We start from the raw sequence: 56617 nt of genomic DNA, 5'->3' as shown, positions 1-56617 counted from the left end.
TGGTACCGGGAGCTGCGGCTGCTGCGCATCTACGAGGGCACGGACGAGATCCAGCGCCGCACTATCGCCCGCAACCTGCTCAAGGGCCACGCGAAGGTGACGGGGACGCTCGGCTGACCCGCTTCGGTCGGCTCGGGGTCGCCGGCTCGGTGAACCGGTCGGCTCGGCGGAGTCGCCTCGCCGGCCGGTTCGCGACGACACCACCCGACCGTGATCTTGCCATCGTCGAACTCCAGTTCGACGATGGACCCATGACCACCAGAGGTAGGGCTGGCCCCACCAGGGCTCGGGGAGCGCGCACCAGGGACTGAGCGCGATCACCCGACCACGATGAGTGCATGCGATCACGACCGGCGCCCTTCGAATCCGACCTGACGCGTCAGCGCATCACCACACCCGCGGGCACGTTCGACGCCATCGCGACCGGCCCCACCACCGGCCGCAAGGTGTTGCTCCTGCACGGCGCGCTGGAGTGCGGGATCGAGTGGCGGCACCAGCTGCGGGCGTTGGCGGCCCACGGGTACCGGGCGGTCGCGCCGGACCTGCGGGGCTACTCACCGGGCGTCCGGCCGCGCCGGGCGAGCGCGTACGGGCTGGACCACGTCGTGCAGGACGTGGTCGAGATGGCGGACGCGCTGGAGTGGACGAGGTTCGACCTGGTCGGGCACGACTGGGGCGGGATCGCGGCGTGGGTCGCGGCGGCGAGGTTCCCCTTGCGGGTGCGGACGGTGACGGCGGTGTCCGCGCCGCACCCGGGCGCTCTCGCCGAGGCGGTGCGCACGGACCCGGACCAGCGTCGACGGTGGGCCCACCTCGTCGGCCGGCGGGAGCCCGGCGTCGCGGAACGTGCCCTGCTGGCGGACGACGGCGCGCGGCTGCGTGCCGGCTGGCCGTCGGCGATCCCGCCGGAGCGGGCGGCGCAGTACGTGCGGAAGCTGTCCGAGCCGGGCGCGCTGACGGCGGCGCTGAACTGGTACCGGGCCAACGACTTCACCGAGGAGGCCGCCACGGACCTCGCCGACCTCCACCGCCCGGTGTCGGTGCCGACCCGGTACCTGTGGGGCGAGGACGACGAGGTGATCTCGCCCGACACGGCGCAGGGCACGGGGCGCTGGACCACCGGTCCGTACTGGTTCGAGGTGCTGCCGGGCGTGGGCCACCACGTGCCGGAGGAGGCCGCGGAGGAGACGACCCTGCACCTGCTCGACCACCTGGCCACCTACTGACCCACCCACTGCGCGCGGGTTCCGGCGGGCGGGCGCGTGCCGGGGCCTTGTCACGCGTAGTCGGCGAAGATCCGGCGTTCGACGCCGTCGACAGTGATGGCCCCACCGTGGGGGAGGATCCATTGCGGCCTGGTGTGGCCGAACGGAACGCCGACGCAGACGACAGCCTCGGGGTGGTAGCGGCTGACCACCTCGACGACCGCATCACGTTGCTCGGCGCGGAGCCGTGACCGGTCCCGGGCGGGCGGCCGGTGGGTGAAATCGGACACCGGCGGCCGGGCCACCAGGACCGCGTCCACCGCGCCGAGGATGCCGCGTTCGCCCAGCGAGCGGACGATCCAGCCGACGTTGCGCGCCGGGAGGAGTTCCTCGGAGGTCTCGATGATGAGCACGCCACCCTGAAGAACACCCGGCGGGAACGGGAACCGGCCCGCGGTCAGGATCCACTCGATCACCTCCAGGCAGCCGCCCCAGGCGCGGCCGGTCACCGAGCGGGCCGGGCCGTGCCAACTCCAGGGCTCCGTCGCCCCCCGTTCGCCGAAGGAGTCCAGGGCGCGCGGGTCGGCCCAGTCGACGCCGACGTCCTCCGACTCCCCCGGATCGGTGATCTCCAGCCGCTCACCGGTCAGCAGGGCCGCCCGCAGCGACCGGGCGTGGATGTCGTCCACGGCGGGTCCGGGGCCGAGGTGGACCTGGGAGGAGCCGCCGTAGAAGCTCGCGACGCCGTTCGCCCACAGCCAGTGGTGGAGGTTGGTGTTGTCGCTGGTGCCCAGGAACGGCTTGGGATCCGTCCGAGCGAGGTCGGCGACCAGGTGCGGGATCACCGTGATCTGGTCCTCGCCGCCGACGACGGCGAGGATCCCGCGGATCTCCGGGTCGGCGAACGCGGCGTTGACGTCCGCCGCGCGCGCCGCGGGTGTCGCCCCGACCTCGCGCGTCGTCGGGTACTCGACCGGGACGAGACCGGTCACCTCGGTGAGCCGGCGCATCGCCTGCTCGTGCACCTCGGGAAAGGCGCCGGCGGCGGCGAACGACGGCGACAGGACCGCGATGCGATCACCCGGTCGGGCCTTCGGGGGGTGGACGAGGTCGGGCGCCATGCCGAAGATCCAAACACGCCCCCGGCGGGTGCGCGTTCCCACCGGCCACGGCCGGCCCTCAGCCCAGGCTGGTGAGCATCTGGGCGCAGACGCGGGCCAGGTGCTTGCGCATCACGTCGGACGCGCGGGACAGGTCGGTGGCGGCGATGGCGGCCACCAGGGCGTCGTGGTCGTCCAGCGACGCGTGCTGGTGCGGCGGGTCGTCCCGCAGGCCGCTGCGCAGCAGCACCACCCGCTGCTGCGCCAGCCGCACCTGCTCGGCGATCCGGGGGCTGCGCGCCGCGTCCAGCAACGCCTGGTGGAACGCCAGGTCCAACCGGTACGGGAAGCGCTCACCGGCCGAGTACGCCCGACGCGACTCCTCGCAGACCGCGCGCAGCCGCACGACGTCCGCCTCGGTCCGCCGTGACGCCGCCAGCTCGACCGCCGCGCACTCCAGCGCGGTCCGCAGCTCGAACAGCGCCCGCACGTCGGCCTCGTCCGCGATCGGCACGGAAGCACCCCGGTGGGGCGCCAGCACCAGCAGCCCCTCGGACGCCAGGTGCCGGATCGCCTCGCGCAGCGGCCCCCGCGAGATCCCCAGCCGCTGGGCCAGCTCGACCTCGTTGACCCGCGCCCCGGGCGGTATGTCACCGGTCAGCACCAGCTCGCGGAGCACGTCCACGGCCTGACCGGCCAAGCTCAGGTGCACGGGCGGTTTGACCTGCTCCCCGGGGACCCCCTCGTGGCTAGGCCGCGTTCGGGGAGCGTCCTGCTTCACCACCGACCGCCTTCCCGGGAGAAGGTCTCGCATCGGCTCCACGGTCGTTCCGCCTCTCCGCCCGTCCGGCGGCGGGGGTGGTGATCGCCGGGTCGTCGGCGCGCTGAGCCCTGTCCCGGACCACCGACGTGACCTCGGCCGGCATCGCCCGCTGAGCCGCGTCGGGCTCCAGCCGGTGGCGACACCTGACCAACACAGTGATCAATATAGCGAACCGGCCCACCACGGGAGCGGAACTCACCGGAGACTCGGAGCACCCCAGATGTCACGAACGTCTCCTAGCGCGACCCGCGGCCTGTCACCGACGATGTTAACTGTCGACAGTTGGCAGCGCGGACAGCGCACGGGGTGGAGGTACCGCATGGCACACGAACTGGTCGCCGAGGTCTGGCGTGGCGACTTCCTCGAGTCCGTGCACCACGGCTCCGTCATCGCCCTCGACCACACGGGCCGCGAAGCGCTGTCCATCGGCCGCCCGCACGACACCACGTACCCGCGCTCGTCCAACAAGCCGATCCAGGCGCTGGCCATGCTCCGCCACGGCCTCGACCTGAAGGGCGAACTCCTCGCCCTGGCCTGCGCCAGCCACTCCGGCGAGGACTTCCACGTCGACGGCGTCCAGCGCATCCTCCACGCGCACGGCCTGACCGAGGCCGCCCTCCAGTGCACCCCCGACCTGCCGATCGGCGAGGACGCCCTCAGGTCCCACCTGACCGCGGGCCGGGCCAAGGCGCCGAAGTACATGAACTGCTCGGGCAAGCACGCCGCCATGCTGGCGACCTGCGTCGTCAACGCTTGGTCGACCCACGACTACCTCGACCCGGCCCACGCCCTCCAGCGGGCCATCCGCGACACCCTCGAGGACCTGGCCGGCGAACGCGTCGGCGCGGAGGGCGTCGACGGCTGCGGCGCGCCGTTGCTCGGCATCAGCCTCGGCGGTCTCGCCAGGGCGTTCCGCGAGCTGGCCCGCGCGCAGGACGGCCCGGAGCAGCGGATCGCGCAGGCGATGAACGCCCACCCGGAGTGGGTCGGCGGCACGGACCGCGACGTCACGAAGCTGATGCGGGCGATCCCGGGCGCGGTGGCCAAGGACGGCGCGGAGGGCGTCTACGCGATCGGCCTGCCGACCGGCGAAGCCGTGGCGTGCAAGATCGCGGACGGCGCCAGCCGCGCCAGGGCGGTGGTCCTGGTCGCCGCGTTGCGCAAGCTGGGAGTGGACGCGCCGGACGAGTTGGCCACGGTCCCCGTGCTCGGCCACGGCCGGCCGGTCGGCGCGATCCGGCCGTCACCCGTCCTGGCGAACTGAGCCGCCCGGCGGCTTGAAACGCCGGCTACGCTGGGTCCCATGGCCAGCGCCAGAGCCGCCGACGCACCTGACGATCGCCCACGGGGCAGCATCGAGGACGAGCTGATCGGTCTCGACCCCGACGACCCCGAGACGAGGGCGTTCGCCGAGCACCTCGGCCGGATGCAGCAGCAGCCGCCCAGCTTCACCATCGAGGGCACGGTCGCGGGCGTCGGGCACTTCGCGGACTCGGCGAACCGGGCGGGCGGCCTGCGCAGGCTCACCGCGGTCGTCGTGGTCGGCCTCATCCTCCTGGGTGTGCTGATCAGCGTCTGGTACTACCTGGGCACCCTCATCTGGGTGTTCTTCTACTGACTCCCGCCGACGTCTCGGACGCCGCGGTTTCGACTAACGTGGAGGTATGGAACCTGTCGTCGGCGCCACCCCGAAGGTGGTCCACTCGGAGCTGGAGTGGCGGGAGATCCTGACCCCCAAGGAGTACGCGGTGCTGCGCGACGCGGGCACCGAGCCGGCCTGGGTCGGCGAGTACACGGACACCAAGACCGAGGGCGTCTACGAGTGCCGGGCGTGCGGCGCGGAGCTCTTCCGCAGCGACACGAAGTTCGACTCGCACTGCGGCTGGCCGTCGTTCTTCTCGCCGCTGGCCGGTGACGCGATCATCCTGCGCGAGGACCGCGCGCACGGCATGGTCCGAACGGAGGTGTTGTGCGCCACATGCCACAGCCACTTGGGGCACGTCTTCGAGGGTGAGGGCTACGACACGCCAACGGATCAGCGCTACTGCATCAACTCGGTGAGTTTGCGTCTGGTCGAAACCACCGGTGGTCGAGCAGACTGAAGGCGCTACTCCGAATGATGACTGATCCACTCCAGGAGGAATCATGCGCATCTTCAAGGGCACTGACGGCGAAGGCTCCGGCGGCGTGGACGGCGCGTCGTCCTCCTGACGGACCACCGTCGAACGTCCAACCCTAAGGCTTGCTAAAGCCCTCTTGCTGGAGTGTGGCCTGGCGCACACGATTGCCTCCTAGCTGGTGGACCTGGTTCCACCGAGGCCCACAGGGGGTGGACCGTGGAGCGACCGTGGGGGCTTTCAGGCCCGGAATTCCTTGAGCTGTACTGGATCGCGCTGGCCGTGTCGGTGGTCTTCGCGATCTTCGTCCGAGTGCGCCTGCGGGGGACGCGGGGAGACGCCCCCGCGGGTGCGCTCGGGTTGCTGGACATCGCCTACCTGACCGGCGGGCCACGTCGAGTGGTCGAGACGTCGGTCGCGTCGCTCATCGACTCGGGCGCCCTGGCGCCCGCGCGCAACGGGGCCGTGCGCCTCGTCGGCTCGCCCGTCGCCGACCACCCGGTCGACCAGGCCGTGATCGCCGACGCCAAGCGCTACCGCTACCGGACGTTGTCGCTGCTCATCACGTCGGTGTCGGAGAAGGACGCGCCGCGCGAGGTGGGCCGCCGGCTGGCCGAACAGGACTACCTGGTCGCGCCGGACGTGGCGAAGAGGCGGTTGCGGACGGGTGTCGTGCCGGTGGCGCTGGTGTTCGTCGTCGGTGTCGCGCGCTGGATCACCGAGCAGGTGGTCGGCGGGTCCGTGTGGATCCTGACGTTGCAGCTCGTGCTGACGGGCTTGCTGATCTGGGGGCTGCTCCAAGCGGCTCCGCGAACGCGCACCGCGAAGGGTCGTGACGCGGTGGCGAAGGCTCGCGCAGGCGAGATCACCGGGGGGTGGGGAGGGACCAGCTCGGCGAACGCCGCCGAGCTGGTCGCTCTCAACGGTTTCAGCAGCCACCCGAGCATCACGATCCGCGCTGCGGCACGTCCGCGCGCTCGGACGACCACGGGCCGCGCGAGAGGCACGTACAGCGCGACGAGCGGCGTCAGCACGTGCGGCGGCGGCGGTTGCTCCGCCGGCAGTGGCAGCAGCTGTGGTGGCGGCGGGGGTGGCTGTGGTGGTGGCGGAGGCGGGGGCTGACGGGGTTCTCACGCTTCCGTGACCACGGCCGGCTTCGGCCTGACGGCTCCTAGGGTGGCGGCCATGACGTTCCTGTGGTGGTACGGCCCGGCGCTCCTCGCCGCGGTGGTGGTGGGCCTGCGGTGGAAGCGGGTCGCCGGCGCCGTGCCCGATCGGCCGCTGTCGTTCGAGGAGATCGGCTACCTCGGTGGTGGCCCGGTGCGGGCGGTCGAGGTGGCGTTGGCGGGGTTGGTGGCCGAGAACCGGGCGCGGGTGTCCGGTTCGGTGGCCGCTGCGGTGCCCGGCGAGGAGCAGCCGGCCACCGCGTTGCAGTCGGTCGTGCTCGCCCGGCTCGCGCAGCCGCGTGACCTGGACGAGCTCGTGGTCGGCGCGGCCACCAGCGGTCCCGCCCGGCAGATCGGGCAACGCCTGGTCGCGGGCGGCCTGCTGGTGTCGCCGCGGCGGCGGTTGACCCGGGCGGTGCTGGCGGTCGTGCCGGTGGCGGCGCTCGTGGTGGTTGCCGCGTTCGCAGGTCCGGGTGGGTGGGTGACGGTCACCGCGCTGTCGGTCGCAGGCCTGCTCGGCGTCCTGCTGCTGTTGGGTCCGCCGCCCGTCCTGACCAGGACGGGCGCGCGGGCGTACGAGGAGGCCACGGCGGGCCTCGCACCGGTCGACCCGGCCGAGGTGACCGCCCGCTACGGCCTGGTCCGCACGACGTCGCGCACCGCCGGACCGCCCGTGCCGCGCAAGGGGTCGGCACGGGCGGAGACGGCGGTGTTCGACGGCGAACGGGCGGAACCGATCGCACCCGCGGAGACGTCACAGGCACCACTCCCGCGGCGCAGGCGCGCCGTGGTGGTCGAACCGCAACGCTGGCAGCGGCGCAACGGGTGGCTGGTGGCAGGCGGGTGGTTCGCCGGTGGGTGGTTGGCCGCGCAGTGGTTGGAGGGGGATGACGGTGGCGACTCGGTGGACGCCGACTTCGGCGGGTACGGCGGGTTCGACGCCTGAGCCGGGGCTGGAGGAGCAGGGCTTCCTGGTCGGCGGTCCGGGCCGGGCGGCCGAGGTCGCGGTGGTGTCGCTGGTCGAGGCGGGCGCCGTGCGGATCTCGCGCGAGGGCTTGGTCTCGGCGGTCGGACGGCCGGGTCACGGCTGGAGCCCGTTGCAGGCGTACGTGCTGCGCTCGGTGCCGCGCTCCCTCGGTGACGTGATCACCGCGACGGCCAAGAGCGCCGAAGCTCAGTCGCTGCGGCCGCACCTGGTCGACCGGGGCCTGGTCACGCCACCCGGGCGGCGACAGGTGGCGCGGCGGACGCGCCGGCTGCTGATCGCCGCGGCGGTGGGCGCGATCGTGGCGACGATCGCGCTGGAGCTGCCGTTCGAGGTGGCGCTGGGCGCGGTGTTCGGCGGGATCGTGCTGACGGCCGTGCTCGGGCGGGCGGGTCGTCCGCTGACCGCCGGCGGGCGGCAGGCGGTGCAGCGGCTGAGGGCGGTCGCCGTGTCGCCGAACCGGATCGCCCTGGTCGCCTGCTACGGGTTGCTGGGCAAGGTCGAGCGCCACCACGTGTGGGAGGTGCTGGGCATCGCACCGGCCGCGGCGGCGACGCTTCGACGGCGGTCACGCGGGAGCGGGTCCGACGGTGGTGGCGGTGCGTCGTGCAGCGGTGGCTGCGGCAGTTGTTCCAGCAGCAGTTGTGGCGGGAGCAGCAGCAGCTCCGACAGCGGCGGCTCGTCGTGCGGCGGCGGTGGCGGCTGCGGCGGCGGTGGCGGCGGCGACTGATCGGCTCACCGAAGACGACGAAGGGCAGATGGCTCGTGGAGAAGCTGGGTGTCGGCATCGGATGGCGGCCGGAGATCGACCTCACCGTCGAACGCCTGCCCGGCGTCGACTTCGTGGAGGTCGTCGCGGAGAACCTGCACGTCGGGCACCTGCCGGAGTCCGTCCTCCTCCTGCGGGAACGAGGCGTTCCCGTGCTGCCGCACGCGGTCTCCCTCTCGCTCGGCGGCGCGGAACCCGTTGACGCTCAACGGGTCGCGCACCTCGGCGCGCTGGCCGAGGCGCTCGACGCCCCGCTGGTCAGCGACCACGTCTGCTTCGTGCGCGCGGGCGGCCTCGACTCCGGCCACCTCATGCCGCTCCCCCGCACCCGCGACGCGCTCGACGTGCTCGTCGCCAACGTCAAGGCCGCGCAGCAGGACCTGCCGGTGCCCCTGGCCCTGGAGAACGTCGCCGCGCTCCTCGACTGGCCGGACGGCGAGCTGACCGAGGGCCAGTTCCTCGCCGAACTGGTCGACCGCACCGACTGCCACCTCCTGGTCGACGTCGCCAACCTCTACGCCAACGCCCGCAACCTCGGCACCGACGTCGCCCGCTTCCTGGACGAGATCCCGCTGGAACGCCTCGCCTACGTGCACGTCGCGGGTGGCGAGGAGCACCACGGCGTCTACCACGACACGCACGCCCACGCCGTGCTGCCCGAGGTGCTGGACGTCCTCGCCCAGCTGCGCGCCCGCGTCGACCCGCCCGGCGTCCTGCTCGAACGCGACGACGACTACCCCGCCGACGCCGAACTGGCCGGCGAGCTGGCCGCGATCCGGGCGGTGCTGGGGTGACCCGGCCCCAGCGGGACCGGTTGGCCGCGGCGCAGGCCGAGCTGCTGCGGGCGCTCCTGGCCGACGGCGACGTGCCCGAGGGGTTCGACGCGGAACGGGTGCGCATCGAGAAACGCGCGCTGCTCACCAAGCGACGCGGGATCGTGGAAATGCTCCGGCCCGAGGTCGCCGTCGAGCTGGGCGACCGGTTCCGCCCCCTGTTCGACGCCTACGCCAAGGAGCACCCCAAAGAGGTCGGCACGCGCTTCCGCGAGGACGCCGCCCGCTTCGCCGAGTGGGCGACCGCCCGGGGCGAGCTCCAGCCGCCGAAGAAGAAGCGTTGGTGGCGGCGCGCAACCTGAGCACCCGCGCGTTCCGTCCGAGGGGCATGTGGAGACGGACTTTGCCCCTGGGCGTGTTGTTACTGGCCACCGCGTGCGGTGCGGGCGACGTGGGCGACGGGGTGGCGTGCACGCTGATGGGCGCCCTCGTCGGAGTGACCGTGAACGTGGAGCACCCCGATGTGGTTTCCGCGACGATCGAGGTTTGCTGGGACGGCTCCTGTGCAACCCCCGCCCTGGAGCTGCACCCGTCGAGCCGGGTCGCCGAGACGACCTGCACCGGCACTTCCCCGGACGACTCGTGCGGCGCGCGTTCCGAGCCGACGGGAGGGAAGCACGGATTCGCCGATCTCCCCCAGCTGCCCGCGAAACCGGTCGCGGTGACCCTGCGACTGCTGGACCAATCCGGCTCTTCCGTGGTCGACCGGAATATCACGCTGACCCCCGAAATGGTCTACCCCAACGGTCCGCATTGCCCAGCGGAGGGGCCACAGGCAGGTATCTCAGTTGGTGCCGACGGCTCTATTACCGAACGGTAGGTAACCGTTTACTCGGCTGAATTGGTCAAGAACGTACCGACCAATCAGCGGCTGTCAGCCTTTCCCGAACCCTCTAGCGTCGGTGGCGTCAAGGGCAACGTCGCTCCCGGTACATCCGCCGCCACCGCGGGTAGCCAGCCCTTCCGGCCGCGTACCCGCCATGCGCGGCACTCACCGGGAGGTTCGAGACAAGTTGAAGAGCAAACGCATCCGTGGCATGACCTGGGGGGCCGTGCTCGTCGCGGCCGGCCTCACGGCGAGCGGTCCGGGGGTGTCGGGCGCGGAGGACGCCCCGCCGACGACTGGCGAGCACCGCGAAGTCACGCTGATCACGGGCGACAAGGTCGTGCTCCTCGACGACGAGGTCAGCGCCCTGGTCGCCGCATCCGGACGAGAACGCACGGTGTTCCACAGCTACCGGCGGGACGGGCGCCTGCACGTCGTGCCGCGCGACGCGGCGAAAGCCGTCTCGCAGGGCAGGCTGGACCCGAGGCTGTTCGACGTCACGGGGCTGGTCGAGGCCGGCTACGACGACGGCAGCCGCGACACCCTGCCCCTGATCGTGACCGGCGAGCAGGAGCCGGCGACGGCCGGTCTGCGCGTCGGCCACCCGCTGCCCGCGGTCGGTTCGTACGCCGCGCAGGTGGTCAAGTCCGAGGCTGCGGACACCTGGCGCACGCTCGTGTCGAGGGCGAGCGTGCGCAAGGTGTGGTTGGACGGGTTGCGCCAACCGAGCCTGGACCGCTCCACCGCGCAGATCGGCGCGCCGACCGCGTGGCAGGCCGGGCACACCGGCAAGGGCGTGCGGGTGGCCGTGCTGGACACCGGCGTCGACCAGGACCACCCGGACCTCGTCGGCCACGAGGTCGCGGAGCGCAACTTCACCGACGACCCGGACAACACCGACGGCGTCGGGCACGGCACGCACGTCGCCGCGACGATCGCGAGCTCGGGCGCGAAGTACACGGGCGTCGCGCCGGACGCGGACCTGCTGGACGGCAAGGTGTGCGTGCTCGCGGGCTGCCAGGAGTCGGCGATCGTGGCGGGCATGCAGTGGGCGGCCGAGCAGGGCGCGGACATCGTGAACCTCAGCATCGGCGGCGGCGACACCAACGAGGTGGACCCGCTGGAAGAAGCCGTGAACACGCTGTCCGCGCAGACCGGTGTGCTGTTCGTGGTCGCGGCGGGCAACAACTCCCGCCCCGAGACGATCAGCTCGCCCGGCAGCGCCGACGCCGCGCTGACGGTGGGCGCGGTGGACCGGCATGACGGCATCGCGCCGTTCTCCAGCCGCGGCCCGCGCGTCGGCGACGGCGCGGTCAAGCCCGACATCACCGCCCCGGGCGTGGACATCGTCGCCGCGAAGTCGAGCAGCGGCACGGTCGGCACACCGGTCGGCGACGGGTACGTGTCCATGTCGGGCACGTCGATGGCGACGCCGCACGTCGCCGGCGCGGCGGCGGTCCTCGCGCAGCAGCACCCGGACTGGACGGGCGCGCAGCTCAAGGCGGCGCTGGTGGCGTCGGCGAAGAACAACCCGGCGCTCACGGCGTTCGACCAGGGCGCGGGCCGGGTCGACCTGGCCAAGGCCATCACGACCTCGGTCACCGCCGAGCCCGCGAGCCTCGCCATGGGCCTGCAGACGTGGCCGCACAACGACGACACCCCGATCACCAAGACCGTGACCTACCGCAACGACGGCACGGCGCCGATCACTTTGTCGCTGGCCACCGAGGTCAAGGGGCCCGAAGGCGGCGCCGCGCCCGCGGGCCTGGTCGGTGTGTCGCCGGCGAAGGTGACCGTGCCGGCGGGCGGCGAGGCGACCGCCTCGGTCACGGCCGACACCCGGCTCGGCACGCGGGACGGCCTGTACGTGGGCTCGGTGGTGGCGACCGGCGGTCCGGCGCCGCTGCGCACCGCGCTCAGCGTGAACCGCGAGGTGGAGAGCTACGACGTCCGGTTCGACTTCGTGGACGACGCGGGCGCGCCCGCGGTCGACTACTACACGTCGATCATCGGCCTGAGCAACGGCACGTTCGCCTTCCCCTACGACGCGGACGGCTCGTTCACGCTGCGACTGCCCAAGGGCGAGTACTTCACCAACTCCGACGTGCAGACCGACGACACGCGGCTGGCGCTGCTGCCCCGGCCCGGGCTGAGCGTCACCGCGAACGCCACGGTGACGCTCGACGCGCGCACGGCCAAGCCGTTGAAGATCACCGCACCGGACGCGGGCGCGGCGGAGGCGTTGGGCGACGTCACGATGGTGCGCGAGCACGGCGATCGGCAGGCCAGCGTGAGCACGGCGTTCCTCGGCGGTTTCGGCCCGAACGTGTCCATCGCGCACGTCGGACCGGAGCTGGCGGCGGGCGAGTTGACCGCGTTGCTGGGCGCGCAGTTCCGCGGCACGCCCGTCGGCGACAAGCCCGTGACCTACCGGTTCGCCTGGACGCAGCAGGGGAAGATGCCGGTCGGGTTCGTGAAGGACGTGGCCGCGACCGAGCTGGCCGAGGTGCGGACGAAGTTCGGCCCCGGGCCGGCGGGCCGCGAGTTCGGGCACGGCGGCAACCCGATCACGGCGGGCGGTGTCGGCGGCTGGGCGTGGCTGCCGGACGTGGCCTCGCCCGGTGAGGCGATCAACCGGGTCACCACCGACCTGGCGTGGTCGTGGGGCTTCCTGCAGTTCGGCGCGGAGGGCGCGGTCGAGGCGACGTTGACCTCGCCGGAGCGCACCTACCAGCGCGGCGGCACGCACGACGAGCGGTTCAACGACCCGGTGTTCTCCCCCGCGCTGCCCGAGTCGCGCTCGCCGTACCTGGCGCGCAGCGGCAACGAGATCAGCTTCGCGGTGCCGCTGTTCACCGACCGGGCGGGTAACGGCGGCAACGCGGCGGTGTCGTCGGCCCGGACCACGTTGCTGCGCGACGGGACGAAGGTCGGCGAGACGCCGTACGCGGCGAACGGGCTGTTCGAGGTGCCCGCGGGCGCGGCGGCCTACCGGGTGGAGACCGACGCGGTGCGGGCGACCGGCACGTCGGAGTTCGCCACGAAGGTGAGCGCCGCGTGGACGTTCCGCTCGGACACGGCGGCGAACGACCGGTACGTGCCGCTGCCGCTGTCGGTGGTGCGGTTCACGCCGGAGCTGGACGCCGGCGGCGCGGCGCCGAAGGGGCAGGCCCTGAGGGTGCCGCTGACCGTGCAACAGCAGGACGGGGTGGTCAACGGCACGATCGGCCGGATCGACGTCGAGGTGTCGTTCGACGACGGCGCGACGTGGACCGCGGCGCCGGTGGCGGGAGGCGTCGCCACCATCGCGAACCCGAACGCGGCCGGTTACGGCTCGGTGCGGGTGAAGGCGACCGACAGCGACGGCAACGCCCTGGAGCACACCGTGATCAGGGCTTACAAGATCGCCTGATCGAGCCCGGGAGGGGCGTCCGCGACCGGCGGGCGCCCCTCCCGGCGAGCAACGCCCGTTGGGCTGCTCGGCCGCCCGCAAGCACCGCGTTGGGCCGCTGAATCCGCTCCCCCGACTGGATAGCGTCGGAAAGGTCGGGGGGCGTCCATTCGGATCACCGCACGTTCACCTCGCCTCCCGCAAGCGCGTTCCACAGCGCGCTCAACCAGATTCGGGAGGTATCTGCGTTGAATCCGAGAGCACGAAGGCGCGGTGTCGCTTGGGGGGCCGCGTTGCTGGCGGTCGGACTGGCCGCCGGCAACGCGACGGCCGTCGCGTCACCCGCACCACCACCGGACCGCGCCGGCGACGACCGGCACACCGTCACCCTGATCACCGGCGACCGGGTCGTCGTCGCCGGCACCACGCTCCTGACGGTCACGCCGGGCCCGGACCGCGGCGGCATCACGTTCCACCGGTTCCTGCGTGACGGCCGCTTGCACGTCATCCCTCGCGACGTCGCCCGGCCGCTCGCCGACGGCAAGCTGGACCTGCGCCTGTTCGACGTCACCGGGCTCGTGGACGCGGGCTACGACGACGCGCGCCGCGACACCGTGCCGCTGATCATCACCGGCGACCAGCCGCGCACCGGCGGCGTCCAGGTCACCCGCGCGCTGCCCACCATCGGTTCGGTGGCCGCGCGCACCGCGAAGTCCGAGGCCGCCGCGGCGTTCCGGGGCCTGGTGGACGACCCGGGCGTGAAGAAGATCTGGCTGGACGGCATCCGCAAGCCCAGCCTCGACCGCTCGGTCGCCCAGATCGGCGCGCCGACGGCGTGGCAGGCCGGGTACACCGGCAAGGGCGTGAAGGTCGCCGTGCTCGACAGCGGTGTGGACCAGACGCACCCCGACCTGGTGGGCCGCGAGGTCGTCGAGCGCAACTTCACCGAAGACCCCGACAACAGCGACCTGATCGGCCACGGCACGCATGTCGCCGCGACCGTCGCCGCCGGCGGGAAGTACCGGGGTGTCGCGCCCGACGCGCAGATCCTCGACGGCAAGGTGTGCTCGCTGAACTGCTTCGAGTCCTGGATCGTCGACGGCATGCAGTGGGCCGCCGACCAGGGCGCCGACGTGATCAACATGAGCCTCGGCGGCACGGACACCCCGGACGTCGACCCGCTGGAGCAGGCCGTCGAGACCCTCTCGGCGCGGACCGGCGCGCTGTTCGTGGTCGCCGCGGGCAACTCCGGCCGCCCCGAGACGCTGAGCTCGCCGGCCAGCGCGGACGCGGCGCTCGCCGTCGGCGCGGTCGAGCGGGACGACGGCATCGCGGACTTCTCCAGCCGCGGTCCCCGCGTCGGCGACGGCGCGCCGAGGCCGGACATCACCGCGCCGGGCGTGGACATCGTCGCGGCCAAGTCCAGCACCGGCCGGATCGGCACACCGGTGGGAGACGGGCACGTCGCCCTGTCGGGCACGTCCATGGCCACGCCCCACGTGGCGGGCGCCGCGGCGTTGATCGCCCAGCAGCACCCCGACTGGACCGGCGCGCAGATCAAGGCCGCACTGATGGCCTCGGCCAAGAACAACCCGGCGCTCACCGCGTTCGACCAGGGCGCCGGCCGCGTCGACCTCGTCAAGGCCATCACCACCACGGTGACCGCCGACCCGCCGTCGCTCGCGCTCGGCGTGCAGGCGTGGCCGCACGACGACGACGTCGCCACCAGCGAGGAGTTCACCCTCCGCAACACCGGCACGCAGCCGGTCACGCTCGACCTCACGATCGACGCCAAGGGCCCCGGCAACGCGCCCGTGCCGGCCGGCGTGTTCACGATCAGCCCCGCCAAGGTCACCGTGCCCGCGGGTGGCGAGGCAAAGGCCACCGTGACCGCCGACACCAAGGCGGCGACCGTCGACGGCGCGTACAGCGGCACGGTCGTCACCTCCGGCGGCGGCGTCGAGCTGCGCGTGCCGGTCGGCGTGAACCGCGAGGTCGAGAGCTACGACGTCACGTTCGACTTCATCGACGCGGAGGGCAGGCCCGCGGTCGACTACTTCGCGTTCATCATCGGCTTGGACAACGACAAGGCCCTCTTCCCGGGCGGCGCCGGCGGCAAGGCCACCACCCGGCTGCCCGTCGGCGAGTACCTGGTCGTGACCGAGGTGCTGACCGACGGCGCCAAGACCGCCGTGCTGCCGCTGCCGAGCCTGCGCGTCGGCCGCGACACCACCTCGGTCACCGTGGACGCGCGCAAGGCGAAACCGATCTCCATCACGTTCCCCGACCCGAGGGCGACGCCCGAGTTCGGCGACCTGATGATCACCCGCAGCCGGGACGGCGAGCTGGTCACGGCCGTCGGCACGGGGGTCCCGGGCGGGTTCGGCGACAGCGTGTCGATCGGGCACCTCGGCCCCGAGCTGCCCGCCTCGGACGTGACCGTGATGGTGAGCACGCAGGCCGCCGGCACGCCGGTCGGCACGACGCCGGTGACGTACCGGTTGGCGTGGGCGGAACACGGCAAGGCGCCCACCGGCCTGGTCCGCGCGCCGACCAAGCGGGAACTGGCCGAGGTGCGGTCGGAGTTCGCCGCCGGCCCGGCGGGCAAGGAGCACCGCTTCGTCGGCTTCCCCGTGCTGCCGGGCGGGTTGGGCGGTCTCGGCGTCGAGGCGGCGGTGACCGCGCCGGGCAGGTCCCTCGACTACGCCTCCACACCGTCGGGCGTCGAGTGGGTGTGGTCGCTCGCGCAGTTCGGGGCGGGCGCGATCGAGGCGCGGTTCGAGTCGCCGTTGCGCACCCACCAGTCGGGACGCACCTACCACCAGCGGTTCAACGACCCGGTGTTCGGGCCGGCCATGCCCGCGAGCCCGGCCCCGTACCTGGCACGGGCGGGCGACGTGGTCGGCTTCTCGCTGCCGCTGTTCGGCGACCGGGAGGGCAACGCCGGCCGGTCGGCGACGTCGTCGGGCCGGACCACGTTGCTGCGCGACGGTGTCGTGGTCGGTGTGTCGAGCGAGCCGGCCCTCGGTCGGTTCACCGTGCCACCGGGTGCGGCCGACTTCCGCGTCGAGGCGGAAGCCGTGCGCGCGCCGGGTGTCTCGAAGTTCTCGACGGCGGTGAGCGGTGCGTGGACGTTCCGCTCGGACACCGTGCCGGGCGACCGGTTCGCGCCGCTGCCGTTGACCGTGGTCCGGTTCACCCCCGCGCTCGACGCGAACGGCGTCGCGCCCGCCGGCCGGGTGCTGCGGGTGCCGCTCGTGGTCGAGCAGCAGCGGGGCGCGGCCAACGGCCGGGTCGACCGGGTCGCCGTCGAGGTGTCGTTCGACGACGGCAAGTCGTGGACGTCGGCGGCGGTGGTCGGGCGCACCGCCTTCGTGCGCAACCCCGCCACGGCCGGGCACGCCTCGCTGCGCGTGAAGGGCGCCGATCGCAACGGCAACACGTTCGAGCAGACCGTGATCCGGGCCTACCGGGTCGGCTGAGCGGGATCGCGTGACGAGAGGGGACATTCGCCCGATCGGATGTCCCCTCTCCCGCTTCACCGACGCCGAGTGACCGCCCGTTGCCCCGTCCGGGTGGTGAACTTCCCACCAAGAGACGCTGCCTTCACCCTGACGGGTGGATAGCGTCGAAGTCGTTGGGGGGCTTCGACTGATCCGGTGCTCCGCCGCCACCGTGGGCCGGCGGCGCCTTCCGACTGCGCGCGTTTCCGCAGCGCGACAACCAGATTCGGGAGGTATCTGCGTTGACGTCGAGATCACGAAGGCTCGGGGCCGGGTGGGCGGCCACCGTCTTCGCCGCCGGGCTCACGGCAGGCACGGCAACGGGGGTTGCCGCCGCGACACCGGAGCGGCACGACCGGCCTGCCGGGCACACGCCGGTGACCGTCACCCTCATCACGGGCGACAGAGTCCTGCTCAACGGACCCACGTCCGGCTCGCTCCAGGCCGGCCCCGGCCGCGAGCGGGTCGTCTTCCACACGTTCCACCGGGACGGCAACCTGCACGTGGTGCCAGCCGACGCCGCCGCGGCGGTGGCCGAGGGCAAGCTGGACCCGCGCCTGTTCGACGTGACCGGGCTGGTCGAGGCCGGCTACGACGACGCGCGCCGCGACACCCTGCCGCTGATCATCACCGGGGACCAGCCGCGTGCGGGCGGCGTCCACGTCACCCGAGCGCTGCCGACCGTGGGCTCGGTCGCCGCGACCACGGCGAAAGCCGAGACCGGCACGACGTTCCACGCCCTGGTGAACGACCCGGGCGTGCGGAAGATCTGGCTCGACGGCATCCGCAAGCCCAGCCTCGACCGCTCCACCGCCCAGATCGGCGCGCCGACGGCGTGGCAGGCCGGGCACACCGGCAAGGGCGTCAAGGTCGCGGTCCTCGACGGCGGCGTCGACGGCGCGCACCCCGACCTGACGGGCAAGGAGGTCGCGGAGCAGAACTTCACCGAGGACCCCGACGCCACCGACGTCGACGGCCACGGCACGCACGTCGCCGCGACCATCGCCAGCTCCGGGGCCGAGTACCGGGGTGTCGCGCCGGACGCGCAGATCCTCGACGGCAAGGTGTGCATCCTCCAGGGCTGCGCCGAGTCGTGGATCCTCGGCGGCATGCAGTGGGCCGTCGACCAGGGCGCCGACGTGGTCAACCTGAGCCTGGGCGGCAACGACTCACCGGCCCTGGACCCGCTGGAAGAGGCCGTGAACACGCTGTCCGCCCAGAGCGGCACGCTCTTCGTGATCGCCGCGGGCAACTCGGGCCGTCCCGGCACCGTCGGCTCGCCGGGCAGCGCGGACGCCGCGCTCACCGTGGGCGCGGTCGAGCGCGACGACACCATCGCGTACTTCTCCAGCCGCGGCCCCCGCGTCGGCGACGGCGCGGTCAAGCCCGACATCACCGCGCCGGGCGTGGACATCGTCGCGGCGAAGGCCGCCACCGGCAGCATCGGCACTCCCGTGGACGAGAACCACGTGGCGCTGTCCGGCACTTCCATGGCCACGCCGCACGTCGCGGGCGCGGCGGCGTTGATCGCCCAGCAGCACCCCGACTGGACCGGCGCGCAGATCAAGGCCGCGCTCATGGCGTCGGCCGAGCACAACCCGGCGCTGACCGCGTTCGACCAGGGCGCGGGCCGGGTCGACCTGGCCAAGGCCATCACCGCCTCGGTGACGACCGACCCCCTCAGCCTGTCCATGGGCGTCCAGCAGTGGCCGCACACCGACGACACGCCGGTCGCCAAGGAGCTGACCTACCGCAACAGCGGCGCCGCGCCGGTCACCTTCCCGGTGTCGGTCGACGCCAAGGGCCCGGACGGCAAGCCCGCGCCCGCGGGCATGTTCACCGTCGCACCGGCCACCGTCACCGTGCCCGCGGGTGGTGAGGCCAAGGTGACCGTCACCGCCGACACCAAGGTCGGCACGGTCGACGGCGCGTTCTCCGGCACGGTCATCGCCGGTGACGTCCTGCGCACGCCGGTGGCCGTCAACCGCGAGGTCGAGAGCTACGACGTCACCACGACGTTCCTCGACGCCGACGGCCAAGCGCCCAGCAGGTACACCGGCACCCTGATGGGCGTGGACAACGACACGTTCACGTTCCTGGAGGACACCGACAACACCGTGACCACCCGCCTGCCCAAGGGCGAGTACATGGTGTCCGCCACGGTGGTCACCGGTGACGTGGCGGACGGCCGGATCGCCGTGCTGCCGCAGCCCTCGCTGACGGTCACCGGGAACGTCACCCTCACGTTCGACGCCCGCGCCGCCAAACCCATGAAGGTCACACCGCCCGACCCGGACGCCGTGGCGATGATCGGCGACCTCGGCTTCGACCGCACGGTCGGTGACCGGCGGACGGGGTTCGGCGTGGCGTTCTTCGACGGGTTCCCGGAGCACCTGACGGTCGCCCACAGCGGCCCGGCACTGCCCGTCGACCAGCTCGAAGTCATGATCGGCACCCAGTACGAGGGCAAGCCGGTCGACGGCGCGCACGTCGCCTACCGGTTCGCGTGGATCGAGCACGGCCGGGTGCCCACCGGGTTCGTCCGCGCGCCCGCGAAGCGCGAGCTGGCCGAGGTCCGGACGAAGTTCGGCCCCGGCCCCGCCGCCGACGAGTTCATCCACGGCGGCAGCGCCGTCGGTCCGGGCGGCTCCGGTGGCTGGTCCGTGCTGTTCCCGGTGAAGCCGGGCAGCACCGCGATCGACTACGTCGCCACCGCCGACCTCAAGTGGATCTGGCGGTTCGCCCAGCTCCAAGGCGAGTTCGACTTCGTCGCGGACTACCAGTCGCCCGACCGCGCCTACCGGCCCGGCGAGCGCGGCCGGGAGAGCTTCAACTTCCCGGTCTACGGCCCCGGCCTGCCCGTGTCGCGCTTCGAGTACCTCTCCCGGATCGGCGACCACATCCTCGTGCAGGTGCCGCTGCTCAACGACGGCGCGAACAACCTGGGCGGGTCCGCCTACGAGACCGCGCGCACCGCGCTCTACCGCGACGGGACCAAAATCGGCGAGGTCGGCGAGCCGAGCAGGCAGTTCACCGTGCCCGGTGGCGCGGCGGACTACCGCGCGGAGGTCGACTTCGTCCGGGCGCCGGGCATCTCCGACCTGAGCTCGCGGGTCACCGGCGCGTGGACGTTCCGCTCGGACACCGTGCCCGCCGGTGAGCTCCGCAAGCTGCCGATCTCGGTGGTGCGGTTCACGCCCGAGCTCGACGCGAGCGGCGGCACGCCCGCCGGACGCCTGCTGCGCATCCCGCTGACCGTGCAGCAGCAGCAGGGCGCCGACAACGGCCGGGTCCGCAAGGTCGAGGTCGACGTCTCGTTCGACGACGGCAAGACGTGGTCCAAGGTCCCTGTCGTCGGTGGCGCGGCACTCGTGCGCAACGCCGACCGGGCGGGCTTCGCGTCCTTGCGCGCCAAGGGCTCCGACAGCTCGGGCAACACCTTCGAGCACTCGGTGATCCGGGCTTACCGGCTCACCCGGTAACCGCGGACCGGCGCGGAGGGGCGTCCGGGTTCGGGCGTCCCTCCGCCCGTGTCACCACGTGTCCTTGCGGAAGATCGAGCCGCCCTCGTCCGGGTCGTCGTCCACCGGCGGGCGGCGCGCGGGTGGCGGCGGCTGCTGCTGGAACGGCTGCGGCGGAGGCGGCGGCTGCGGGTAGTTCCGCACCGGCTGCTGGAACGTCTGGGGCGGCTGCTCGTACTGCTGCGGCCCACCAGGTCCCGGCCCGCCGGGACCGGGCCCACCGGGTCCGGGCCCACCAGGTCCGGGCATCCCCGGCGCACCCGGCACGACCGGCGGCGTCGGGCCGAGACCCAGCTCGGACGGGTCGATCGAGCTGTCCTCCAACAGCGGCGCGGCCAGCGCGCGCACCTGCTGCGACGCCTCCGCCGACGCCTGGAACACCAGGTTCAGCAGGTTCGCCGCCAGCTCGCGGCCGTTGCGCAGGGCCCGGTCGTCGATGCGCAGGTCGACCAGTTGGCCGTTCGCGGTCACGGTCGCGGTCAGCAACCCGTCACCGGACTTCCTGGTCACCCGCAGCCCGGCCAGCTGCCCCTGCAGTTCGCCTGCCTGCTGCTGCTTCTGCTCGGCGAGTTCGGTGATCCGCGCCAGCTTCTGTTCGAGATCTTCTCGCATCGCGCCCTCGATCCGCTGTACTACTGTCTGCCGCAGGCTAGTGCACCGAACGGCGGCGCAATTCGCGATCCGGTGGAACCAGAGCGTGATCGCGACCGTCCGAGGGTTCGATATCGGGGAGGTGGCGCGATGACGGCGAAGTTCGACGTCAAGCTCGACGGCATCCTGGAGTTCGCGGGCACGTCGGTCCGCCGGGGAGACCGGTTCGACCAGGTCATGGCCGCTCTGGAGGCTGCCAAGGTCGGCCGCGAGTCGTTCGGCAAGATGCCGTCCAGCGGTGACGTCTACGCCTCGTACGAAGAGCGCGTGACCTCGACCATGAACGATCTCAAGGAATGCGCCGAGGCCATGCGCGACATCGCCGAATCGGTGCGCGACACCGCCGAGGACTACCAGGGCGTCGACGGCGGAATCGGAGAGATCCTCACAGACATCGTCCAAGGCCTCGAAGGGCTGACGATTCCGAAGGTGGGCGGATGAGTCCCAGCACGACCGTCGAGGTCAACAACAAGATCGAGACTTTCCTGAACGGCTGCCCCGGCCCGATCCAGGGCATCATCCGGCCGCTGCTCAACCCGTTCCTGGAAGCCATCGACTGGGTCGCGGGCGATCCGGACGACCTGATCCGCGCGGCCGACGCGTGGGAGAAGGCCGCCACCGACATCCGCGCGATCGTGTCGGACGAGGCGAGCGCGCGGCAGGCCGTCAGCGGCGTGTGGCAGGGCCCGGCCGCGGACAAGTTCAACGGCAGGCTGACCGAGATCGAGGAGCAGATCGACCAGCTCGCCCAGAACGTGCAGGACACGTCCGGGATGCTGGTCGAGGCAGCCAAGGGCTGCGTCGACTCGGCGAACCTGATCATCGACCTCGTCATCGACCTGATCATGATGCTGGTGACCGACCTGCTGGTGAGCCTCGCGCTCTCGGTGGTCAGCTTCGGCGCGTCGCTGGCCGCCGGCGCCGCCGCGGCCGCCGCCAAGGCCGCGGCCACCCTCGGCAAGGTCTTCAAGATCGTGAAGAAGCTGGCCGACCTGCTGATGAAGCTCTCGAACATGCTGCGCAAGCTGGCCGACGCCGCCAAGGCGTACAAGGCGGGCCTGAAGGCGATCAAGGCGCTGAAGAAGGCCGCGGGCACGTTCAGCAAGGAAGGCATCGCGCTCGGCGTGGCCAAGTCGATCTACACCGCGCCGGTGCGCATCCCGCTGGGCCAGGCGCTGGGCGAATCGGTGCCGGGCGGACCGGCGGGCGGCCTGTTCAACATGGGCAAGGACGTCTACGACTACGCCACCGACGACGACTGATGCCGCTGGTCGACGACCTCGAGGTGTGGGGGGACGACGCGCGGCGCGCGTTGGCCCCCGGTGAGGCCCTGCTCGCGATCACGTCCGTCGGCGTGGCCTACGGCGCGCGCGGCGGGGCCGAACCGGACTTCTGGACCACGCCGGCGGGTCGGGTCGCCGACCGGGTGAACCGGGCCGTGCCGGAGCCGAAGGGCTGGGTCGGCAAGGCGTTGGCCGGCGTCGGCGGGGTGGCGTTCGCGTCGCCGTCGCTCGACCTGCCGGGCGACTTCCCGGAGAGCTGGATCGGCGGGCGCACGTGCTACGGCCCGGTCGGGTCACTGGCCAGGCAGCTCGAAGCGGTCGTCACCGGGCACAGCTTCTTCGCCGTGACGTCGCAGCGGGTCGTCGTCCTGGTCAACGCCGACGACCGGATGACCGCGGCCTGGGCGATGCCGCGCGACGTCGTGGCGGCGGCCAGGCGCCGTCCCCGGCTGATCGCGCGGGGACGGTTCGGCCTGGTGTTCCGGGACGGCTCGTGGATCGTGCTCGGCACGTTCGGCGCGCACGTCGGCAGCGCCCACGCCAAGCGCGTCGTCGCCGCCCTTACGGCAGGTTCGTGACCAGCTCGGCGGCCGGCACCCGGGTGCCGGTGTAGAACGGGATCTCCTCGCGCACGTGGCGCCGCGCCTCCGTGCCGCGCAGGTGCCGCATGAGGTCGACGATGCGGTGCAGCTCGTCGGCCTCGAACGCCAGCATCCACTCGTAGTCGCCCAGCGCGAACGACGCGACCGTGTTCGCCCGCACGTCCGGGTAGTCCCGCGCCTCCTTGCCGTGGTCGGCGAGCATGCGGCGGCGGTCCTCCTCCGGCAGCAGGTACCACTCGTAGGACCGCACGAACGGGTACACGCACACGTACTTGCGGGCTTCCTCGCCCGCCAGGAACGCCGGGATGTGGCTGCGGTTGAACTCGGCGGGCCGGTGCAGCGCGACCTGGCTCCACACCGGGGTGGACACGCGGCCGACCGCGGTGCGGCGGAACCCGCTGTAGGCCTGCTGGACCTGCTCGATCTCCTCGGCGTGCCACCAGATCATGTAGTCGGCGTCCGCGCGCAGGCCCGCCACGTCGTACACGCCGCGCACCACGACGCCCTTGGCCTCCAGGCCGTCCAGGTACTCCTGCGCCTCGGAGGCCGCCGGACCGCGGTCGTCGGGCAGGCGACCGGGCTCCACCCGGAAGACCGACCACATGGTGTAGCGGATGGTGTCGTTGAGTTCGTTGTAGTTCAGGCGGGCCATGGCCCAATCCTCTCACTCAGCCGGCGTGGGGCAGCACGTGAGCGGCGACACGCGCGGCGGCGGCGTCCCCGGTCGCGATGCACGCGGGGATGCCGACGCCGTGCAGCGTGGCGCCCGCCACGGCCAGGCCGGGCACCGGGCCGACCGCGTCCTCGATGCCCCCGACGACGTCCAGGTGGCCGACGCCGTACTGCGGCAGGCCGCCGCCCCAGCGGGTGACCACGGCGTCGATCGGCTGGGCCGTGACGCCGGTCAGCTCGCGCAGGTCGTGCCGGACGGCCGCGATCAGCTCGTCGTCGTCGCGCTGCAACAGGTGCGCCTCACCGTGCCTGCCGACGCTGCCGCGCACCAGCACCGGCTCGCCGGCCAGGTGCGCCCACTTGCGGCTGGAGAAGGTGAACGCCTTCGCGGTGAACGGCACGCCGTCCGGTGCCCGCTCGCTTCTGGCTGCCCGCTCGTCCTCGGCCAGCAGCACGCCGGACCGCTCGGGCAGCTCGGTGCCGGGAGGCAGGGCCAGCGCCACCACCGCCATCGACGCCAGCTCGACCTCGGCGTAACGGCGGGCCGCGGCGGGCGCGACGTCGGCGAGCAGCTTGCGCGCGGCGGGCGCGGGCACGGCGAGCACCACACCGTCCACGTCCAAGTGCTGCGGCGCGGCGGCGGAGCCGATCTCCAGCCGCCACCCGTGCTCGCGGCGGATCAGGGCGCGCACCGGCAGGCCGAGCCTGACCTCGGCCGCCTCCGCCAGACGATCGACCATCGTCGACAGGCCGTCGCGCAGCGTGCCGAAGACCGGCGGTCGGGCGACCCCCGGCAGGGGTGGCGCGGGAATCGTGGTCGCGGCGGCGGCGAGCAGCGAACCGACGCCCGAGTCGAGCGCGCGGGCGAGCTGCGGCATGGTCGCGCGCAGCCCGAGGACGTCAATGCGGCCTGCGTAGACCCCGCCGAGCAGCGGCCCGACCAGGCGGTCGCCGACCTCGGGGCCGAACCGCTCGCGCAGCAGCGCGCCGACGGAGACGTCCGCGCCGTCCAGCCGGATCGGCGGCAGGTCGGGTTCGGCGGCGACCCGGCGCAGGCCCTCGTGCGACAACACCTGGCGCACGGCGTCGACCGACGCGGGGACACCCATCAGGGTGTGCGCGGGGATGGGCCGGGTGTCGCCGGCGGCGTGGATGCTCGCGGCGACCTTCGCCGGGTGCACCAGCTGGTCGGCCAAGCCCAGTTCGGCGACCAGCCCGGTGGCCTCGGGGCGGCGGTGCAGGAACGCCTCCGCGCCCACGTCGTAGGCGCGCCCGCCGACCTCGGCGGTGCGCAGCTTGCCGCCGAGCCGGTCGGACTGCTCGACCACGGTGATCTCGGCCCGGGGACCGAGCAGGTGGCGCAGCCGGTGCGCGGCGGCGAGGCCGGAGATCCCGCCCCCGACCACCGCCACTCGCGGCGCTCTCATGCGGCTCGGTGCACCAGCTCGACGGCCCGGGTGATCACGTCCGGGTCGGTGTCGGGCAGCACGCCGTGGCCGAGGTTGAAGATGTGCCCGGCGGCGGCCCGGCCCTCGCGCTTGATCCGCTCGATCTCGCGTTCCAGCGCCGGCAGGCCCGCGAACAGCAGCGCGGGGTCGAGGTTGCCCTGGACCACCGGCTTCGGCAGGTCCGGCGCGGCCCGCACCAACCGCTCGACCGCCACGTCCAGCGGCGTGCGCCAGTCGACGCCGACCACGTCCGCGCCCGCCTCGCGCATCGCGGGCAGCAGCTCGCCCGTGCCGACGCCGAAGTGGATGCGCGGCACGCCGCTGACGCTCTGGAGCACCCTCGCCGAGTGCGGCAGGACGAACTCGCGGTAGTCGCGCTCGGACAGCGCGCCCGCCCAGGAGTCGAACAGCTGGACCGCCTTCACGCCCGCGCGCACCTGCACCCGCAGGAACTCGGCGGTGATGCCCGCCAGCCGGTCCAGCAACGCGTGCCACAGGTGCGGGTCGCCGTGCATGAGCGCCTTGGTGCGCTCGTGGTTCTTGCTCGGGCCGCCTTCGACCAGGTACGAGGCCAGGGTGAACGGCGCGCCGGCGAAGCCGATCAGCGGCACGTTCCCGAGCTCGGCGTTGAGCAGCCCGATCGCGTCGGCCACCGGGCGCACCTGCTCCTCGTGCAGCTCGGGGATGGCACTGACGTCGGACTGGGTCGAGATCGGCTTGGCCACCACCGGACCGGTGCCCGGCACGATGTCCAGGTCGACGCCGGCGGCCTTGAGCGGCACGACGATGTCGGAGAACAGGATCGCGCCGTCCACGTCGTGGCGGCGCACGGGCTGGAGGGTGATCTCGCAGACCATCTCCGGGTCCATGCAGGCGTCCAGCATCGCGGTGCCTTCGCGCAGCTCGCGGTACTCCGGCAGGGAGCGGCCCGCCTGGCGCATGAACCAGACCGGGGTGCGTGACGGCCTGCCGCCGCGCGCGGCGACGAGCAACGGGGCTTCGGTGATGTCGTTCATCTCGCTCTCCATGCTCCCACGGGCTGGGCGGTGGACGTCTTCGGGCGGCGTCTTCAGGCACGGCGTGCCGCGCTCACGTTCCGAGGTTTAGGGGCCTACAGTCCGTGGTGTGACGGAGCCCGAACTGTTCCAGCGGGCGGTGGCGACGCTCCGGTCGGTGCGAACCCGACCCGAACTGGAGTTGACCGAGGTGCGCCCGCCGCAACGGCTTGCGCCTTGGGCCTTCGCGTTGACCGCGGAGGTGACCGGGCCCGCCGACGAGCTGTCCTCGGGACGGCTCGTGCTGCTGCACGACCCGGACGGGGTCGAGGCGTGGTCGGGCGTGTTCCGGCTGGTCGCCTACGTGCGGGTGGAGCTGGACGCGGAACTGGCCGCCGACCCGCTGCTGCCCGAGGTCGGCTGGTCGTGGCTGGTGGAGGCGCTGGAGGTGGCCGGGGCGGAGTTCCTGGCGCTGGGCGGGACCGTCACGCAGACGTCGTCGGCCAGGTTCGGCGACATCGCGGGCCCGGCCCGCACGGACGACCTGGAACTGCGCGCCTCCTGGACCGCCCGCACCGCCGACCTGGCGGCGCACGGCACGGCTTTCTACGACGTCATGGCCACCGCCGTGGGCCTGCCCCCGGTCGGTGTGTCGACCTTGCGCTGACGCCGGCGGCAACACCGGTTGTCCACAGGCACCGTCCGGCTGCCCGAATCCGTCGGTGCCGGCCGGCAGAATTAAGGACAGGGGTCCCCCGGGCGGGGACCCCTGCGCAGCGAGGCGCGTCAGGCAGCGACGCGGGTCAGGCAGCGAGGCGGGTCAGTCGTTGGCGCGGAGCACGCGCAGCGCGTTGAGACCGGCGAGCTTGGCGCAGTCGTCCTCGCTCCACCCCCGGTCCAGCAGGGCGCCGATCAGGTCCGGGTAGCAGGAGACGTCCTCCATGCCCTCCGGCAGGCTGCGCGTCCCGTCGTAGTCGCCGCCCAGGCCGATGTGGTCGATGCCGGCCACCTCACGGGCGTGATCCAAGTGGGCGAGGACGTCGTCCATCGTCACGCGCGGTGTCGGACCGGCGGCCGGCCACGCGTCCGCGAACCGGTTGCGGGCGTCGAGGTCGTTGTGGTTCTCCCCCGCCGCCTCCATCGCGTCCCGGAGCCGGGCGTCCCAGTCGACGTAGGCCTGCGACAGGAACTGCGGCACGAACGTCACCATGCACACCCCGTCGTTGTCCCGCAGCCGCGCCAGCACGTCGTCCGGCACGTTGCGGGGGTGGTCGGCGACGGCGCGGCACGACGAGTGGCTGAAGATCACCGGCCGCGTCGAGACCTCCAGGGCGTCCCGCATGGTGGACGGCGCGACGTGCGACAGGTCGACCAGCATCCCGATGCGGTTCATCTCGCGCACCACGTCGCGCCCGAAGTCGGTCAGCCCGCCGTGCACGGGCTTGTCCGTCGCCGCGTCCGCCCACGTCGTGTTCTCGTTGTGGGTGAGCGTCATGTACCGCACGCCGAGCCGCCGCAACGCGCGGAGCACGCCGAGCGAGCCGTTGACGCTGTGTCCGCCCTCCGCGCCGATCAGGGAGGCTATCCGCCCGTCCCGGAAGGCCCGTTCAGCCTCGTCGGCGGTGGTCGCGATGCGCAGGTGGTCGGGGTAGCGCGCGGCGAGGTCGTGCACCAGCTCGACCTGCTCCAGCACGGCCGTGACGGCTGCGTCACCCGCCAGTTGGCAGGGCACCCAGACGGACCAGAACTGCATGCCCAACCGGCCGTCGCGCGCCCGGACCAGATCGGTCTGGAGGGCGGGCCGGCGTACCGTCAGGTCGACGATCGAGACGGCCGAGGCCGGATCACCGGCTGTTGACTTTTCACCGAATTCGCCCTCGGCGGCCAGCACGCGCAGCGCCCACGGCAGGTCGTTGTGCCCGTCGACCAAGGGCACCCGGGCCAGCAGTTCCTCGGCCCGGCCTCGACCTGTGGTGCTCGCCACCCGCAACTCCTTGATGTCGTCGTGAGAACCGCTCGCGTTACGTGCCCGATCGAGTTGTCAGCCGATCGTGTGACAACGGGGGCCATCAGTGACAACTCATTCGGGATAGATACCCGATTGATCGTCCCGTAGACCCGCTTGGGCGGCTACGCTGCCCCAGACGACACCACTTTCGGTCGATCAGTGGCGCGGCTGATTGGACGAAAGTCCCGGTGCCGGTCGGGGGGCACGACCGACTCCAGGGAGGTAGTGACGTGGCTGCCGTCGGCTTAGGTCAGGCCGTTCGTACCACGCCAGCCGGCACGTTGCCGGCGAACATGGTCCCGCACCCGCGGGAGGAGCTTTTTTCAGTGCTGGTGGTCGACGACCACCCACTGCTGAGGGAGGCGATATCGGCTCGGCTCACCCAGATGGGAGCCGGGACAGTGCATGAGGCGGCTTCGGTTGCGGAGGCTCGGGCGCGGGCACTCGCTACCGGACCGTGCGACCTCGCGATCCTCGATCTGGGTCTGCCGGATGGCACCGGCATCGACCTGGTCACGGAACTCCGTGCCCAGGGCTGGCCCCGCATCGTGGTCCTCGCGTCCTCCGACGACCCCTACGCGGTCAGGTCGGCCTTCCAGGCAGGCGCTCAGGCGTACCTGCTGAAGTCCGCCTCGCCGATGGTGGTCACCGACGGGGTGCGCAGGGTCCTCGACGGCGGCGTCTACGCAGACCCGAGCGTCGCGCCCGTGCTCGCCGCGGGCACGAGGGTGCCGGGCACCGACAACACGCCGCGGGAGCTTTCCGCGCGTGAGGTCGAGGTCCTCCAGCTGGTCGCCGATGGCCAGAGCAACAAGGAAATCGGCGAGGCGCTCAGCCTTTCCGCGCTCACGGTGAAGTCTCACCTGTCGCGGATCGGACGCAAGCTGGGCACCGGGGATCGGGCTCAGATGGTGGCGCTGGCCATGCGTGCCGGCGTGATCCGCTGAGCAGGTCGGCACACTGAACCGGCCGAACACACCCGCGAGTGGTGCGTTCGTCGTAGGGTCTTCCGCCGTGGACGTACCCTCCGACGAGCCAACCGAACCAACCGGTGCTGATCCGGTGCCGCTGGTGGAACCCGCTGACGGCGTTCCGCCTGTCGTCGCCGACGCACCGTCGCTCCGGCGTGCCGCTGACGCGCTCGCCGGAGCGACGGGTCCGGTTGCGGTGGACACCGAGCGAGCCTCGGGATACCGCTACTCGCAACGCGCTTACCTGGTGCAACTGCGCCGGGAAGGCGCCGGGACCGTGCTGGTCGACCCGATCGCCCTCGGCGGTCGGCTCGATCCGCTGGTCGAGGCGCTGGACGGGACCGAGTGGGTGTTGCACGCGGCGTCGCAAGACCTGCCGTGCCTCGCCGAACTCGGACTGCGTCCGAGCGTGTTGTTCGACACCGAGCTGGCGGGCAGGCTGGCCGGCTTCGAACGGGTGGCGCTGGGCACGCTCGTCGAGCGGTTGTTGGGCTACCGGTTGGAGAAGGGGCACGGCGCGGCCGACTGGTCGCGCCGCCCCCTTCCCGCCGATTGGCTGAACTACGCCGCCCTCGACGTCGAACTGCTGGTCGAGCTGCGTGACGTGCTCGAGCAGGAGCTCAAGCGGCAGGGGAAGCTGGAGTGGGCGCTCGAGGAGTTCGAGGCGGCCCGCACGGCGCCCCTGCCGCGTCCGCGCGCCGAACCGTGGCGGCGCACGTCGGGCATCCACCGGATCCGCAGTCCCCGGCAGCTGGCCGCGGTGCGGGCGTTGTGGGAGGCGCGTGACGCGCTGGCCCGTGAGCGCGACATCGCGCCGGGTCGGGTGCTGCCGGACGCCGCGCTGGTCGACGCCGCGGTGAAGAACCCCTCCGACGAGGCGGCGCTGTTGGCGCTGCCCGTGTTCCGCGGACGTGCGCAACGGCGCATGGTCGGCGTGTGGCTCGGCGCTTTGCAACGTGCCGCCGCACTGCCCCGCAACGAGTTGCCGGAGCCGTCACAGCAGCACGACGGCCCACCGCCGGCCAACCGCTGGGCGGACAAGGACCCGGTCGCGGCGGCACGCCTGGCAGCCGCCAGGACCGCCCTGACGGCGGTGGCCGAGGCGAACACCCTGCCGGTGGAGAACCTGCTGCTGCCCGACCTCGTGCGGCGCACGTGCTGGCAGCCGCCGGCGGACGTCTCGCCCGAGGGCGTGGCCGCGGCCCTGCGCGACGGCGGTGCCCGCACCTGGCAGATCGCCCTGACCGCCGACGTCCTCTCCGAGGCCCTGACCCCACCTCCCGAGCCCTAACCCCCGCGAGTCGAACGCTCAGGTCCCGCGAGTCGAACGCTCAGATCCCGCGTGTCCTACGTTCGCGTACCCCGAGTTCAACGTTCAGAACAACCAGCCCGTGTCCTGAACGTTGAACTCGGGGTACGCGAACGTGGGACACGGTGGTCCTGAACGTGGGACACGCGGGACCCGGAGGTTCGACACGCGGGGTGGGTCAGGTGTCCTGGCACGGTTGGGTGGGGGTTTCGGTGGCCTGGAGGGTGCCGGACAGCTCACGGCGGGCCAGCGCGCGCACCGCCGCCATGGCGGCGTCACCCAGCACGGTCCCCACGACGACGGCCTCCAACGACTCGTCCGTGGACCTCGCGCCCAGCACGTAACCCAGATCGGCCTCGGCCAACGGCCGGGCGGCGGCGGCGAACCCGTCGAGCAGGTCCGCGAACCGCTCGTGCCCGACCTCGCGCGCCGTCGCCAGCACCCCCACCAGCGCCTTGTACGCGTACGACGTGGGTCGGCACACCCACCCCTGCCGCTCCAGGAACGCCTCGACCTGCTCGTGCGCGACCTCGTCCTCGCTGCCCAGGTCCGCCGGCGCCACCGCGGCCGAGATCGTGCCCATCGCCTTGTGCAGGGACTTCTCCGGGTCGTCCAACGCCCCGAGCACCTCCCTCACGGCCGCGATCGACAGCCCTCCCAACTCCACCATCGCCCGCACGAGCCGCAGCCGGTGCAGGTGCCCGTCGGAGTACCTGGCCTGGTTGGGACTGGTCAGCTCACCGGCCGGGAGCAGCCCTTCCCGCAGGTAGAACTTGATCGTCGGCACGGGCACGCCGCTGCGACGGCTCAACTCGGCGATGCGCATCCGGCACGGCCCCTTCCTGAGACGATCCTCAGTATGGATACTGTAACTATCCGATAGTAGAAAGTGCCGCTATCCATTCTAGGAGGCATCCATGTCCCGCGCCCTGCGTTGGCACCTGCCGCTGATGCTCTTCTCCCTGCTGATGGCCGCCACGACGGCCGTCTCCCTGGTCGGCCTGGTCGTCGACGACCGGATCCTGGTGGGGTCACCGATCTGGTTCAAGCCGTTCAAGTTCGCCGTCTCCCTCGGCCTCTACGCCGTCACGCTGGCGTGGATGCTCACCCTCGTCACGAGGTTCCGCCGGGTCGGCTGGTGGGCCGGTACGGTCATCGCGCTCGCCTCCGCCGCCGAGATGGCGATCATCGTGGGCCAGGTTCTGCGGGGCGCCCGGAGCCACTTCAACGTCGGCACCCCGTTCGACGAACTGCTGTGGGACATCATGACCTACAGCATCCTGACGCTCTGGATCATGCACGCGGTGATCGCCGTGACCTTGCTGTTCACCAGGTTCCGCGACCGCGCGACCGGGCTCTCCATCCGGCTCGGCCTGCTCCTCGCCCTCGTCGGCCTCGGCCTCGGCACCCTCATGACCGGCCGGGCCGACGACGAGGACGTCGCCGCGGGCATCGTGGGCGCGCACAGCGTCGGCGTGCGCGACGGCGGCCCCTACATGCCGTTGACGGGCTGGAGCACCGAGGGCGGCGACCTCCGCGTGCCGCACTTCGTCGGCATCCACGCCCTGCAGGTCGTCCCGCTGGCCGTGGCCGCATTCGGCCGGCGCGCGACCCCGAAGCTCGCCTGGGGCCTGACCACCGGCTACGCGGGCCTGATGGCCCTGGTCACGTGGCAGGCGCTGCGCGGGCAGCCGCTGCTGCGCCCCGACCTGCTCACCGCGCTGGGCGCGCTGGCCGTGGTGACCTGGACCGCCGCGGTGATCGCGAGGACCCTGCGGACGACCGACACGACCGACGACCAGAAGGAGGTCGTGCACGCATGACCGGGTTCCTCTTCCAGATCACGTTCTGGCTCACCGTCCCGTTCTGGGGCCTGATGATCTTCGCCCCGACCTCCGCCGTCACGAACCGGATCGTCTCGTCCCCGTTGATCGCGGTGCCCCCGCTGGTCGTCTACACCGTCCTGGTCGCCGCGCACCTGCCCGAGTTGTGGGCGACGATGAGCAGTCCGAACCTGGACACGCTGAGGGAGTTCCTGGCCACCGCGTGGGGCGCCTCGGCGGTCTGGGCGCAGGTGATCGCGTGGGACCTGCTGATCGGCGCGTGGATGCACCGGGAGGGCCGCCGCCTGGGGCTGCACCCGCTGCTCATGGGCCCGCTGCTGGTGCTGACGATCGTCCTGTCCCCGTTCGGGTTCGGGCTGTTCCTGGCCATCCGGGCGTTCTGTGACCGACCCGACAGGGCGACCACGGTGGTTACCGGCCAGTAACAGGGGCTAGAGTTGTGTTACCGATCGGTAGGAGTCGCGCCCGACCGCTCGGGCGAATCGTCACCACAAGCGGAGGAGACGCCGTGGCCGCACCAGTAGCGCCGGCACGCGTTCGGAACGTGGTCTTCGTGGACGGCGTGCGCACGCCGTTCGGCAAGGCCGGCCCCAAGGGAATCTTCGCGGAGACCCGTGCCGACGACCTGGTCGTCAAGGTGATCCGCGAGCTGCTGCGCCGCCACCCCGGGCTGCCGCCGGAGCGGGTCGACGAGGTGGCCATCGCCGCCACCACGCAGATCGGCGACCAGGGCCTGACCATCGGCCGCACCGCCGCGCTGCTCGCGGGCCTGCCCAAGTCGGTGCCCGGCTACGCCATCGACCGCATGTGCGCGGGCGCGATGACGGCCGTGACGACGTCCGCCAGCGGCATCGCGTTCGGCGCGTACGACGTCGTGATCGCGGGCGGCGTGGAGCACATGGGCCACCACCCGATGGGCGAGGGCGTCGACCCCAACCCGCGGTTCCTGTCGGACAAGATCGTGGACCCGTCCGCGCTCGTCATGGGCTCGACGGCGGAGAACCTGCACGACCGGTTCCCGCACATCACCAAGGAGCGCACGGACGCGTACGCGGCGGCGTCGCAGGCCAAGTACGCCGACGCGGTGAAGAACGGCAAGATCGGACCGGAGCTGGTGCCGGTCGCGACCCGTTCGACGGAGAACGGCTGGGGCCTGGCCACCGCCGACGAGCCGCCCCGCCCGGGCACCACGGTCGAGGACCTGGCCAAGCTGAAGACGCCGTTCCGCCCGCACGGCCGGGTCACCGCGGGCAACGCGGCCGGCCTGAACGACGGCGCGACCGGCTGCATCCTGGCCGAGGAGGAGACCGCGCGCGAGCTCGGCCTGCCGGTCGGCATGCGCCTGGTCGGCTACTCGTTCATGGGCGTCGAGCCCGAGGTCATGGGCGTCGGCCCGGTGCCGGCCACCGAGAAGGCGTTGCAGCGCGCGGGCCTGTCCATCGAGGACATCGGCCTGTTCGAGATCAACGAGGCGTTCGCGGTGCAGGTGCTCGCCTTCCTCGACCACTTCGGCATCGCCGACGACGACCCGCGGGTCAACCAGTGGGGCGGCGCGATCGCCACCGGCCACCCGCTGGCGTCCTCGGGCGTGCGCCTGATGACCCAGCTGTCACGGCAGTTCGCCGAGCGCCCCGACGTGCGCTACGGCATCACCACCATGTGCATCGGCATCGGCATGGGCGGGACTGTCATCTGGGAGAACCCGCACTGGAATGGGGAGAACAAGTGACCGCGTTGACCGCTGACGAGGCCAAGGCCCTGTTCCCCGACGAGGTCGTGACCCACGCCCGCACCCGGCTGGTCTCCGTGCCGGGTGTCGACGGCAAGGTCGCCCTCATCACCATCGACAACGGCCACGACCACACCCGGCCGTCCACGTTCGGCCCGCAGTCGCTGGTGAGCCTGAGCGCGGCGTTCGACGAGGCCGCGGCGGCGAACCCGGCGGCGATCGCGGTCACCGGCAAGCCGTTCGTCTTCGCCGTCGGCGCGGACCTGACGGCCGTGGAGGGCGCGTCCGAGCGCTCGCAGGCCGTGACGATCGGCCAGCTCGGCCACGACGTGTTCCGCAAGTTCACCGAGTCGTCCGTGCCGACCTTCGCGTTCCTCAACGGCGCGGTGATGGGTGGCGGCCTGGAGCTGGCGCTGTCGTGCCACTACCGGACGCTGGCGTCCAACGCGGCGGCCATCGCGCTGCCCGAGGTGTTCCTCGGCCTGTTCCCGGGCTGGGGCGGCACGCAGCTGCTGCCGAACCTGATCGGCGCGAACGACGCGGTCAGCGTGATCTTCGAGAACGCGTTGAACCAGAACAAGATGCTCAACCCGAAGCAGGCGCTCGACCTGGGCATCGCGGACGTGCTGTTCGACTCGGCGGACTACCTGGAGCAGTCGCTGCTGTGGCTGGCCTCCGTGGTGCGCGGCGACGTCGTGCCCGCTCGTCGTGAGATCGACCGCGGTGCGGGCTGGGACGCCGCCGTGGCGCGGGCTCGGGCGATCGTCGAGGGCAGGACCAAGGGCGCGGCGCCGGGTGCGCTGAAGGCGTTGGAGCTGCTGGAACTGGCCCGTGCCAACGACTTGGACGCCGGGTACGCGGCGGAGACCGAGGCGCTGGCGGACGTCGTGATGAGCGACGAGCTGCGGGCCGGGCTGTACTCGTTCAACCTGGTGCAGAAGCGGGCCAAGCGGCCGGCAGGCGCGCCGGACAAGTCGTTGGCGCGCAAGGTCACCAAGGTCGGCATCGTCGGCGCGGGCCTGATGGCGTCGCAGATGGCGCTGCTGTTCGCGCGGCGGCTGGAGGTGCCGGTGGTGCTCACCGACATCGACCAGGCGCGCGTGGACAAGGGTGTCGGGTACGTCCACGGCGAGATCGACAAGCTGCTCGGCAAGGGCCGTGTGTCGGCGGACAAGGCGAACCGGCTCAAGGCCCTGGTGAGCGGCTCGTTGGACAAGGCGGCGTTCTCGGACGCGGACTTCGTCATCGAGGCCGTGTTCGAGGACCTGGGCGTGAAGCAGAAGGTGTTCGCCGAGGTCGAGGAGTTCGTCTCGGCGGAGGCGGTGCTGGCTACCAACACGTCGTCGCTGTCGATCACCGAGATGGCGTCGGGCCTCAAGCACCCCGAGCGGGTCGTGGGCTTCCACTTCTTCAACCCGGTCGCGATCATGCCGCTGCTGGAGATCGTGCGCGCCGGGCAGACCGACGACGCGACGCTGGCGACCGCGTTCGCGGTGGGCAAGCAGCTGAAGAAGTCGTCCGTGCTGGTGAAGGACGCCCCGGCGTTCGTGGTGAACCGGCTGCTGACCCGGTTCATGGGCGAGGTCGTGAAGTCGATCGACGAGGGCACGCCGTTCGAGGTGGCGGACAAGGCCACCGAGCCGCTGGGCCTGCCGATGTCGCCGCTGATCCTGCTGCAGCTCGTCGGCCCCGCCGTCGCGCTGCACGTGGCGGAGACGATGAACGCCGCCTTCCCCGACCGGTTCGGCGTGTCGGAGAACATGAAGGCGTTCGTCGCCGCCGGCAAGACCGCCGTGTACCAGTGGGATTCGTCGGGCAAGCAGAGCGTCGACCCCGAGGTGCGGGCCTTGTGGTCGTTCGGCGACAAGCCGCTGACCGGTGACGAGGTCTTCGCGCGTGCGCTGGAGGCGTTGGCCGAGGAGATCCGGATCATGCTCGACGAGGGCGTGGTGGCGGAGGCGCAGGACATCGACCTGTGCATGATCCTGGGCGCCGGCTGGCCGTTCTGGCTGGGTGGCATCACCCCCTACCTGGACCGTTCGGGCATCTCGGAGAAGGTGACGGGCAAGCGCTTCCTGGCGCCCGGCGTCGCCTCCGTGCCTGCCTGATCCCCAGTCCCCTGCGCCCCGGCCGTCGTGCGACGGTCGGGGCGCAGTGCTTACCCCTGTCTGGCCACCCGACCCCGCCGCCTGAACCGCACCAACCGGTGACGACTCCGGATACACGATCAGATGGAATATCGACCGAGTTTCGAACAATTGTGCGCTCAACCGGCCGGTACCCGATCGGAGCCCGCGAGGTCCTGACAGTTGACAGTTCACCCGCCCGAGTCACTGCACCGAAATCGAGAGCTTCGACCGCGATGATCGAATCACACTCGGAGTAAGAAGGATCGAGCGGCCCAGCAGCCCGGATGCCGTAACCCTGGTCTACGTGGAAGCAGCCGGAACGCCAATTTCGCCTAATAGCGTTTACTTCACACGGGTGAACCCCCGAACGGTGCGTAACCGCCTGAGCCGATCAGGGGGCGCACGCGAAGTGCGGACCGCCGGGCCGCCACGCATGAGAACCTTATGCGCACAGTCACGTCCTGGACGTATATGTGAGCCATTCTCATAAGGGGGAAGGGCGCCATGCCGTATCAGCGCGTCAGCGGATCAGCAGGACCTCCTGCACCGCCAACGACGAGCATGCAGGTGGAACCGGAGAAGGTGTTGGACCTCATGGCGACCTACGAGGCTGTGCGCAACTCCGTGTCGGATTTCCTGCAGGCACAGGGAAATTCCCTCCGAGGGCGACCACTCGCCGATGACGAGGTCTCCGGGGACGCCGCCGGCGTGTTCACCGACCATTCGTCAGTCGCACTCGACGTCACCGAGAAGTTCCTCGCCGAACTGGACGCCAACATCGAGCAACTCCTCGCGGCGGCAAGGACCTACGGACTTGTCGAGGACGGCAACACCGATGTGATCCGCAAGATCCACGGGGTAGCCGACCGATGAGGCCTCGAATAGCGGAAGTCAGTCCTGTTCTCTGCGTGGCGGCGGTCGTCGTCCTCGTCGCCGGGTGCAACACCACCGCCGGTGTGCCACGCCCGGCGAGTGGCGCGGGCGCGTTTCCCGGCACTTCACCGTCCACGACCTCGGCCCCACCTCCGGAGCGCCCGCGCGAGATCGAGCTCCGCGGCGCAGAACCCTGCGGTCTGCTGACCGATGAGCAACTGCCCGCGTTGCGGATCGACAAGGCGGGACGACTCGTGGACAGCACCTTCTACCGGACCAAGGGCTGCTCGTGGACGGTCGTCGGGGCCAGCAGCCATCTCGTTCCCGTGACCGTCGAGGGCATCTCCGCGTGGACGGACGGCAAGAGGGCAGGCAGGGCGGCGGCGACCGACCCGGTGGTGGACTTCCCCGCCATCACGGTGACCTTGCCGAACGACGAAGGCCGCTGCGACGTGATGGTGGACACCTCCGAAAGGCAGTACCTGGCCGCGACGTTCTCGGTGCTGCCCACGTACGAGGACCGCTTCCCCGCGCCCTGCGACGGGGCGCGGAAGTTGGCGGAGGCGGCCATGGAGAACCTGCTGAAGTGAGGGGGCGGCAATGGGGACCTGGGAGCACGACTTGGGCAGACGTCGGACGGACGGGAGCATCGGGAACCACAACTTCGACGCGCAGTCGCACCGGCAGCTGTACGAGAAGATCCACGGAGGTCCCGGCTACCCGGCGGCCCAGACCGTGGACGACGCCTGGACAGAGTTCCTCGACGTGATGAAGACCGCCCGCAGCGAGCTGGAGACGGCGATCCGCGAGTCCGGCGCGGTGTGGCAGGGCGCGGCCGGGGAACGGTTCACCAGCGGCAACGCACCCTTGGTGCAGTGGGCCGACGACGCCCGCACCGCCGCGATCGTCACCCGCGCGTCTTTGGAGTCGCAGGCCCTGTCCTACGTGGACGCGAAGGGCAGGATGCCGGAGCCGGTCGAGGTCACCTCGACCGCCAACGACGACTTCTGGGGCGTCCCCGCCGGATTCACGCACCTCGTCGGCGGCCAGACCGACCAGGACTTCCAGGAAGCGCGGGCGCAGGAGGCCAAACGCCTGGCCGTCGCGGTGATGAACGGCTACCGCGACCGGGCGTCCGCGGCGGTGGACTCGCTCGGCGAGTTCGTGCCGCCGCCATCGGTCGCCACGCGGGTGGTCGAGCCCGCCGCCGTCGAGCGGGACGAGGTCCGACAAGCGCAGATCACCACGCCCCGACGCACGGCGTCCGTTCCTGGCGAACCCGGCTACGTCGAGCCAGGGGCTTCCGCTGTGACCGGGCCGCATGACGTCGACCAGACCGGCACTTCCGCTGCGGCACCACCGCACGAGACCTCTTCCCGTCCGACCCCCGGCACGGTCACGACGCCCTCGCACGCGTCCGCTCCACCGGCCACCACGCCGGTCGGCGTCCCGCTGACGAACCGGCCCGCCGCGCCCGTGAACTCCTTTCCCGGGGTGCCCGGAAGCCCCGGGAAGGCGGCGAAGGGCGGCACGTCGCGCGGCTTCGGCGGAGGCACGAGCGGACGTGTGGCCGCAGGAGTGGGCGGAGTCGGCGCGAAACCGTTCTCCCCCGGAGGCAACCCGGCCACCCCTGCACCCGGCCCTGGCGGGTTGACGGGCACCGGCGACGACCCCCACACCAACCGCCCGGCCGCCGCGCCCGCACGCGGCCCGGGTGCGGCGGCCGGTCCGCCCGCGACAGGACTGGCCGGTACCCCGCAGGCCGCCAAGGGCGAAGACGACCGTGAGCACCAGACCGCGCCCTACCTCGAGGAGCTGGACGACGTCTGGGGCGAGGACAGCGTCCCGCGGGTCGCGCCGCCGGTGATCGGGGAAGACGACTGGTGACGGTCACGCTGTCCCGGTTGGAGTTCGAGCTGTGCTGGGACCACCTGCGACCGGGCGACTACCCCACGATCCTGTCCATCCCCTCCCACGGCACCACCCTGGACGAACGCCGAGCGCTCTTCCAGGACGCGTGGCGATCCCTGGAGTCACGGGGCCTGGCCGCACGGGGCGGACTCGACGCACGCCTCGCCGACTGGCTGACCCTGCTCGCCGCTCCCGAGCGCGAGGTCGACGCACGTCTGCGCCTGGACGGAGGCCCCCGCGTGCGCGCGGTCGCCGCCGCCGGACGCGGGCGTGCCGTGCTGGCCGTCCTCACCGCCGAAGGGCTCAGCCTGGCCGGCATCGACGAGACCGCGCTGGTCGCGTCGGTGGTCGGCCTCCTGCCACCGCACCCGGCACCCCGCTCGCGGTCGGTCAGCGTGCTCGCCGACGACCTCGACCGCGCTGCCGCGGTGGCGGGGCAGTCGGCGTCACGCCTGGAGAACGCGCTGCGGGACAGCGGCCTCGCCCGTGTCGACGCGCAGAAGATCGGCCAGGTGCTCGGCGGCGTGACGCGCATGGGCCAGTTCGGCGCCGCGGCCAGGACCGCGCGGCAGGGACACCTGGGGCCTCGGCGGCGCGGCCCGTACGCGGTGTCGTTCTACGACACCGCCGAGGGCCGGTGGCAGTTCACCCGCCGACCGTCGCGCGACGGCCGGGAGTGGGCGACGCTGAGCCCCGCCGACCAGCCCCGGCTCGTTCACGCCGTGTCGGAACTGCTCGCGTCGACCGACGCGGTCTCGGCTCGCTGACCTTCGGCGGGCTCCTGGTCGACCTGGTTGGTCAGGAGTTCCGCCATCGTCATCTGCTCGACGGGCTTCTCGGGCGTCACCGGTTCAGCCTAGGGCCGCGACCGGGGTCGCAGCACACCGATGCCCCGGTGGGGAGTGCTGGTGAACAGCTCATCCCAACGGGTGCTCGGCGCGGATCTCGCGGGGAACGACGCGAGTTCGCGCACGGATCACCTCATCACGATCGCTACCGTTCGAGATCATCGATCACCGACCGTTAGGGGAGACGTGGGCGGCACATTCAGGTTCGGCTTCGAGGACGGCGATGAAGGGGACCGGCCGCCACGACCGTCCCGGGAGGACCAGCGGACACGGCAGGACCTGCTGACGGGGCAGGACCCGAACGGCGTGGTCACCGTGGCGGTCAACGACGAGGCGGAGGTCCAGTCGGTGACGATCGCCGCGCGGTGGCGCCAGTCGGTCGACCCGCGCGCCCTCGGCCCGGCGGTGGCCCAAGCGGCGAACGCCGCGACCGTGCGGGCGTTGGTGGAACAGGCCGAGCGACCGGCGGAGCCTCCACCACGGCAGCCGCCACCACCCCCGTCTACCGAGCGCATCACACCCGAGCAGGCGTTGCGGCTGATGGACGCCGTCGGCGCCGACCTGGCCCGGTACGCGCAGCGCACGGTCGAGGTCGTGGACCGGCCGACGACCGCGGAGAGCCGAGGCGGTCACGTGCGCGGCACCACCCACCGCGGGCAGGTCATCGGGATCGAGGCCGACCCGGCCTGGACGCACACGGCCCGGGTGACCGAGATGCAGCAGGAGTTCCTCGAAGTGCTGAGGAACCTCCATGCCCGGACCGTCCCGGCCGACGTCGCACAGGGGCCGCAGAGCCCCGCCATCACCGAACTCACCGCTCTGCTGAGCGATCCGAACACACTGCTGCGCCGAATGGGGTTGCTGCCATGACCGACATCTCCGTCGCCCTGGAAGCCATGCGGTCCGACGCCACGGCGTGGGCGACCGCAGCCGACAACCTCGACGGCCCCCGCTCCGCGCTCGGCGGGCTGGCCCTGACCGGCGCCGACGTGTCCATGTGGGCGGTCGACCGGGGTCTGGACCGCACCTACAACGACGCCCGTGACGCCTTGGAGGACATGCTCGCCCAGGCGACCCAGGCGTTCCGCTCCCTCAGCGAGAGCCTGCACGCGGCGGCGAACACCTACGAAGCCGAAGAGGAAGCGAACCGGCACGCCATGAACAGCATCCACACCGACGGTGGTGGCCGGTGAACCCGCTCGTGCAGGAGGCGCACCGGCAGACCGGGAGGATCGACGAGGAGAGCAGGAGGTTCTTCGAGCAGGTCAACAGCGTCATGAGCTGGGTGCCCGCGCCGCTGGAGTACCTCGTGGATCCGATCGTCCGCAACATGGCGCTGCTCGACAAGAAGCTGCGCGAGTTCTGGGACCGGGTCAACCAGCTGTGGGACCAGCCGGGCGACTCCGACCGGCTCAAGCGGGTCGGCGAGCAGTGGGTGTCGCGGGTGGGCGACGCGCTGGGCGACGTCGCCGGCACGATCGGGCCGGACAAGCTCCGCGCCACGATCGAGTGGGAGGGCCGCGCGGCCCGCGCCTACGAGGCGACGGTGCCGCCCCAGGCCGCCGGGCTCGACTCGATCAAGGACATCGCCGGGCAGATGCGCTCGTCGCTCACCAGCCTGGCGAACTCGATCGACATGTTCTGGACCGCGATGGGATTGGCGTTCATCGGGTTCGCCGTCGCCATCGCGGGTGCGGTGGCCGCCGCGTTCACCGTGGTGGGCATCCCGGCGGCGATCGGCGTCATCCTCACCGCGGCGGCAGCCGCGTTCGGCCTCATCGCCGCGACGATCATGGCGCTGGAGTCGCACGTCAACACGATCGAGGTCGAGCAGGCCGCGATCCGGCAGAAGGTCCGGGACCTCGGCTCGACGTGGACGATGCCGAACACCGCGGACATGGCCGACGCGAGCGTCACGGACGGCGACCGCTCGGACTGGCGGCCCGACTCGTGACGCACCCGGGTCCGCGGTACCTCCGGATACCCGCCGCCCGTGTCCACGAGATCAAGGGCAGGTGCGCCGTCCTCGCGGCGGTGGGTCTGGTGGCCTGTCTGGCGCTCGCCTCGGCGATCGTGGGGTTCGGGCGAGCCCTGCCCACCGCCCACCACCCGATCAACACCTTGGTCTGGATCACGGGAAGCGCCTCCGTGACGGCGCCGTTCCTGTCCTCGATCAGCATCGGGATGGCCCGGTCCTACGCGTGGGGCGAGCAGTTCGACGTCTTCCGGATGTGGCAGGCCAGGCGCGCGTTGACGGGCGGCTGGGTGAGTTCGACGCTGTTCGTCCCGGTGTCCTGGTTCCTGCTGGTGATGACGGCGCGCAGCGGCGCGAGCCCGGTTGGGTTCACCGGTGGGGTGTGGGCTTACCTGCTCCTGCTGGCCGCGCCGGCCGTGGTGGCGGGCGTTCTCGCTCACGTTGGACGTGCCGTCTTGCCGGCTGCGGTCGCGCCTCGCTGATCTCCGGTTCCCGACGACGTCGTGGTCGCGGAACTCCGTCAGGCCGTCGCGTCCTGACGGAGTTCCCGTCGCGGTGGGGCGCGAAGGAGATCCGGGAACGCGGCCGGGCGCTCGCCGAGCGTGCGCTGCGCATCTGGCCAGGACCCACGGACGCGGCGGACACCACGCCGGTCGAGCCTCTGTGGTGGCGGATGAACCAGATCCTCGCCTGCATCCCGCCCGGCCGGTGGACCAGCTACTCCGACGTGGCCGAGGTGATCGGCAGCCACCAGGTCACCGTCGGGGCGCGGCTCGGCAGCGTGGAGATCCCCAACGCGCACCGGGTGCTCAGGTTCAGCGGCGAGATCTCGCCGGACTTCCACTGGGCCGACCCGAACCGCACCGACGACCCCAGGGACGTCCTGAGGGCCGAGGGGGTCAGGTTCGACGGCAAGGGACGGGCATCCGCCGAGCAGCGGCTGACCGCCATCGAGCTGGCAGTGCTCGCGGACCTCGACGTCGACGTTCCCGAAGTCGAGGCGGAGATCGAGAAGCAGGTCGACCAGTGACGCCGAACATCCTGGTCGCCCCCTCCTACGGCAAGCCCAGCGCCAGGAGGCACTTCCACGACACCATCGCGGGCTGGGTGCCCTTCGCCGACGACGAGCGCGGTCCGCTGCTGACCGACGAGGAGCGAGAACACCTGCTCGCCCTGCACCCGTCGGGTGTCGCTCACTTCTGGGGCGCGACCGAGGGCCACGCCGACATGATGAAGCAGTTGCGGCGCGGCGACGTCGTCCTCTTCACCGGGGACAACAAGGTGAAGGCCTATGGCGAGGTCGGATACGTGTTCCGCAACCAGAAGTTCGCCGACAAGCTGTGGTGGAAAGAGGGCGACACGGACAGCTTCGTCCACGCCTACAGCGTCGTCAACGTGCGCATGGTCGAGCGGCCCAAGAGCGACCTCGTGACGCTGTGCGGGTACAAGCCGGGCTACGAGTTCCCCGGTCAGCGGTTCCTGCGGGCCGAGGACGTGCCGAAGGTGCTCATTCGCCACCACCTCGGATGCCACCGTACCGATCGGACTCTTCCGTCACGACTCGCGTCGCGAATTCCCGCCACTCGACGCGCCTCTCGCCACGACGCCCTCGAACGTCGGCTGTCCCACCAGTGCATCGACGATCACCGCGAAAACGTCACAGGACCGCGAGCTCCACGCGCCGGTCCGGCGCACTGGCGCCCCGGGCGGGCCCCGACCGGGACCTCCGGCGACCCAGCGCATTGTCGAGGGATGTTCGGGTACGAGGACCTTGGACAGCAGGCCGAGCCCAGCCGGCACGATAGGGCGGGTGTCGAACGACAGCCTGCCGACCTTGTCCGATCTGCGTGCCATGCTGGTCTCCGAAGGCGCTCCCGAAGAAGTCCTCCGTCTGGTCGACGACTCCGGTGACGTGGACGAGGCCGTACGACGCCTCGTCGAAGCGGGCGCGCTGGAAACACCCGAACTCGCGCTGGCCGGGATTCTCGGGGGTTTCTCGCCGTTGCTGGAGGCGGGCTGCGGCCCGTTGGACGCCGAGCTGTCCGTCGCGGAGTTCCTGGGGCTGCTCGCGCAGGACCTCGATCCCGAAGACGTCCCGGCGGCACTGACCGCGTTGATCGGGGACGCCGAGGTCACCGGAACGCCGGAGGCCCTGGCGATGGCTCGGGTGCTCGCGGTGTTCGCGCCGGAACCGGTGCGGGCGCTGGCCCGCGAAGCGGGTGACCGGCTCGTCCGCGGCGGTCTGGTCGAGCCGGGTTGGGTGAAGGCGGTCGGCAAACCCACCGTCGGCGCGTGCTTCGGTTACGCCGACGCGCACGGAGCGCAGGAAGGGCTGGCGATGACCTTCGCCTACGGGCGCAAGGCGCACGCCGTCGTCGTGCTGATCGACCACGACCTTGGCGGTGGGGTGAAGGACTGCTTCGTCAGCGACCAGCCGAAGGCGATCAGGGCCGGCTACGTCCAGGCCGCCGAGCAGCACGGCATCGTGTTCCTCGAGTACACGCCCGGGCAGGCACGAGTGATCGTGGCCGACGCGCTGGACCGTGGGCCGTGCCCGGTTGAGCCCGACCAGATCGAGGACGTGACGACGAACCTGGCCCTGCTGCGACAACGGGTGGAGCTGCTACCGGAACCCGAGCCGACACCGGCCGACACGCGCGTGCACCGGCTGAAGGTGTCGCTGCGCGGGGCCAAGCCGCCGATCTGGCGTCGTCTGGAGGCGCCGTCCACGACGCCATTGGTGCGGCTGCACCGGACCCTCCAGGACTCGTTCGAGTGGGAGGGCTACCACCTGTGGGTCTTCGAGACCCCCGGTGGGCGGTACGGGACGCCCGACCCGGAACTGGAGTACGGCGACGCCACCACCGTGACGCTCGCCGACGTCGCCGGGAACCCGAAGGACCGCTTCGGCTACCTCTACGACTTCGGCGACGGCTGGGACCACGACATCGTGGTCGAGGACATCGTCACCGCCGAGCCCGGAACCGCATATCCCCGCTGCGTGACCGGTCGACGAGCAGGCCCGCCGGAGGACTCCGGCGGCATCTGGGGTTACGCATACCTGTGCGAGGTGCTGGCCGACCCCGACCACCCGGAGCACCAGGAGCGGGTGGAGTGGCTGGGGCTGGACGACCCCGCCGACTTCGACCCGGCCTACTTCGACCCGGATGAGGTGAACGCCCTGCTCTCACACCGGGCGAAGGTCCTGGTCAAGGAATAAGCGCCGCGGGAGTTGCGGCACGAAGTGCTGCACCCTGCTTCCACGAGCGCGGTGGCGTCTCTGAGTGGGCGGGCGCTACGGCACGCGGGTGCTTTGGCCGCGCAGGCGGGTGAGGGGTGCTCACGACGGTTCGCGACGCACGATCTTGAGAGTCATGTCGCAACGACGAAGAGCGCGCGCCCGCCGTCCCAGGCCCGATCCCGTGCGCGTGGAGGAGTTGGTGGCCTACCTCCGCGCCGACCGCGCGTGGCGGGACGAGGTGGCCAAGCGGCTTGTGGCGAGGCTGGACCAGAGGCTCGTGCGGTCGGCGCGGGCGTACGGGTGTCGGCCCATCGCGCACGTGGCGGAGGAGTTGGACAGCCAGGCGTGCGTCGACCTCGGGCCCGGTGTGCCGTACCAGCTCGCCAAGGCGGTGTACGGGCAGGTGCGGTTGCGGGGTGCCGCGAGGTTGCGGCAGACGGCGCGCAGCCTGCGGGTGCTCGGCGTGTACCTGTGCGGCAACGACTTGGCCGGGTGCCCGTGCACGGAGGCGTTGGCGCGTGATCCGCAACAGGCGCGGGTCGATCGCGTGGTGAGTGGCGCGTTGGACGGCGCGGGCTTCTAGCCGAACACGTTTGGGTGGTCACACCGATGGGCAACATCGTCACCGTGGGCAAGATCCGAATCGGCACATCCGGCTGGCTTTATCCCGAGTGGCGCGGCAACTTCTACCCGCGCGGGTTGCAACAGCGGCTGGAATTGCAGTTCCTGTCACGGCGCCTCGACACGGTCGAGATCAACGGCTCCTTCTACGGGCTGCGCAAGCCGACGGACTTCAAGTCGTGGTTCGAACGCACCCCCGAGAACTTCGTGTTCGCCGTCAAAGGCCATCGGGAGATCACGCACACGAAGCGATTACGCGACGTCGAGAAGGACGTGGAGGAGTTCTTCGAGTCCGGCGTCCTCGACCTCGGGCCGAAGCTCGGGCCGGTGCTGTGGCAGCTGCCGCCGACGCTGCCGTGGCGGCCCGAGCGGCTCGCCGCGTTCCTGGAACTGCTACCCGACCCGCCGGTCCGGCACGCGCTCGAAGTCCGGCACCCGAGCTGGGACACGCCCGAACTGGTGGAGCTGTTGGCACAGCACGACGTCGCGCTCGTCGTCGCCGAATCCGCGGGCCGCTTCCCGGAACCGCGCGAGCTCACCACCGACTTCGTCTACGCCCGCCTGCACGGCGACGAAGAGCTCTACGTCAGCGCGTACTCGGACCCGGCCCTGGACCGCTGGGCTTCACGGTTCCGCGAGTGGTCGGCCTCGCGCGACGTGTACGTCTACTTCGACAACACGATGGGCGGCGCCGCGCCGTTCGACGCCCTCGCGCTCGCCGAACGCCTCGGCTGAGCCGAGCCGCGGTCAGCCGAGGCACGGTCAGCCGAGCCGGGGCACGCGGTCCAGCACGACGCCGAAGTGCTTGGCGTAGGCGTCCAGCAGCGCGTCGTCGTCCAGCTCCTCGATCACCTTGTCGTCACCGGTCGTCGTGATCAGCTTGTTCTCCGCGATGGTGATCCGCCCGGTCGCCGTCGGCAACGAGCACGTCGCACCGCGCCGGAACGGCGACTCCGGCCACGTCTGCTGGTACCAGCACGTGGCGCGGAACTCCTCCAACGCACGCGGGCGCAGTTCGAGGCGGTACTGGGGAACGCCGTCGAACAGGACGTCCACGTCCCCCTCGTGTGTGTCGACCATCCGGAACGCACCGGCGGGATCGTGCTGGTCCTCCCGGCTGACGAGGTCCAAGGGCCGCAGGCTGAACCGCCCGAAACCGACGTCGACGAGCAGATCGCCCACGCGCAACGCCATGTGGTCGAACGGCGGGCCGTACGCGCCGTCGTTGAACACCTTGGCCGACAGCATCCGCACGTCGTGTCCCAACGCCCTCAACAGCGCCGCGAACGCGCCGTTGAGCTCGTAGCAGAACCCACCGCGTCGCCGGGTGACGATCTTGTCCACCAACAGGTCCTCGTCGAGCACGATCGCCTCGCCGAGGTGGATGCTCAGGTTCTCGAAGGGCACCGAGGCGACGTGCAGTTCGTGCAGCTCGACCAGGGTGCTCGCGCGCGTCGCGCCGATCCTGGCCAGGTAGGCGTCAAGTGTGCGGTCGTCCATGCGCACCAACTTGCACCTTCGAGTGCGGTGGAGGTCAAGGCCACCGAGCGGCGACCGAGCCGTCGTCGCGCACGAGGAACACCGACAGGCGCATCGCGGTGACCGTCGTCTCGATCGTGCGCAGCAACGAACGGTAGGTCGGCACGTCCGGGAACGCGAACGCCACATCGTCATCGGGGTGCTCCTGCCGGAGCTGGAGCACCTTCACCACCGCACCCGCGAACCACACCCGTGCCCGGGTGGCCGGTTGGGTCGGTTTGGCCTCGTGCACCCGTCGGGGGTCGGCGTAGGACGTCGAGGGGTAACCCTTCACCTCGACGTGCAGCAGCGTTCCGGCGCGTTCGGCTCGAATGTCGGTGCCGCGCTCGCGGGCGGCGGTGTCCGCGACCCGCAACACCCGCCACCGCTCACCCACCAACCAGGAGACCACCCGATCCTGGACAGCGGCCTCCGACCGGTCGACCACGTCTCGCGGTGGGGCCGTCAAGCGCCTGGACGGCCGGGTGGGCGTGGGCTCTTCGGGGTCGAGCAGGCGGTTGCGGATGGGTCGGGCGAAGTCGTCCCGCGCGATGCGCCCTTCGCTGGCCAACTGGCGGCAGTAGATGTTCGCCTGCGAGTGGTTGGTGTGCAGCGTGGCCGCGATCTCACCGTCGCTGAGCCCTTCCGGGTGCTCGGCGAGCAGTTGGGGAACGCGGTCGGCGAATCCCACACCGGCATGGTCCCACCGGCTCGCGGGGTACGCCGGAGATCATCCGGGTACCCCGCCGACGTGACGGGCGAGGTGCGGATCGGGACGTCGGGCTGGGTGTACCCGACCTGGCGCGGCGCGTTCTACCCGGAAGGCCTGGTGCAGCGGCGGGAGTTGGAGCACATTTCCGGGCTCCTCACGTCGGTCGAGTTGAACGGCTCCTTCTACTCCCTGCAACGCCCCTCCAGCTACCGGACGTGGGCACGGCAGACGCCGGACGACTTCGTGTTCGCGGTCAAAGGCGGCCGGTTCATCACCCACCTCAAGCAGTTGCGCGACGTGGAGACCCCGTTGGCCAACTTCTTCGCCTCCGGCGTGCTCGCGCTCGGCCCCAAGCTCGGACCGGTGCTGTGGCAGCTGCCCCCGACGACCGCCTACGACCCCGACCGGCTGACCACGTTCTTCGACCTCCTCCCCCGCACCACGACCGCCGCCGCCGAACTCGCCGAACGGCACGACGACCGCCTGCCGGACGAACGCGCCTGGACCACCGCGGACGCCGACCGACCACTGCGGCACGCGCTGGAGGTCCGGCACCCGACGTTCCAGGTCCCGGAGTTCCACGACCTCCTCCGCGCGCACGGGATCGCGCTGGTCGTCTCCCACTCCGCCGACCGGTTCCCCTACCTGGAGGACGTCACGGCGGACTTCGCGTACGTGCGGCTGCACGGCAACCAGGCCCTGTACGTCGGCAGCTACACCGACGACGAACTGGACGAGTGGTCCGCGAAGATCCGCGCCTGGGCCGCCGACCACGACGTCTACGCGTACTTCGACAACGACACCGACGCCGTCGCACCGCACGACGCCCTCCGCCTCGCCGAACGCCTCGCCCTGCCGAAACCCGGACCTGCCCACACAATCAGGTGAACGGCGGTCGCCGGGACCCCACACCACCGCCGACCACAGCACCCTGGAGCGGTGGAGGTGACCTCGATGACGACCCTCGGCCTCGTGACCGCCCTGGCCCTCACCACCGGAGCCCTGGCGTCGAGCGGCACGGCGGTGGCGCGGCAACCCGACCCGACCTGCGACCGCGGCGAGTTCTGCGTGTGGTCGGGCGCCCGGTACACCGGCGACGCCCACCGGCTCGACCTGGAGTCCGCGAACCCGCGCGAGTGCATCCCGCTGCCCGACGGCTTCGTGGCGCGCTCGTTCGTGAACAACCTGACCAGGGACACCTCGGTCTACCAGCGGGTGACGTGCTCGACCGAGGCCGAGTTCACCACCTACCCGGGCAAGGGCACCTACGTGCCGGACGCTCCTTTCGTGGTCAGGGCGATACAGGTCTGGGAGCCGTAGACCGACCCGGACACCGACTACTTTCCGAACCTGGTTGACTACCCGCTGCAAGGATGTCGGGCCCGGTGGCGCCCACCGGCTCACCACCGACATGAGGTCGTCCCGACCGGATTGGCAGAACCGTGAGCTACCCGCCGCCGCCCCTACCACCTCGGTACCTGTGGATCCCGGCGCCGCACGCGCACCGGATCCGCACGAGGTGCCGACGGGTCGCCCTGCTGCTGATCACGGCCTGCCTCGTGCTGATCCCGCTGCTCGCGCTGCTCGGCGGTCAACTGCCTCCCGCGTACCCGGCGCTCGGCGTCTTCAGCTGGTCGCTCGTGGGCAGCAGCATGGTCATGGTGGTCCTGGCGGGCGTCTTCCTCCTCGCGGCTCGACGCCACGTGTCGGCCGAGCACCTCGACCTCCACAAGGTGGGCGAGTTGCGCTCGGGGATCGTCGTGGCGTGGACGTCGTCGCTCTTCATGACGGTGTTCGCCTTCGGCGGCCTGGCGCTCGGGCTGTCGTCGGCGCCGCTCAGCAGGGACGCCCGCGCCCTCTCCTGGCCTGGCGCGTGGACGCTCATGCTCCTGCTGGCCATGCCGTTCGTGCTCGCCACCGTCGCCCTGATCACGGGCCGACGGCTGCTCGGACCGCCCGTGCGCCGCTGAGCCGACGAGTCGGGACGCCGATCGCGAGCACCGCCGTGTCGTCCTCGACGCCGTTGCCCAACCGGTCGAGCAGGCCGACGAGCGCGTCCACCGCCCCCGCCGCGGAAACCGGTGGCAGGGTGGTCGCGAACGCCAGCAGCTCCTCCTCGCCGTACCGGGTGTCCGGGCCGGTCCTGGCCTCGATCAGGCCGTCGGTGTACAGCACGAACGTGTCGCCGGCGGTCAGGTGGACGGTCGTGGTGACGACCCGCGCATCCGGCAGGATCCCGATCAGCTGACCACCGGGCATCTCGACGTACTCGACCGTGCCGTCGGCCCGCAGCAGCAGACCGGGCGGGTGACCGCCGGCCGCGAGGGTGAGCGCGCAGCGGTCCTCCTCGACGGTCAGCACACCGAACGCCACGGTGCAGAAACGCGTGCCCACCTCCTGGTTCAGCACGGTGTTGAGGTTGGTCAGCACGGCGACCGGGTCGGGGTCGTACACGGCCGCCGAACGCAGCGTGTAGCGGGTCAGGGACGTCACCACCGCCGCGTTCGCGCCCTTGCCGCACACGTCGCCGAGGAACACCGCCCACCGGCCGTCCGCCAGCGGGAACAGGTCGTAGAAGTCGCCGCCCACCTCGAACGGTGACGCGTGGTGGTAGTGCGTCGCCGTCTCCACGCCCGGCACGGCGGGCAGCACCGGCGGCAGCAGGGTCCGCTGGAGGGTCGTCGCGAGCCGCCGGATCTCGTCGCGCTCCCGCTCCGCCTCCTGCCGGGCGCGCAGCAGCTCCCGCTCGTACGCACGGCGGTCGCTCGCGTCGAACACCGTGGTGCGGATCAGCAACGGCTCACCGTCACCGCTCGTCTTCACGGTGGAGTTCACCAGCACCGGCAACCGCGTGCCGTCGGCCGCGACCATCTCCAACGCCACGCCGCCGACCTGGCCCTGCATCCGCAGCAACGGCGCGAAGTGCGTCTCGTGGTACAGCTTGCCGCCGACGCTGAGCAGGTCCGCGAACCGCAGCCGACCCACCAGCTGCACGCGCTCGTACCCCAGCCACCGCAGCAGCGTCCCGTTCACCTTCGCGATCTGCCCGTCCAACATGGTCGACAGGTAGCCGCACGGCGCGTTCTCGTAGAGGTCCTCGGCGCTGTCCTCCAACAACGCCGAGAACGCCTCGCGGTCGCCCGTCACGCGCCCTCCGCCACGAACCCGGCGATCGCCGTCGCGGTGGCCTCGGGCGCGCTGAGCTGCGGGCAGTGGCCCGTGGCCGAGAGCGTGACGAGCCTGCTGCCGGGGATCCGCGCGTGGACGTACGCGCCCACCTCGGGCGGCGCGATGACGTCCTGCTCGCACTCCAGCACCAGCGTCGGCACGGTCACCCGGTCCAGGTCCGCCCGGTTGTCGGACAGGAACGTCGTGCGGGCGAACACCCGCGCCACCTCGGGATCCGTGCGGCAGAAGCTGTTGGTCAGCTCGGCGGCGAGCTCCGGCCGGTCGGCGTTGCCCATGATCACCGGGGCCATCGCCGCCGACCAGCCCAGGTAGTTGCTGTCCAGCGAGTCGAGCAGCTCGTCGATGTCGGCGGCGCTGAACCCGCCCCGGTAGTCGACGTCGTCGATGTACCGCGGCGAGGGCGTGACCAGCACGAGCTTGGCGAACGTCGCGGGCTCCGCGGCCACGGCAAGCACCCCCACCATCGCCGACACCGAGTGGCCGACGAACACCACGTCGCGCAGGTCGAGGTCGTGACAGATGTCCAGCACGTCCCGCGTGTACCCGTCGAGCGTCGAATAACGCCGCGCGTCCCACGCGGACGGGTCGGACCGGCCCGCGCCGACGTGGTCGAACAGCACGACGCGGCACGTGGCGGCGAGCGCGGGCGCCACCAGCCGCCACATGGTCTGGTCGCACCCGAAGCCGTGCGCGAGCATGACGACGGGACCGCCGGCGTTGCCGGTCACGACCACGTTGTTCCTGCGCCGCGCATCCACCACGTCATCCTTCCACTTCCCCGGGCGCGGAACCCCGTTCCGGGCGACGGCGTCACACCTGACGTCGATCGTCGGCGGAAAGCAGCGGAACAGGGGAAGCCCGAGCCATGCGTCGATCCCTCGCCGGTGTTCTGGTGGCAGTCGCCCTCACGGCGGCGTGCAGTCCCGCGGCGCCGGTCGAGCCCGCCTCGTCGGAGCCCGCACCCACGTCGCAGTCCAGCCCTCCTCCCACGTCACAGGTGACGCGGCCCCGGGAGGTCAGGCTGGAGGCCGAGCAGCCGTGCCTGCTCCTGACCGAAGCGCAACGCGCCGAGCTCCTCGTCGGGGGCGAGGGCAAGCCCCTGCCCATCAAGACATACGAGACGACGGGCTGCAACTGGACCTCGGCCGACGCGAGCTACACCCTCGTCCCGGTGACCGCGGAGGGCATCGAGGCCTGGACCGGCAACGAGCGCGCGGCCAGGTCGGAGGTCACCGACCCGGTTCGCGGCTTCCCGGCGGTCACCGTCACGATCCCGTCGGACACCGCCTCCTGCGACGTCATGGTGGACACGGCGGCAGGGCAGTACCTGGTCGCGTCGTTCACGGCGAAGCGCGATTCACCGGACCTCGCGCAGCCGTGCGACGGAGCGCGGCGGTTGGCCGAGGCGGCCGTGCTGAACCTGGCGGGCTGATCGGCGCGCACGGGTCGGGGTCGGAGGCGGTCGGGTCGTCGGTGGGGTCGGATTGTCGGTGGTCGGCGCTACCGTGCCGGGTATGAGGATGTCGAACGCCACCGAGCTGACCGCCGAGCACCACGCCCAGCTGGCGGAGCTCGGCCTGCGCACCGACCACCTGGACGAGGCGATCTGGGCCGGGGTCGACGCCCGTGCCTCCGCGCCCCCGCTCGGGCCGACCAACGGCGCCGGCCTGCTCGACTGGATCCACCGGGTCGGCAGACTCCGCGAAGTCCTCGTGGCGGAGGGCTGGACGCGGGTCGACAAGTGGAACGCGGGCCTCGTCCAGCACCCCACCAAGCCGGTCGTGCTCGGCACGCTCCAGGGCAACCGCCACACCGGCACGCCCGGCGCACCCCTGCGCAGCGACTACGCCAAGGGCCCGGCCATCGCCGCCATGATGCGCGGCAACGACAGCGACCAGTTCACCCTCTTCGACTCCCTGCACACGCACGAGTGGAAGCTGTGGTTCCTGGTCACCTACCCCCAGCAGGAAGGCGAACGGCTGGTCGTGCTGCGCGAGGTGGCGCAGCCGGAACCCACGCCGCAGGGCCAGGTCGTCGACCGGTGGGCGCGCCGGATCACGTTGCCGCCCTTGGTCTTCGGCCCGCTGCCCACGCCGCGCGATCCGCACGGCCCGGACGAGGTGGACGTCACCGTCACGCCACGCCGGTAGGCGGGTGCGAGAATGGCGCGATCATGCTCACGCCCTCCCGCCTCGTCCTCGCCCGGACCCGCCGCGGCCTCACCGCGGTGGAGCTGGCGCGCAAGGCGGGCACGAGCCCGGCGAGCATCGGCGACTACGAGCACGGCCGCCGCCAACCACGACCGGCCACCACCGCCAGGCTCACCGAGGCCCTCGGCTTCCCGCCGGGCTTCCTCGAAGCCGACGACGTGCCGGAGATCGAGGTCGCGTTCACCAGGCCGGCCGCCAAGCGGCAACGGGACGCCGCGATCGGCGCCGCCCGCCTGGCCATCGGCTTCGACGGCTGGCTGACGCGCGCGTTCACGTTCCCCGAGCCGGACGTGCCGACGTGGGACCACCCCGACCCGGAGACGGCGGCCGAGGTGCTGCGCGCCCGCTGGGGCATCCCGCACCGGCCCGCGCCCAACATGGTGCACCTGCTGGAAGCGCACGGCGTCCGGGTCTTCTCCCTGCCGCCGGACTGCGCGGGCGTCGGTCCGTTCTCCTGCCGCCACGCCGGCACCCCGTACGTCTTCCTGGACCCGACGGTCGCACCGGGTCAGGCCCGCCTCGACGCGGCGCGCGAGCTCGGGCGGCTGACCGGGTCGTCGGACGCGCAAACGTTCGCCACCTCGTTCCTGCTGCCGCGCGCCGGTGTGCTGGCCGCCGTGGCCCGAGGCCCGCTCACCGAGCACGTCGTCGCGCACAGCGCCGCCTGGCACGTCGACCCGGTGACCCTGGCGCACCGCTTGCGCGACCTCGGCCTGCTGACGCGGCCCCAGCACGCGACCGTGTGCGCCCAGCTGGCCCGCCGCACGGTCGGGATGGCCCACCGCGAGACGTCCCAGCTGCTCGCCAAGGTCTTCCGCGTCCTGCGCGCCCAGGGCACCACCCCGCACGGCGTCGCCCGCGAGCTCCTGCTGGACGTGGAGGAGCTGAACGGGCTGGTGTTCGGCCTCGTGCTCACCGCCCTGCCGGGTCAAGGCGACCCCGGCCAAGCGGCCAGGCCGAACCTCACCCTCGTCAGGGAGTGACCCAGCTCCCGGCCGCCTCCTTCACGTAGTCGCCGAACAGCCGCCCGTCGTGCCCGAGCACGGACGGCACCCCGTCGGACAACGCGGCGTCGTGGCCGTCGCGGATCGCGGTCAACGACATCGTCAGCACCTCCGCGTACGCGCTCTCGATGCCGCCCTGCACCAACATGCCGGTGTAGTCGGCGGCAGGCACGTCCGTGATGCGGATCGAACGACCCGACGCCTCACCGATCCGCGCCACCACCTCGGCGAACGTCAACGCCTCCGGCCCGGACAGCTCGTAGGTGACGCCCGCGTGCCCGTCCTGCGTCAACGCCGCCACCGCCACGTCGGCGATGTCCTGCGCGTCGATGAACGGGTGGCCGCCGTTGCCGTTGCCGGCGCCCGCGGGCAGCACGACCTCGCCGGCCAGGATCTCCGGCAGGAAGTAGTCCTCGCTGAAGTTGTGCGAGAACCACGTCGGCCGCAGGATCGTCCAGTCCACACCCGACTCCCGCACTGCTCGCTCGCGGCCGTCGTCCGTCGGGATGCCGCGCGCCGAGAGCAGGACGATCCGCCGCACACCCGCCGCCACGGCTTGCGGCACGAACTCGACCAACTCGGCGTCGTCGAGGTTCATCGCGAGCGGCACGAGGTAGACGGCGGTGGCGCCGTCGAGCGCGCGCGCCCAGGTGGACGGGTCCGACCAGTCGAAGGGGATCTCCGTGCGGCGGGACACGGCACGGTAGTCGACACCGAGGGCATCGAGGGAGGAAACGACACGGCGACCGGTCTTGCCGGTCGCGCCGAGCACCAGGATTGTCATGCCACAAGACAATCAAGATCGTGCTGGGCGGAACATGGCTCACCGTCCCCGATGCATGTTCAATCGTCTACGTGGATGACATGGACGCGCTCACCGATCTCCTGCGCGGCTTGCGCGCGCATCGTGCCGACGTGTGCCGCTCGTTCGCCTCACCGCCGTGGGCGCTGGCGTTCACGGAGACGCGGCCGTTCACGCTCGTCGCCGCCGTGCGGGGTGACACCTGGCTGCTCGCCGAGGACGGGACGCAGGTCCTGCTGCGACCGGGTTCGCTCGGCCTGATCCACGGACCGCAGCGGTTCGTCCTGGCCGACGACCCGTCCACGCCACCGCAGCTCGAAGTCCGCGAGGTGGACTGCGACCAGTGGCTCGTCGGCACCCGCACCTACGGCCTCGTCGGCGACGGCGACGCGCTCGTGATCACCGCCGCCTACTCGGTCGACGGTGGCGTGGCGGCGCGGCTGCTGAACGCCCTGCCCACGGCCTTCGTCGTGACGTGCGACGACGAGCACTGCCCCACGGTGGACGTGCTGGCCGCGGAGGTGGCGAAGGACCAGGCCGGGCAGGACATCGTGCTCGAACGACTGCTCGACCTCCTGCTCGTGTACGCGCTGCGCGAATGGTTCGCCCGGCCCGAGGCGAACACGCCCGCGTGGTACCGGGCGTTGGGTGACGAGACCGTCGGCCCCGCCCTGCGCGCGATGCACGACGAGCCGCAGCGTGCGTGGACCGTCGCGGAACTCGCAGCGCGCGCAGGGGTCTCACGGGCGGCGTTGGCGCGCCGGTTCACCGCACTGGTCGGCGTGCCGCCGCTGACGTACCTGACCCAGTGGCGCATGGACGTCGCCGCGGACCTGTTGGGCAAGCCGGACGCCACGGTCGAGTCCGTGGCACGTGCGGTCGGCTACGGCGACGGGTTCGCGTTCAGCACGGCGTTCAAACGGGTACGCGGCGTGCGGCCCAGCGACCACCGTGTGGTAGCTCTGCGGGCATGAACTCTGCGGGTACGGATTCAGCGGGTACTGATCCAGCGGGCAAGGGTCTGGAAGACCTGCGGGACGCGCTGCGCCGGTTCGCCGCCGCGCGTGACTGGGACGAGTACCACACCCCGAAGAACCTGGTGATGGCGTTGTCCGGGGAAGTCGGCGAGTTGACCGACCTGTTCCAGTGGCTCACGCCCGAGCAGGCCGCACACGCGATGGACGACCCCGAGTTGGCGTGGAACGTCCGTGACGAGCTGGCCGACGTCATGCACTACCTGGTGCGGTTGGCCGACAAGTTGGACGTCGACCTCGTCGAGGCCGCGTTCGCCAAGATCGAGCGCAACGAACGCCGTTTCCCGACAGGTGACCTGAAGCCCGTTGAAGTCTCGAAGCCAGTCGAGTGACGCCGCATCAGACGTAGGTCAACAACAACAAGATCAAAGCGACGAGGACCACGACGCCGAGAACGGCGGAAGCCCACATCGGTGTGTCCGACGACGACGGGCGGGCACGGACGTGCCTGCCTCTTCGTCTCGTTTGTCTGCGTGCGTGCCATGGCACCGACGCCTCCCTCGTCCATCCACCGCTGCTCATGCCGGCTACGGTATGGACGATCAACCCCGGCAAACCGCGCGTCACCCGGTCGCGCCAGGCGCGTCGCCCGAATAGCGGTCGAGGCCGCCGGAAAGTGACGGTTCGCCGTCACGTGGAAAGGGTTCGCGGTCGCGTGGAAATCTGCGCCCGAACGCCAAAAAACCCTCAGGGGCACTCGAGTGAACGAGTGCCCCTGAGGGTGAAGTATGTTCGGCGGCGTCCTACTCTCCCACACCCTCACGAGTGCAGTACCATCGGCGCTGGAAGGCTTAACTAC

The 56617-nt window shown here is 71.7% G+C and carries 58 protein-coding genes (1 of these 58 cut by a window edge); 45 read left to right on the top strand and 13 right to left on the bottom strand.

Features of this window, described 5'->3' with window-relative positions; translation table 11 throughout:
• Both AB0H12_RS37235 and AB0H12_RS37230 read left to right on the top strand, forming a co-directional pair.
• Positions 1 to 117: the end of an acyl-CoA dehydrogenase family protein gene (locus AB0H12_RS37235; protein WP_230571359.1), read on the top strand. It extends 1053 nt beyond the left edge of the window; 117 of the gene's 1170 nt are visible here — the last part of the coding sequence; its start codon lies beyond the left edge, outside the window; its stop codon occupies positions 115 to 117.
• Positions 118 to 338: 221 nt separating this feature from the next.
• Positions 339 to 1226 (top strand): alpha/beta fold hydrolase, encoded by an 888-nt coding sequence (locus AB0H12_RS37230; protein ID WP_499629404.1) that lies wholly within the window; start codon positions 339 to 341, stop codon positions 1224 to 1226.
• A 50-nt stretch (positions 1227 to 1276) separates the two neighbouring features.
• Here the strand turns inward: AB0H12_RS37230 and AB0H12_RS37225 are convergent, their stop codons facing one another.
• Both AB0H12_RS37225 and AB0H12_RS37220 read right to left on the bottom strand, forming a co-directional pair.
• Positions 1277 to 2326 carry an LD-carboxypeptidase gene (locus AB0H12_RS37225; protein WP_499629402.1) on the bottom strand — a complete coding sequence of 350 codons (1050 nt, stop codon included), beginning with the start codon at positions 2324 to 2326 and terminating at the stop codon, positions 1277 to 1279.
• A 58-nt stretch (positions 2327 to 2384) separates the two neighbouring features.
• Entirely contained in the window at positions 2385 to 3017 is a 633-nt protein-coding gene (locus AB0H12_RS37220) for a GntR family transcriptional regulator (protein WP_499629400.1), read from the bottom strand.
• 430 nt (positions 3018 to 3447) lie between these two features.
• Here AB0H12_RS37220 and AB0H12_RS37215 point away from each other — a divergent pair, with 430 nt between their 5' ends.
• The 12 genes from AB0H12_RS37215 to AB0H12_RS37160 all read left to right on the top strand — a co-directional run bounded on the left by AB0H12_RS37215 (position 3448) and on the right by AB0H12_RS37160 (position 20200).
• Positions 3448 to 4392, top strand: a complete 945-nt coding sequence (locus AB0H12_RS37215) for an asparaginase (protein ID WP_499629398.1) — start codon at positions 3448 to 3450, stop codon at positions 4390 to 4392.
• Positions 4393 to 4431: 39 nt separating this feature from the next.
• On the top strand, positions 4432 to 4746 hold the full coding sequence (locus tag AB0H12_RS37210; protein WP_499629396.1) for a hypothetical protein: 315 nt from the start codon (positions 4432 to 4434) through the stop codon (positions 4744 to 4746).
• A 46-nt stretch (positions 4747 to 4792) separates the two neighbouring features.
• Positions 4793 to 5230, top strand: coding sequence for a peptide-methionine (R)-S-oxide reductase MsrB (gene msrB / locus AB0H12_RS37205; protein WP_499629394.1), 438 nt, complete (start codon positions 4793 to 4795; stop codon positions 5228 to 5230).
• Positions 5231 to 5464: 234 nt separating this feature from the next.
• Complete coding sequence (locus AB0H12_RS37200; RefSeq protein ID WP_499629392.1) at positions 5465 to 6367, top strand: TIGR04222 domain-containing membrane protein; 903 nt, start codon at positions 5465 to 5467, stop codon at positions 6365 to 6367.
• A 63-nt stretch (positions 6368 to 6430) separates the two neighbouring features.
• Positions 6431 to 7357, top strand: a complete 927-nt coding sequence (locus AB0H12_RS37195; protein ID WP_499629390.1) for a TIGR04222 domain-containing membrane protein — start codon at positions 6431 to 6433, stop codon at positions 7355 to 7357.
• Positions 7299 to 8126: a TIGR04222 domain-containing membrane protein gene (locus tag AB0H12_RS37190; RefSeq protein ID WP_499629388.1), complete on the top strand. Its 828-nt coding sequence runs from the start codon at positions 7299 to 7301 to the stop codon at positions 8124 to 8126. The genes AB0H12_RS37195 and AB0H12_RS37190 overlap by 59 nt, the downstream gene beginning before the upstream one ends.
• Before the next feature lie 35 nt (positions 8127 to 8161).
• Positions 8162 to 8959 (top strand): MbnB/TglH/ChrH family RiPP precursor modification enzyme, encoded by a 798-nt coding sequence (locus AB0H12_RS37185; protein WP_499629481.1) that lies wholly within the window; start codon positions 8162 to 8164, stop codon positions 8957 to 8959.
• Entirely contained in the window at positions 8956 to 9300 is a 345-nt protein-coding gene (locus AB0H12_RS37180) for an SCO6045 C-terminal-like domain-containing protein (protein WP_499629386.1), read from the top strand. Before AB0H12_RS37185 ends, AB0H12_RS37180 begins: the two co-directional genes overlap by 4 nt.
• Positions 9282 to 9818 carry a hypothetical protein gene (locus AB0H12_RS37175; protein WP_499629384.1) on the top strand — a complete coding sequence of 179 codons (537 nt, stop codon included), beginning with the start codon at positions 9282 to 9284 and terminating at the stop codon, positions 9816 to 9818. The genes AB0H12_RS37180 and AB0H12_RS37175 overlap by 19 nt, the downstream gene beginning before the upstream one ends.
• A 217-nt stretch (positions 9819 to 10035) precedes the next feature.
• The gene (locus tag AB0H12_RS37170) at positions 10036 to 13236 is read left to right on the top strand and encodes a S8 family serine peptidase (RefSeq protein WP_499629382.1); all 3201 of its coding nucleotides are present in this window, start codon (positions 10036 to 10038) and stop codon (positions 13234 to 13236) included.
• A gap of 272 nt (positions 13237 to 13508) precedes the next feature.
• Positions 13509 to 16697, top strand: a complete 3189-nt coding sequence (locus AB0H12_RS37165) for a S8 family serine peptidase (protein ID WP_499629380.1) — start codon at positions 13509 to 13511, stop codon at positions 16695 to 16697.
• Between the two features lie 398 nt (positions 16698 to 17095).
• Positions 17096 to 20200, top strand: coding sequence for a S8 family serine peptidase (locus AB0H12_RS37160; RefSeq protein WP_499629378.1), 3105 nt, complete (start codon positions 17096 to 17098; stop codon positions 20198 to 20200).
• A 51-nt stretch (positions 20201 to 20251) separates the two neighbouring features.
• On the opposite strand, the gene AB0H12_RS37155 is transcribed toward AB0H12_RS37160, so the two are convergent.
• On the bottom strand, positions 20252 to 20851 hold the full coding sequence (locus AB0H12_RS37155) for a YbaB/EbfC family nucleoid-associated protein (protein WP_499629376.1): 600 nt from the start codon (positions 20849 to 20851) through the stop codon (positions 20252 to 20254).
• Between the two features lie 129 nt (positions 20852 to 20980).
• Here AB0H12_RS37155 and AB0H12_RS37150 point away from each other — a divergent pair, with 129 nt between their 5' ends.
• Genes AB0H12_RS37150 through AB0H12_RS37140 form a run of 3 tightly spaced genes read left to right on the top strand, consistent with a single transcriptional unit; the run spans position 20981 to position 22751 of the window.
• Positions 20981 to 21331, top strand: coding sequence for a hypothetical protein (locus AB0H12_RS37150; protein ID WP_499629374.1), 351 nt, complete (start codon positions 20981 to 20983; stop codon positions 21329 to 21331).
• Positions 21328 to 22152, top strand: coding sequence for a WXG100 family type VII secretion target (locus tag AB0H12_RS37145; RefSeq protein ID WP_499629372.1), 825 nt, complete (start codon positions 21328 to 21330; stop codon positions 22150 to 22152). The genes AB0H12_RS37150 and AB0H12_RS37145 overlap by 4 nt, the downstream gene beginning before the upstream one ends.
• Positions 22152 to 22751 carry a hypothetical protein gene (locus tag AB0H12_RS37140; RefSeq protein ID WP_499629371.1) on the top strand — a complete coding sequence of 200 codons (600 nt, stop codon included), beginning with the start codon at positions 22152 to 22154 and terminating at the stop codon, positions 22749 to 22751. The genes AB0H12_RS37145 and AB0H12_RS37140 overlap by 1 nt, the downstream gene beginning before the upstream one ends.
• Here AB0H12_RS37140 and hemQ read toward each other — a convergent pair.
• From hemQ to hemE, 3 genes are read right to left on the bottom strand one after another with little or no spacing between them, the layout of a single operon-like run.
• Positions 22735 to 23427: a hydrogen peroxide-dependent heme synthase gene (gene hemQ / locus AB0H12_RS37135; RefSeq protein ID WP_499629369.1), complete on the bottom strand. Its 693-nt coding sequence runs from the start codon at positions 23425 to 23427 to the stop codon at positions 22735 to 22737. The two genes, AB0H12_RS37140 and hemQ, sit on opposite strands and share 17 nt — an antisense overlap.
• 16 nt (positions 23428 to 23443) lie before the next feature.
• A complete protein-coding gene (gene hemG / locus AB0H12_RS37130) occupies positions 23444 to 24874 on the bottom strand; it encodes a protoporphyrinogen oxidase (RefSeq protein WP_499629367.1) in 1431 nt (476 codons plus the stop codon).
• Positions 24871 to 25923 (bottom strand): uroporphyrinogen decarboxylase, encoded by a 1053-nt coding sequence (hemE, locus tag AB0H12_RS37125; RefSeq protein ID WP_499629365.1) that lies wholly within the window; start codon positions 25921 to 25923, stop codon positions 24871 to 24873. Before hemE ends, hemG begins: the two co-directional genes overlap by 4 nt.
• Before the next feature lie 97 nt (positions 25924 to 26020).
• Between hemE and AB0H12_RS37120 the strand changes: the two genes are divergently transcribed.
• Positions 26021 to 26557 (top strand): DUF3000 domain-containing protein, encoded by a 537-nt coding sequence (locus AB0H12_RS37120; protein WP_230571381.1) that lies wholly within the window; start codon positions 26021 to 26023, stop codon positions 26555 to 26557.
• A 153-nt stretch (positions 26558 to 26710) separates the two neighbouring features.
• Here the strand turns inward: AB0H12_RS37120 and AB0H12_RS37115 are convergent, their stop codons facing one another.
• Positions 26711 to 27874: a dipeptidase gene (locus AB0H12_RS37115; protein ID WP_499629363.1), complete on the bottom strand. Its 1164-nt coding sequence runs from the start codon at positions 27872 to 27874 to the stop codon at positions 26711 to 26713.
• Between the two features lie 254 nt (positions 27875 to 28128).
• Here AB0H12_RS37115 and AB0H12_RS37110 point away from each other — a divergent pair, with 254 nt between their 5' ends.
• Both AB0H12_RS37110 and AB0H12_RS37105 read left to right on the top strand, forming a co-directional pair.
• On the top strand, positions 28129 to 28845 hold the full coding sequence (locus tag AB0H12_RS37110) for a response regulator (protein ID WP_053718177.1): 717 nt from the start codon (positions 28129 to 28131) through the stop codon (positions 28843 to 28845).
• Between the two features lie 67 nt (positions 28846 to 28912).
• Complete coding sequence (locus tag AB0H12_RS37105; protein ID WP_499629361.1) at positions 28913 to 30160, top strand: HRDC domain-containing protein; 1248 nt, start codon at positions 28913 to 28915, stop codon at positions 30158 to 30160.
• Positions 30161 to 30356: 196 nt separating this feature from the next.
• Here the strand turns inward: AB0H12_RS37105 and AB0H12_RS37100 are convergent, their stop codons facing one another.
• Complete coding sequence (locus tag AB0H12_RS37100) at positions 30357 to 31004, bottom strand: MerR family transcriptional regulator (RefSeq protein ID WP_499629358.1); 648 nt, start codon at positions 31002 to 31004, stop codon at positions 30357 to 30359.
• Between the two features lie 91 nt (positions 31005 to 31095).
• Here AB0H12_RS37100 and AB0H12_RS37095 point away from each other — a divergent pair, with 91 nt between their 5' ends.
• The 17 genes from AB0H12_RS37095 (at position 31096) to AB0H12_RS37015 (ending at position 46084) form a co-directional block, all read left to right on the top strand.
• A complete protein-coding gene (locus AB0H12_RS37095; protein ID WP_499629355.1) occupies positions 31096 to 32001 on the top strand; it encodes a hypothetical protein in 906 nt (301 codons plus the stop codon).
• Entirely contained in the window at positions 31998 to 32447 is a 450-nt protein-coding gene (locus AB0H12_RS37090; RefSeq protein WP_499629352.1) for an ABA4-like family protein, read from the top strand. Before AB0H12_RS37095 ends, AB0H12_RS37090 begins: the two co-directional genes overlap by 4 nt.
• 83 nt (positions 32448 to 32530) lie before the next feature.
• A complete protein-coding gene (locus AB0H12_RS37085; protein ID WP_499629349.1) occupies positions 32531 to 33751 on the top strand; it encodes a thiolase family protein in 1221 nt (406 codons plus the stop codon).
• Positions 33748 to 35859: a 3-hydroxyacyl-CoA dehydrogenase NAD-binding domain-containing protein gene (locus tag AB0H12_RS37080; RefSeq protein ID WP_499629346.1), complete on the top strand. Its 2112-nt coding sequence runs from the start codon at positions 33748 to 33750 to the stop codon at positions 35857 to 35859. The genes AB0H12_RS37085 and AB0H12_RS37080 overlap by 4 nt, the downstream gene beginning before the upstream one ends.
• Before the next feature lie 525 nt (positions 35860 to 36384).
• The gene (locus tag AB0H12_RS37075; protein ID WP_499629343.1) at positions 36385 to 36753 is read left to right on the top strand and encodes a PE domain-containing protein; all 369 of its coding nucleotides are present in this window, start codon (positions 36385 to 36387) and stop codon (positions 36751 to 36753) included.
• Positions 36754 to 36788: 35 nt separating this feature from the next.
• Complete coding sequence (locus AB0H12_RS37070) at positions 36789 to 37343, top strand: DUF3558 domain-containing protein (protein WP_499629340.1); 555 nt, start codon at positions 36789 to 36791, stop codon at positions 37341 to 37343.
• 31 nt (positions 37344 to 37374) lie between these two features.
• Positions 37375 to 38640 (top strand): PPE domain-containing protein, encoded by a 1266-nt coding sequence (locus tag AB0H12_RS37065; protein WP_499629337.1) that lies wholly within the window; start codon positions 37375 to 37377, stop codon positions 38638 to 38640.
• Positions 38637 to 39431, top strand: coding sequence for an ESX secretion-associated protein EspG (locus tag AB0H12_RS37060; RefSeq protein WP_499629334.1), 795 nt, complete (start codon positions 38637 to 38639; stop codon positions 39429 to 39431). The genes AB0H12_RS37065 and AB0H12_RS37060 overlap by 4 nt, the downstream gene beginning before the upstream one ends.
• Positions 39432 to 39698: 267 nt before the next feature.
• Entirely contained in the window at positions 39699 to 40382 is a 684-nt protein-coding gene (locus AB0H12_RS37055) for a hypothetical protein (RefSeq protein ID WP_499629331.1), read from the top strand.
• Positions 40379 to 40705, top strand: coding sequence for a hypothetical protein (locus tag AB0H12_RS37050; RefSeq protein ID WP_499629328.1), 327 nt, complete (start codon positions 40379 to 40381; stop codon positions 40703 to 40705). Before AB0H12_RS37055 ends, AB0H12_RS37050 begins: the two co-directional genes overlap by 4 nt.
• Complete coding sequence (locus tag AB0H12_RS37045) at positions 40702 to 41466, top strand: hypothetical protein (RefSeq protein WP_499629326.1); 765 nt, start codon at positions 40702 to 40704, stop codon at positions 41464 to 41466. Before AB0H12_RS37050 ends, AB0H12_RS37045 begins: the two co-directional genes overlap by 4 nt.
• Before the next feature lie 89 nt (positions 41467 to 41555).
• Positions 41556 to 41969: a hypothetical protein gene (locus AB0H12_RS37040; protein ID WP_499629324.1), complete on the top strand. Its 414-nt coding sequence runs from the start codon at positions 41556 to 41558 to the stop codon at positions 41967 to 41969.
• A 191-nt stretch (positions 41970 to 42160) separates the two neighbouring features.
• Positions 42161 to 42517: an MGMT family protein gene (locus AB0H12_RS37035; protein ID WP_499629321.1), complete on the top strand. Its 357-nt coding sequence runs from the start codon at positions 42161 to 42163 to the stop codon at positions 42515 to 42517.
• Positions 42514 to 43398 (top strand): hypothetical protein, encoded by an 885-nt coding sequence (locus AB0H12_RS37030; protein ID WP_499629319.1) that lies wholly within the window; start codon positions 42514 to 42516, stop codon positions 43396 to 43398. The genes AB0H12_RS37035 and AB0H12_RS37030 overlap by 4 nt, the downstream gene beginning before the upstream one ends.
• Positions 43322 to 44707: a plasmid pRiA4b ORF-3 family protein gene (locus AB0H12_RS37025; protein ID WP_499629316.1), complete on the top strand. Its 1386-nt coding sequence runs from the start codon at positions 43322 to 43324 to the stop codon at positions 44705 to 44707. The genes AB0H12_RS37030 and AB0H12_RS37025 overlap by 77 nt, the downstream gene beginning before the upstream one ends.
• Before the next feature lie 154 nt (positions 44708 to 44861).
• Positions 44862 to 45311 (top strand): hypothetical protein, encoded by a 450-nt coding sequence (locus AB0H12_RS37020; RefSeq protein ID WP_230571397.1) that lies wholly within the window; start codon positions 44862 to 44864, stop codon positions 45309 to 45311.
• A gap of 44 nt (positions 45312 to 45355) precedes the next feature.
• Complete coding sequence (locus tag AB0H12_RS37015) at positions 45356 to 46084, top strand: DUF72 domain-containing protein (protein WP_499629314.1); 729 nt, start codon at positions 45356 to 45358, stop codon at positions 46082 to 46084.
• A gap of 27 nt (positions 46085 to 46111) precedes the next feature.
• On the opposite strand, the gene AB0H12_RS37010 is transcribed toward AB0H12_RS37015, so the two are convergent.
• Both AB0H12_RS37010 and AB0H12_RS37005 read right to left on the bottom strand, forming a co-directional pair.
• On the bottom strand, positions 46112 to 46849 hold the full coding sequence (locus tag AB0H12_RS37010; RefSeq protein WP_499629311.1) for an arylamine N-acetyltransferase family protein: 738 nt from the start codon (positions 46847 to 46849) through the stop codon (positions 46112 to 46114).
• A 34-nt stretch (positions 46850 to 46883) separates the two neighbouring features.
• Positions 46884 to 47558, bottom strand: a complete 675-nt coding sequence (locus AB0H12_RS37005) for a hypothetical protein (protein WP_499629309.1) — start codon at positions 47556 to 47558, stop codon at positions 46884 to 46886.
• Between the two features lie 60 nt (positions 47559 to 47618).
• On the opposite strand from AB0H12_RS37005, the gene AB0H12_RS37000 reads away from it, so the two are divergent.
• The 3 genes from AB0H12_RS37000 to AB0H12_RS36990 all read left to right on the top strand — a co-directional run bounded on the left by AB0H12_RS37000 (position 47619) and on the right by AB0H12_RS36990 (position 49549).
• The gene (locus AB0H12_RS37000; RefSeq protein ID WP_499629307.1) at positions 47619 to 48467 is read left to right on the top strand and encodes a DUF72 domain-containing protein; all 849 of its coding nucleotides are present in this window, start codon (positions 47619 to 47621) and stop codon (positions 48465 to 48467) included.
• A gap of 66 nt (positions 48468 to 48533) precedes the next feature.
• Positions 48534 to 48899 carry a peptidase inhibitor family I36 protein gene (locus AB0H12_RS36995; RefSeq protein ID WP_499629304.1) on the top strand — a complete coding sequence of 122 codons (366 nt, stop codon included), beginning with the start codon at positions 48534 to 48536 and terminating at the stop codon, positions 48897 to 48899.
• A 122-nt stretch (positions 48900 to 49021) separates the two neighbouring features.
• Positions 49022 to 49549, top strand: coding sequence for a hypothetical protein (locus AB0H12_RS36990; protein WP_499629303.1), 528 nt, complete (start codon positions 49022 to 49024; stop codon positions 49547 to 49549).
• On the opposite strand, the gene AB0H12_RS36985 is transcribed toward AB0H12_RS36990, so the two are convergent.
• Positions 49509 to 50726 (bottom strand): PP2C family protein-serine/threonine phosphatase, encoded by a 1218-nt coding sequence (locus tag AB0H12_RS36985; RefSeq protein WP_499629301.1) that lies wholly within the window; start codon positions 50724 to 50726, stop codon positions 49509 to 49511. The two genes, AB0H12_RS36990 and AB0H12_RS36985, sit on opposite strands and share 41 nt — an antisense overlap.
• Positions 50723 to 51526, bottom strand: a complete 804-nt coding sequence (locus tag AB0H12_RS36980) for an alpha/beta fold hydrolase (protein WP_499629299.1) — start codon at positions 51524 to 51526, stop codon at positions 50723 to 50725. The genes AB0H12_RS36985 and AB0H12_RS36980 overlap by 4 nt, the downstream gene beginning before the upstream one ends.
• A gap of 107 nt (positions 51527 to 51633) precedes the next feature.
• Here AB0H12_RS36980 and AB0H12_RS36975 point away from each other — a divergent pair, with 107 nt between their 5' ends.
• The 3 genes from AB0H12_RS36975 (at position 51634) to AB0H12_RS36965 (ending at position 53961) form a co-directional block, all read left to right on the top strand.
• Positions 51634 to 52200, top strand: a complete 567-nt coding sequence (locus tag AB0H12_RS36975) for a DUF3558 domain-containing protein (protein WP_499629297.1) — start codon at positions 51634 to 51636, stop codon at positions 52198 to 52200.
• An 82-nt stretch (positions 52201 to 52282) separates the two neighbouring features.
• Positions 52283 to 52918 carry a hypothetical protein gene (locus tag AB0H12_RS36970; protein ID WP_230571405.1) on the top strand — a complete coding sequence of 212 codons (636 nt, stop codon included), beginning with the start codon at positions 52283 to 52285 and terminating at the stop codon, positions 52916 to 52918.
• A gap of 23 nt (positions 52919 to 52941) precedes the next feature.
• Entirely contained in the window at positions 52942 to 53961 is a 1020-nt protein-coding gene (locus tag AB0H12_RS36965; RefSeq protein WP_499629294.1) for an ImmA/IrrE family metallo-endopeptidase, read from the top strand.
• On the opposite strand, the gene AB0H12_RS36960 is transcribed toward AB0H12_RS36965, so the two are convergent.
• Positions 53951 to 54766, bottom strand: a complete 816-nt coding sequence (locus AB0H12_RS36960; RefSeq protein ID WP_499629292.1) for an NAD(P)H-binding protein — start codon at positions 54764 to 54766, stop codon at positions 53951 to 53953. The two genes, AB0H12_RS36965 and AB0H12_RS36960, sit on opposite strands and share 11 nt — an antisense overlap.
• An 80-nt stretch (positions 54767 to 54846) precedes the next feature.
• Here AB0H12_RS36960 and AB0H12_RS36955 point away from each other — a divergent pair, with 80 nt between their 5' ends.
• On the top strand, positions 54847 to 55758 hold the full coding sequence (locus tag AB0H12_RS36955) for an AraC family transcriptional regulator (RefSeq protein ID WP_499629479.1): 912 nt from the start codon (positions 54847 to 54849) through the stop codon (positions 55756 to 55758).
• A complete protein-coding gene (locus tag AB0H12_RS36950; RefSeq protein ID WP_499629290.1) occupies positions 55755 to 56150 on the top strand; it encodes a nucleotide pyrophosphohydrolase in 396 nt (131 codons plus the stop codon). The genes AB0H12_RS36955 and AB0H12_RS36950 overlap by 4 nt, the downstream gene beginning before the upstream one ends.
• Positions 56151 to 56617 lie beyond the last annotated feature (467 nt).

This window comes from Actinosynnema sp. NPDC023794, from assembly GCF_040639675.1.
Taxonomy (GTDB): Bacteria; Actinomycetota; Actinomycetes; order Mycobacteriales; family Pseudonocardiaceae; genus Actinosynnema; species Actinosynnema luteola.
This window is presented reverse-complemented; position numbering and strand designations above follow the sequence as displayed.

Bases quoted from the DNA above. Each gene is read 5' to 3' on its own strand.
- AB0H12_RS37230 (WP_499629404.1), top strand. From the start codon at position 339: ATGCGATCACGACCGGCGCCCTTCGAATCCGACCTGACGCGTCAGCGC.
- AB0H12_RS37225 (WP_499629402.1), bottom strand. From the start codon at position 2,326: ATGGCGCCCGACCTCGTCCACCCCCCGAAGGCCCGACCGGGTGATCGC.
- AB0H12_RS37215 (WP_499629398.1), top strand. From the start codon at position 3,448: ATGGCACACGAACTGGTCGCCGAGGTCTGGCGTGGCGACTTCCTCGAG.
- AB0H12_RS37210 (WP_499629396.1), top strand. From the start codon at position 4,432: ATGGCCAGCGCCAGAGCCGCCGACGCACCTGACGATCGCCCACGGGGC.
- msrB (WP_499629394.1), top strand. From the start codon at position 4,793: ATGGAACCTGTCGTCGGCGCCACCCCGAAGGTGGTCCACTCGGAGCTG.
- AB0H12_RS37195 (WP_499629390.1), top strand. From the start codon at position 6,431: ATGACGTTCCTGTGGTGGTACGGCCCGGCGCTCCTCGCCGCGGTGGTG.
- AB0H12_RS37190 (WP_499629388.1), top strand. From the start codon at position 7,299: ATGACGGTGGCGACTCGGTGGACGCCGACTTCGGCGGGTACGGCGGGT.
- AB0H12_RS37170 (WP_499629382.1), top strand. From the start codon at position 10,036: ATGACCTGGGGGGCCGTGCTCGTCGCGGCCGGCCTCACGGCGAGCGGT.
- AB0H12_RS37155 (WP_499629376.1), bottom strand. From the start codon at position 20,851: ATGCGAGAAGATCTCGAACAGAAGCTGGCGCGGATCACCGAACTCGCC.
- AB0H12_RS37150 (WP_499629374.1), top strand. From the start codon at position 20,981: ATGACGGCGAAGTTCGACGTCAAGCTCGACGGCATCCTGGAGTTCGCG.
- AB0H12_RS37145 (WP_499629372.1), top strand. From the start codon at position 21,328: ATGAGTCCCAGCACGACCGTCGAGGTCAACAACAAGATCGAGACTTTC.
- AB0H12_RS37140 (WP_499629371.1), top strand. From the start codon at position 22,152: ATGCCGCTGGTCGACGACCTCGAGGTGTGGGGGGACGACGCGCGGCGC.
- hemQ (WP_499629369.1), bottom strand. From the start codon at position 23,427: ATGGCCCGCCTGAACTACAACGAACTCAACGACACCATCCGCTACACC.
- hemG (WP_499629367.1), bottom strand. From the start codon at position 24,874: ATGAGAGCGCCGCGAGTGGCGGTGGTCGGGGGCGGGATCTCCGGCCTC.
- hemE (WP_499629365.1), bottom strand. From the start codon at position 25,923: ATGGAGAGCGAGATGAACGACATCACCGAAGCCCCGTTGCTCGTCGCC.
- AB0H12_RS37100 (WP_499629358.1), bottom strand. From the start codon at position 31,004: ATGCGCATCGCCGAGTTGAGCCGTCGCAGCGGCGTGCCCGTGCCGACG.
- AB0H12_RS37095 (WP_499629355.1), top strand. From the start codon at position 31,096: ATGTCCCGCGCCCTGCGTTGGCACCTGCCGCTGATGCTCTTCTCCCTG.
- AB0H12_RS37090 (WP_499629352.1), top strand. From the start codon at position 31,998: ATGACCGGGTTCCTCTTCCAGATCACGTTCTGGCTCACCGTCCCGTTC.
- AB0H12_RS37075 (WP_499629343.1), top strand. From the start codon at position 36,385: ATGCCGTATCAGCGCGTCAGCGGATCAGCAGGACCTCCTGCACCGCCA.
- AB0H12_RS37050 (WP_499629328.1), top strand. From the start codon at position 40,379: ATGACCGACATCTCCGTCGCCCTGGAAGCCATGCGGTCCGACGCCACG.
- AB0H12_RS37035 (WP_499629321.1), top strand. From the start codon at position 42,161: ATGAACCAGATCCTCGCCTGCATCCCGCCCGGCCGGTGGACCAGCTAC.
- AB0H12_RS37020 (WP_230571397.1), top strand. From the start codon at position 44,862: ATGTCGCAACGACGAAGAGCGCGCGCCCGCCGTCCCAGGCCCGATCCC.
- AB0H12_RS37010 (WP_499629311.1), bottom strand. From the start codon at position 46,849: ATGGACGACCGCACACTTGACGCCTACCTGGCCAGGATCGGCGCGACG.
- AB0H12_RS36995 (WP_499629304.1), top strand. From the start codon at position 48,534: ATGACGACCCTCGGCCTCGTGACCGCCCTGGCCCTCACCACCGGAGCC.
- AB0H12_RS36975 (WP_499629297.1), top strand. From the start codon at position 51,634: ATGCGTCGATCCCTCGCCGGTGTTCTGGTGGCAGTCGCCCTCACGGCG.
- AB0H12_RS36970 (WP_230571405.1), top strand. From the start codon at position 52,283: ATGAGGATGTCGAACGCCACCGAGCTGACCGCCGAGCACCACGCCCAG.
- AB0H12_RS36965 (WP_499629294.1), top strand. From the start codon at position 52,942: ATGCTCACGCCCTCCCGCCTCGTCCTCGCCCGGACCCGCCGCGGCCTC.
- AB0H12_RS36960 (WP_499629292.1), bottom strand. From the start codon at position 54,766: ATGACAATCCTGGTGCTCGGCGCGACCGGCAAGACCGGTCGCCGTGTC.
- AB0H12_RS36955 (WP_499629479.1), top strand. From the start codon at position 54,847: ATGGACGCGCTCACCGATCTCCTGCGCGGCTTGCGCGCGCATCGTGCC.
- AB0H12_RS36950 (WP_499629290.1), top strand. From the start codon at position 55,755: ATGAACTCTGCGGGTACGGATTCAGCGGGTACTGATCCAGCGGGCAAG.